63 protein-coding genes (1 of these 63 cut by a window edge) are annotated in these 53,411 nt (G+C 57.0%); 34 read left to right on the forward strand and 29 right to left on the reverse strand.

Features of this window, described 5'->3' with window-relative positions:
- Nucleotides 1–44: 44 nt before the first annotated feature.
- Together gor and rpiA are read right to left on the reverse strand one after the other, a co-directional pair.
- Nucleotides 45–1,403, reverse strand: coding sequence for a glutathione-disulfide reductase (gor, locus tag ACR0NN_RS03915; RefSeq protein ID WP_170719872.1), 1,359 nt, complete (start codon nt 1,401–1,403; stop codon nt 45–47).
- A 127-nt stretch (nt 1,404–1,530) separates the two neighbouring features.
- The gene (rpiA, locus tag ACR0NN_RS03920) at nt 1,531–2,316 is read right to left on the reverse strand and encodes a ribose-5-phosphate isomerase RpiA (RefSeq protein ID WP_170683053.1); all 786 of its coding nucleotides are present in this window, start codon (nt 2,314–2,316) and stop codon (nt 1,531–1,533) included.
- Between the two features lie 167 nt (nt 2,317–2,483).
- Here rpiA and ACR0NN_RS03925 point away from each other — a divergent pair, with 167 nt between their 5' ends.
- Genes ACR0NN_RS03925 through ACR0NN_RS03940 form a run of 4 tightly spaced genes read left to right on the forward strand, consistent with a single transcriptional unit; the run spans nt 2,484 to nt 5,963 of the window.
- Nucleotides 2,484–3,185 carry a glutathione S-transferase family protein gene (locus ACR0NN_RS03925; protein ID WP_170719873.1) on the forward strand — a complete coding sequence of 234 codons (702 nt, stop codon included), beginning with the start codon at nt 2,484–2,486 and terminating at the stop codon, nt 3,183–3,185.
- Between the two features lies 1 nt (nt 3,186).
- Entirely contained in the window at nt 3,187–4,560 is a 1,374-nt protein-coding gene (locus ACR0NN_RS03930) for an L-serine ammonia-lyase (RefSeq protein ID WP_170719875.1), read from the forward strand.
- Nucleotides 4,561–4,586: 26 nt separating this feature from the next.
- A complete protein-coding gene (locus ACR0NN_RS03935; protein ID WP_170719879.1) occupies nt 4,587–5,003 on the forward strand; it encodes a GFA family protein in 417 nt (138 codons plus the stop codon).
- A gap of 45 nt (nt 5,004–5,048) precedes the next feature.
- Nucleotides 5,049–5,963, forward strand: coding sequence for a DMT family transporter (locus ACR0NN_RS03940; protein ID WP_170719881.1), 915 nt, complete (start codon nt 5,049–5,051; stop codon nt 5,961–5,963).
- On the opposite strand, the gene ACR0NN_RS03945 is transcribed toward ACR0NN_RS03940, so the two are convergent.
- Nucleotides 5,908–6,615: a thiamine diphosphokinase gene (locus ACR0NN_RS03945; RefSeq protein ID WP_170719883.1), complete on the reverse strand. Its 708-nt coding sequence runs from the start codon at nt 6,613–6,615 to the stop codon at nt 5,908–5,910. The two genes, ACR0NN_RS03940 and ACR0NN_RS03945, sit on opposite strands and share 56 nt — an antisense overlap.
- A 111-nt stretch (nt 6,616–6,726) precedes the next feature.
- Here ACR0NN_RS03945 and ACR0NN_RS03950 point away from each other — a divergent pair, with 111 nt between their 5' ends.
- Nucleotides 6,727–8,466, forward strand: coding sequence for a hypothetical protein (locus ACR0NN_RS03950; protein ID WP_480683924.1), 1,740 nt, complete (start codon nt 6,727–6,729; stop codon nt 8,464–8,466).
- Between the two features lie 81 nt (nt 8,467–8,547).
- On the opposite strand, the gene ACR0NN_RS03955 is transcribed toward ACR0NN_RS03950, so the two are convergent.
- The 6 genes from ACR0NN_RS03955 to nthA all read right to left on the reverse strand — a co-directional run bounded on the left by ACR0NN_RS03955 (nt 8,548) and on the right by nthA (nt 12,704).
- On the reverse strand, nt 8,548–9,255 hold the full coding sequence (locus ACR0NN_RS03955) for a porin family protein (protein ID WP_170719885.1): 708 nt from the start codon (nt 9,253–9,255) through the stop codon (nt 8,548–8,550).
- 79 nt (nt 9,256–9,334) lie between these two features.
- The gene (locus tag ACR0NN_RS03960; RefSeq protein ID WP_170719888.1) at nt 9,335–9,577 is read right to left on the reverse strand and encodes a DUF2842 domain-containing protein; all 243 of its coding nucleotides are present in this window, start codon (nt 9,575–9,577) and stop codon (nt 9,335–9,337) included.
- Complete coding sequence (locus ACR0NN_RS03965; RefSeq protein ID WP_170719892.1) at nt 9,577–10,872, reverse strand: adenylosuccinate synthase; 1,296 nt, start codon at nt 10,870–10,872, stop codon at nt 9,577–9,579. Before ACR0NN_RS03965 ends, ACR0NN_RS03960 begins: the two co-directional genes overlap by 1 nt.
- Nucleotides 10,873–11,083: 211 nt before the next feature.
- On the reverse strand, nt 11,084–11,419 hold the full coding sequence (locus ACR0NN_RS03970) for a nitrile hydratase accessory protein (RefSeq protein WP_170683062.1): 336 nt from the start codon (nt 11,417–11,419) through the stop codon (nt 11,084–11,086).
- Complete coding sequence (nthB, locus tag ACR0NN_RS03975; RefSeq protein ID WP_480683927.1) at nt 11,416–12,093, reverse strand: nitrile hydratase subunit beta; 678 nt, start codon at nt 12,091–12,093, stop codon at nt 11,416–11,418. Before nthB ends, ACR0NN_RS03970 begins: the two co-directional genes overlap by 4 nt.
- A complete protein-coding gene (gene nthA / locus ACR0NN_RS03980; protein WP_170683064.1) occupies nt 12,090–12,704 on the reverse strand; it encodes a nitrile hydratase subunit alpha in 615 nt (204 codons plus the stop codon). The genes nthB and nthA overlap by 4 nt, the downstream gene beginning before the upstream one ends.
- 151 nt (nt 12,705–12,855) lie before the next feature.
- Between nthA and secG the strand changes: the two genes are divergently transcribed.
- The 6 genes from secG to ACR0NN_RS04010 all read left to right on the forward strand — a co-directional run bounded on the left by secG (nt 12,856) and on the right by ACR0NN_RS04010 (nt 17,280).
- Complete coding sequence (gene secG / locus ACR0NN_RS03985) at nt 12,856–13,224, forward strand: preprotein translocase subunit SecG (RefSeq protein ID WP_170683483.1); 369 nt, start codon at nt 12,856–12,858, stop codon at nt 13,222–13,224.
- 160 nt (nt 13,225–13,384) lie between these two features.
- Entirely contained in the window at nt 13,385–15,028 is a 1,644-nt protein-coding gene (locus ACR0NN_RS03990) for a CTP synthase (RefSeq protein ID WP_170719896.1), read from the forward strand.
- Between the two features lie 102 nt (nt 15,029–15,130).
- Complete coding sequence (locus tag ACR0NN_RS03995; RefSeq protein ID WP_170719898.1) at nt 15,131–15,907, forward strand: isocitrate lyase/PEP mutase family protein; 777 nt, start codon at nt 15,131–15,133, stop codon at nt 15,905–15,907.
- A gap of 71 nt (nt 15,908–15,978) precedes the next feature.
- Nucleotides 15,979–16,272: a DUF1330 domain-containing protein gene (locus ACR0NN_RS04000; protein ID WP_170683067.1), complete on the forward strand. Its 294-nt coding sequence runs from the start codon at nt 15,979–15,981 to the stop codon at nt 16,270–16,272.
- 41 nt (nt 16,273–16,313) lie between these two features.
- Nucleotides 16,314–16,763, forward strand: coding sequence for a tellurite resistance TerB family protein (locus ACR0NN_RS04005; RefSeq protein WP_170683068.1), 450 nt, complete (start codon nt 16,314–16,316; stop codon nt 16,761–16,763).
- A gap of 79 nt (nt 16,764–16,842) precedes the next feature.
- Nucleotides 16,843–17,280: a tellurite resistance TerB family protein gene (locus ACR0NN_RS04010; protein ID WP_170683069.1), complete on the forward strand. Its 438-nt coding sequence runs from the start codon at nt 16,843–16,845 to the stop codon at nt 17,278–17,280.
- 31 nt (nt 17,281–17,311) lie between these two features.
- Here ACR0NN_RS04010 and ACR0NN_RS04015 read toward each other — a convergent pair whose 3' ends face one another.
- Nucleotides 17,312–17,890, reverse strand: coding sequence for a disulfide bond formation protein B (locus ACR0NN_RS04015; RefSeq protein WP_170719902.1), 579 nt, complete (start codon nt 17,888–17,890; stop codon nt 17,312–17,314).
- A gap of 9 nt (nt 17,891–17,899) precedes the next feature.
- The gene (locus ACR0NN_RS04020; RefSeq protein WP_170746957.1) at nt 17,900–18,055 is read right to left on the reverse strand and encodes a DUF5993 family protein; all 156 of its coding nucleotides are present in this window, start codon (nt 18,053–18,055) and stop codon (nt 17,900–17,902) included.
- Nucleotides 18,056–18,421: 366 nt separating this feature from the next.
- Here ACR0NN_RS04020 and ACR0NN_RS04025 point away from each other — a divergent pair, with 366 nt between their 5' ends.
- The 4 genes from ACR0NN_RS04025 to ACR0NN_RS04040 all read left to right on the forward strand — a co-directional run bounded on the left by ACR0NN_RS04025 (nt 18,422) and on the right by ACR0NN_RS04040 (nt 21,753).
- Nucleotides 18,422–19,198, forward strand: coding sequence for an ATP-binding cassette domain-containing protein (locus ACR0NN_RS04025; RefSeq protein ID WP_170719904.1), 777 nt, complete (start codon nt 18,422–18,424; stop codon nt 19,196–19,198).
- 33 nt (nt 19,199–19,231) lie between these two features.
- On the forward strand, nt 19,232–19,981 hold the full coding sequence (locus ACR0NN_RS04030; RefSeq protein ID WP_170683072.1) for a transporter substrate-binding domain-containing protein: 750 nt from the start codon (nt 19,232–19,234) through the stop codon (nt 19,979–19,981).
- An 81-nt stretch (nt 19,982–20,062) separates the two neighbouring features.
- Nucleotides 20,063–20,950, forward strand: a complete 888-nt coding sequence (locus ACR0NN_RS04035) for an ABC transporter permease subunit (protein WP_170719909.1) — start codon at nt 20,063–20,065, stop codon at nt 20,948–20,950.
- Nucleotides 20,947–21,753: an ABC transporter permease subunit gene (locus ACR0NN_RS04040; RefSeq protein ID WP_170683074.1), complete on the forward strand. Its 807-nt coding sequence runs from the start codon at nt 20,947–20,949 to the stop codon at nt 21,751–21,753. The genes ACR0NN_RS04035 and ACR0NN_RS04040 overlap by 4 nt, the downstream gene beginning before the upstream one ends.
- On the opposite strand, the gene ACR0NN_RS04045 is transcribed toward ACR0NN_RS04040, so the two are convergent.
- Nucleotides 21,750–22,559 carry a M90 family metallopeptidase gene (locus ACR0NN_RS04045; protein WP_170719911.1) on the reverse strand — a complete coding sequence of 270 codons (810 nt, stop codon included), beginning with the start codon at nt 22,557–22,559 and terminating at the stop codon, nt 21,750–21,752. The two genes, ACR0NN_RS04040 and ACR0NN_RS04045, sit on opposite strands and share 4 nt — an antisense overlap.
- Nucleotides 22,560–22,769: 210 nt before the next feature.
- Here ACR0NN_RS04045 and ACR0NN_RS04050 point away from each other — a divergent pair, with 210 nt between their 5' ends.
- The 5 genes from ACR0NN_RS04050 (at nt 22,770) to ACR0NN_RS04070 (ending at nt 28,815) form a co-directional block, all read left to right on the forward strand.
- Nucleotides 22,770–24,089: a glutamine synthetase family protein gene (locus ACR0NN_RS04050; protein WP_480683932.1), complete on the forward strand. Its 1,320-nt coding sequence runs from the start codon at nt 22,770–22,772 to the stop codon at nt 24,087–24,089.
- A 58-nt stretch (nt 24,090–24,147) separates the two neighbouring features.
- Complete coding sequence (locus ACR0NN_RS04055; protein ID WP_170757910.1) at nt 24,148–24,828, forward strand: type 1 glutamine amidotransferase; 681 nt, start codon at nt 24,148–24,150, stop codon at nt 24,826–24,828.
- The gene (locus ACR0NN_RS04060) at nt 24,828–26,186 is read left to right on the forward strand and encodes a glutamine synthetase family protein (RefSeq protein WP_170719914.1); all 1,359 of its coding nucleotides are present in this window, start codon (nt 24,828–24,830) and stop codon (nt 26,184–26,186) included. The genes ACR0NN_RS04055 and ACR0NN_RS04060 overlap by 1 nt, the downstream gene beginning before the upstream one ends.
- A gap of 12 nt (nt 26,187–26,198) precedes the next feature.
- The gene (locus ACR0NN_RS04065) at nt 26,199–27,503 is read left to right on the forward strand and encodes an NAD(P)/FAD-dependent oxidoreductase (RefSeq protein ID WP_170719916.1); all 1,305 of its coding nucleotides are present in this window, start codon (nt 26,199–26,201) and stop codon (nt 27,501–27,503) included.
- Nucleotides 27,504–27,615: 112 nt separating this feature from the next.
- A complete protein-coding gene (locus ACR0NN_RS04070; protein ID WP_170719918.1) occupies nt 27,616–28,815 on the forward strand; it encodes an aminotransferase class I/II-fold pyridoxal phosphate-dependent enzyme in 1,200 nt (399 codons plus the stop codon).
- Here ACR0NN_RS04070 and ACR0NN_RS04075 read toward each other — a convergent pair.
- From ACR0NN_RS04075 to ACR0NN_RS04090, 4 genes are all read right to left on the reverse strand, one after another.
- Nucleotides 28,803–29,579 (reverse strand): trypsin-like serine protease, encoded by a 777-nt coding sequence (locus tag ACR0NN_RS04075; protein ID WP_170719920.1) that lies wholly within the window; start codon nt 29,577–29,579, stop codon nt 28,803–28,805. The two genes, ACR0NN_RS04070 and ACR0NN_RS04075, sit on opposite strands and share 13 nt — an antisense overlap.
- 8 nt (nt 29,580–29,587) lie before the next feature.
- Nucleotides 29,588–30,142: a polyhydroxyalkanoate synthesis repressor PhaR gene (phaR, locus tag ACR0NN_RS04080; protein WP_170719922.1), complete on the reverse strand. Its 555-nt coding sequence runs from the start codon at nt 30,140–30,142 to the stop codon at nt 29,588–29,590.
- Between the two features lie 136 nt (nt 30,143–30,278).
- The gene (locus ACR0NN_RS04085; protein WP_170719924.1) at nt 30,279–30,725 is read right to left on the reverse strand and encodes a phasin family protein; all 447 of its coding nucleotides are present in this window, start codon (nt 30,723–30,725) and stop codon (nt 30,279–30,281) included.
- 132 nt (nt 30,726–30,857) lie between these two features.
- Nucleotides 30,858–32,660, reverse strand: a complete 1,803-nt coding sequence (locus tag ACR0NN_RS04090) for a class I poly(R)-hydroxyalkanoic acid synthase (RefSeq protein WP_170719926.1) — start codon at nt 32,658–32,660, stop codon at nt 30,858–30,860.
- Nucleotides 32,661–32,771: 111 nt separating this feature from the next.
- On the opposite strand from ACR0NN_RS04090, the gene phaZ reads away from it, so the two are divergent.
- Together phaZ and ACR0NN_RS04100 are read left to right on the forward strand one after the other, a co-directional pair.
- The gene (gene phaZ, locus ACR0NN_RS04095; RefSeq protein ID WP_170683084.1) at nt 32,772–34,043 is read left to right on the forward strand and encodes a polyhydroxyalkanoate depolymerase; all 1,272 of its coding nucleotides are present in this window, start codon (nt 32,772–32,774) and stop codon (nt 34,041–34,043) included.
- Entirely contained in the window at nt 34,040–34,624 is a 585-nt protein-coding gene (locus tag ACR0NN_RS04100) for a DUF6151 family protein (protein WP_170719928.1), read from the forward strand. Before phaZ ends, ACR0NN_RS04100 begins: the two co-directional genes overlap by 4 nt.
- Here the strand turns inward: ACR0NN_RS04100 and ACR0NN_RS04105 are convergent.
- The 4 genes from ACR0NN_RS04105 to ACR0NN_RS04120 form a co-directional block, all read right to left on the reverse strand.
- Entirely contained in the window at nt 34,621–35,319 is a 699-nt protein-coding gene (locus ACR0NN_RS04105) for an alpha/beta fold hydrolase (protein WP_480683937.1), read from the reverse strand. The two genes, ACR0NN_RS04100 and ACR0NN_RS04105, sit on opposite strands and share 4 nt — an antisense overlap.
- Nucleotides 35,320–35,404: 85 nt before the next feature.
- On the reverse strand, nt 35,405–36,019 hold the full coding sequence (locus ACR0NN_RS04110) for a hypothetical protein (protein WP_170720205.1): 615 nt from the start codon (nt 36,017–36,019) through the stop codon (nt 35,405–35,407).
- A 20-nt stretch (nt 36,020–36,039) separates the two neighbouring features.
- A complete protein-coding gene (locus tag ACR0NN_RS04115; protein ID WP_170720207.1) occupies nt 36,040–37,047 on the reverse strand; it encodes an alpha/beta fold hydrolase in 1,008 nt (335 codons plus the stop codon).
- Nucleotides 37,047–37,796 (reverse strand): alpha/beta hydrolase, encoded by a 750-nt coding sequence (locus ACR0NN_RS04120; protein ID WP_170719933.1) that lies wholly within the window; start codon nt 37,794–37,796, stop codon nt 37,047–37,049. The genes ACR0NN_RS04115 and ACR0NN_RS04120 overlap by 1 nt, the downstream gene beginning before the upstream one ends.
- Nucleotides 37,797–38,047: 251 nt before the next feature.
- Between ACR0NN_RS04120 and thrS the strand changes: the two genes are divergently transcribed.
- The 5 genes from thrS (at nt 38,048) to ACR0NN_RS04145 (ending at nt 42,738) form a co-directional block, all read left to right on the forward strand.
- Complete coding sequence (gene thrS, locus ACR0NN_RS04125) at nt 38,048–40,006, forward strand: threonine--tRNA ligase (RefSeq protein WP_170719934.1); 1,959 nt, start codon at nt 38,048–38,050, stop codon at nt 40,004–40,006.
- A gap of 221 nt (nt 40,007–40,227) precedes the next feature.
- On the forward strand, nt 40,228–40,530 hold the full coding sequence (locus tag ACR0NN_RS04130; protein WP_170683089.1) for a BufA1 family periplasmic bufferin-type metallophore: 303 nt from the start codon (nt 40,228–40,230) through the stop codon (nt 40,528–40,530).
- Between the two features lie 71 nt (nt 40,531–40,601).
- A complete protein-coding gene (bufB, locus tag ACR0NN_RS04135) occupies nt 40,602–41,459 on the forward strand; it encodes an MNIO family bufferin maturase (protein WP_170719936.1) in 858 nt (285 codons plus the stop codon).
- Nucleotides 41,456–42,223 carry an HvfC/BufC family peptide modification chaperone gene (locus ACR0NN_RS04140; RefSeq protein WP_480683940.1) on the forward strand — a complete coding sequence of 256 codons (768 nt, stop codon included), beginning with the start codon at nt 41,456–41,458 and terminating at the stop codon, nt 42,221–42,223. The genes bufB and ACR0NN_RS04140 overlap by 4 nt, the downstream gene beginning before the upstream one ends.
- Nucleotides 42,220–42,738 (forward strand): DoxX family membrane protein, encoded by a 519-nt coding sequence (locus tag ACR0NN_RS04145; RefSeq protein ID WP_170719941.1) that lies wholly within the window; start codon nt 42,220–42,222, stop codon nt 42,736–42,738. The genes ACR0NN_RS04140 and ACR0NN_RS04145 overlap by 4 nt, the downstream gene beginning before the upstream one ends.
- A gap of 1 nt (nt 42,739) precedes the next feature.
- On the opposite strand, the gene ACR0NN_RS04150 is transcribed toward ACR0NN_RS04145, so the two are convergent.
- A complete protein-coding gene (locus ACR0NN_RS04150) occupies nt 42,740–43,108 on the reverse strand; it encodes a hypothetical protein (protein ID WP_170719943.1) in 369 nt (122 codons plus the stop codon).
- A gap of 42 nt (nt 43,109–43,150) precedes the next feature.
- On the reverse strand, nt 43,151–43,468 hold the full coding sequence (locus ACR0NN_RS04155; protein ID WP_170719945.1) for an ArsC/Spx/MgsR family protein: 318 nt from the start codon (nt 43,466–43,468) through the stop codon (nt 43,151–43,153).
- Nucleotides 43,469–43,681: 213 nt separating this feature from the next.
- On the opposite strand from ACR0NN_RS04155, the gene ACR0NN_RS04160 reads away from it, so the two are divergent.
- A complete protein-coding gene (locus ACR0NN_RS04160) occupies nt 43,682–43,888 on the forward strand; it encodes a cold-shock protein (protein WP_008758035.1) in 207 nt (68 codons plus the stop codon).
- A gap of 113 nt (nt 43,889–44,001) precedes the next feature.
- Here the strand turns inward: ACR0NN_RS04160 and thyX are convergent, their stop codons facing one another.
- Nucleotides 44,002–44,913: an FAD-dependent thymidylate synthase gene (gene thyX / locus ACR0NN_RS04165; RefSeq protein ID WP_170719947.1), complete on the reverse strand. Its 912-nt coding sequence runs from the start codon at nt 44,911–44,913 to the stop codon at nt 44,002–44,004.
- Nucleotides 44,914–45,090: 177 nt separating this feature from the next.
- Between thyX and ACR0NN_RS04170 the strand changes: the two genes are divergently transcribed.
- Genes ACR0NN_RS04170 through ACR0NN_RS04180 form a run of 3 tightly spaced genes read left to right on the forward strand, consistent with a single transcriptional unit; the run spans nt 45,091 to nt 46,987 of the window.
- Nucleotides 45,091–45,519 (forward strand): VOC family protein, encoded by a 429-nt coding sequence (locus ACR0NN_RS04170; RefSeq protein WP_170683486.1) that lies wholly within the window; start codon nt 45,091–45,093, stop codon nt 45,517–45,519.
- Nucleotides 45,516–46,220 (forward strand): DUF1194 domain-containing protein, encoded by a 705-nt coding sequence (locus tag ACR0NN_RS04175; protein ID WP_170719950.1) that lies wholly within the window; start codon nt 45,516–45,518, stop codon nt 46,218–46,220. The genes ACR0NN_RS04170 and ACR0NN_RS04175 overlap by 4 nt, the downstream gene beginning before the upstream one ends.
- Nucleotides 46,217–46,987, forward strand: coding sequence for a DUF1194 domain-containing protein (locus ACR0NN_RS04180; protein WP_480683943.1), 771 nt, complete (start codon nt 46,217–46,219; stop codon nt 46,985–46,987). The genes ACR0NN_RS04175 and ACR0NN_RS04180 overlap by 4 nt, the downstream gene beginning before the upstream one ends.
- Here the strand turns inward: ACR0NN_RS04180 and ACR0NN_RS04185 are convergent.
- From ACR0NN_RS04185 to ACR0NN_RS04195, 3 genes are all read right to left on the reverse strand, one after another.
- On the reverse strand, nt 46,934–47,431 hold the full coding sequence (locus ACR0NN_RS04185; RefSeq protein ID WP_170683098.1) for a winged helix DNA-binding protein: 498 nt from the start codon (nt 47,429–47,431) through the stop codon (nt 46,934–46,936). The two genes, ACR0NN_RS04180 and ACR0NN_RS04185, sit on opposite strands and share 54 nt — an antisense overlap.
- 77 nt (nt 47,432–47,508) lie before the next feature.
- Nucleotides 47,509–47,766, reverse strand: coding sequence for a succinate dehydrogenase assembly factor 2 (locus tag ACR0NN_RS04190; protein WP_170719954.1), 258 nt, complete (start codon nt 47,764–47,766; stop codon nt 47,509–47,511).
- Entirely contained in the window at nt 47,763–48,155 is a 393-nt protein-coding gene (locus tag ACR0NN_RS04195; RefSeq protein WP_170719955.1) for a helix-turn-helix domain-containing protein, read from the reverse strand. The genes ACR0NN_RS04190 and ACR0NN_RS04195 overlap by 4 nt, the downstream gene beginning before the upstream one ends.
- 91 nt (nt 48,156–48,246) lie before the next feature.
- Here ACR0NN_RS04195 and ACR0NN_RS04200 point away from each other — a divergent pair, with 91 nt between their 5' ends.
- Together ACR0NN_RS04200 and ACR0NN_RS04205 are read left to right on the forward strand one after the other, a co-directional pair.
- Nucleotides 48,247–49,449, forward strand: a complete 1,203-nt coding sequence (locus tag ACR0NN_RS04200; RefSeq protein WP_170719957.1) for a pyridoxal phosphate-dependent aminotransferase — start codon at nt 48,247–48,249, stop codon at nt 49,447–49,449.
- A 7-nt stretch (nt 49,450–49,456) separates the two neighbouring features.
- A complete protein-coding gene (locus ACR0NN_RS04205) occupies nt 49,457–49,858 on the forward strand; it encodes a hypothetical protein (protein ID WP_170683101.1) in 402 nt (133 codons plus the stop codon).
- Nucleotides 49,859–49,862: 4 nt separating this feature from the next.
- Here the strand turns inward: ACR0NN_RS04205 and ACR0NN_RS04210 are convergent, their stop codons facing one another.
- From ACR0NN_RS04210 to ACR0NN_RS04220, 3 genes are all read right to left on the reverse strand, one after another.
- Nucleotides 49,863–51,227 (reverse strand): MATE family efflux transporter, encoded by a 1,365-nt coding sequence (locus ACR0NN_RS04210; protein WP_170719960.1) that lies wholly within the window; start codon nt 51,225–51,227, stop codon nt 49,863–49,865.
- Nucleotides 51,228–51,347: 120 nt separating this feature from the next.
- Nucleotides 51,348–52,277, reverse strand: coding sequence for a polyphosphate kinase 2 (gene ppk2 / locus ACR0NN_RS04215; RefSeq protein WP_170719962.1), 930 nt, complete (start codon nt 52,275–52,277; stop codon nt 51,348–51,350).
- Nucleotides 52,278–52,467: 190 nt separating this feature from the next.
- Nucleotides 52,468–53,076, reverse strand: coding sequence for a peroxidase-related enzyme (locus tag ACR0NN_RS04220; RefSeq protein ID WP_170719964.1), 609 nt, complete (start codon nt 53,074–53,076; stop codon nt 52,468–52,470).
- Between the two features lie 141 nt (nt 53,077–53,217).
- Here ACR0NN_RS04220 and ACR0NN_RS04225 point away from each other — a divergent pair, with 141 nt between their 5' ends.
- Nucleotides 53,218–53,411, forward strand: partial view of a YHYH protein gene (locus tag ACR0NN_RS04225; RefSeq protein WP_170719967.1) — the 5' portion only. It continues 751 nt past the right edge of the window; 194 of the gene's 945 nt are visible here — the first part of the coding sequence; its start codon is at nt 53,218–53,220; the stop codon falls past the right edge of the window.

Raw genomic sequence — 53,411 nt, forward strand, 5'->3', positions numbered from 1 at the left:
GTGATCACGGGTTCCCTTGTAACTTGTGTGCGCGCAGTTGCAAATCAAGCCGTGCGCACGGGTTGCCGCATTGTCACCAATTCCTCGGCCATGACCGGGTGAACGGCGACCGTGCGATCGAAATCTTCCTTGGTTGCACCCATCTTGACCGCAATCCCAGCCAGCTGAATCATCTCACCCGCGCCAGGCGCGACGATGTGACAGCCCAGCACCTTCCGCGTGGCCTGCGAGACGATGAGCTTCATCAGAACCCGCTGCGTACCGCCAGCAAAGGCCTTCTGCATCGGCTTGAACGAGGTCGCATAGACCTCGATCGGTTCCTGTGCAGCGGCGTCTTCCTCGCTCAGGCCAATGGTTCCGAATTCCGGCTGCGTGAAGATCGCGGTGGGGATCAGCTCGTGATCCACCGGTGTCGGGTTGCCCTTGAAGACCGTCTCGACAAAGGCCATGCCCTCGCGGATCGCAACAGGCGTCAGGTTCACCCGGTCGGTCACATCCCCGATGGCGTAGATCGAGGGCACGCCGGTCTGGCTGTACTCATCCACGATGATCTCACCCTTGCGACCGCGTTCAACGCCAAGCGCCTCAAGCCCCAGATCATCCGCATTTGGAGCACGCCCCGTGGCGTACATGACAACATCGAACAGCTGCTCAGACCCGTTCGTGGCCTTCACCCAGATCTTGTCGCCCTGCTGTTTCATCTCCAGCACATTGGTGCCCAGATGTAGATCGATCCCGTTCTGGCACATCTCATCGCTGATCAGGCCTCGCGCCTCTTCGTCAAAACCACGCAGAATCTGCGCGCCGCGATAGAACTGAGTCGTCTTGACCCCCATCCCGTTCATGATCCCGGCAAATTCACTTGCGATATAGCCGCCGCCAACGATCAGGATACTTTCCGGCAGCTTCTCCAGATGGAAAATCTCGTTCGACGTGATTGCCAGGTCCGAGCCCGGGAACTCGGGCACAACCGGGCGACCACCGGTGGCGATCAGAATGTGCTTGGCCGTCTTGCGGGTGCCATCGGCCAGCTCAACGGTGTGCGGATCAACAACGCGGGCGCGCTGATCAAAGCTTTCGACGCCATTGTTCTTCAGGATATTTCGATAAATGCCTTCCAGCCGGTCCAATTCCGCAACCAGTTTGCCGTGGAACGTATCCCAATTGAGCGCACCGGGCTGAATGTCCCAGCCATATTCTTGCGCATCGCCGACCATGTCCGAGAACTCGCTGGCAAAGACCATCAGCTTCTTGGGCACGCAGCCCCGGATCACACAGGTTCCGCCATAGCGATCCTCTTCCGCCAGCGCCACCTTGGCCCCGGTTTCGCCAGCTGCCACACGCGCCGCGCGCACCCCGCCCGAGCCGCCTCCAATGACGAAAAGATCATAGTCAAAGCTCATGTAAGAGTTCCTTTTATTCCGCGAGGCCAAAATTCATTGGATATCTGGGCGCAAATCCCAAACTGCCAACCCCTGATGATTGAATTTTCGCGTTTTTTTGAGGTTATGCGCACCACCTGTTCGGCTGTCAGTCCGCCAGATCGGAAAACAGGTTGTCCCCGCCGTCACCCAGCATATCAGTCAGAACAGTGCCTTCATTGAGATCGCGCAGCTCAACCCGGCCATCGCCATAGCCGACGATAACCTTGTCGCAAATATCGATGAACAGCCCGTTCTCGACCACGCCGGGGATTTGGTTCATGACCAAGGCCAGCTGCCGCGCGTTGCCGATCCGCTTGAGGTGCAGGTCCAGAATGTGATTGCCCTCATCCGTGACCTTGGGCGCCTCGCCATTCATCCGCAACGTTACCGAAGTGCCCAGCACATCCATTGTATCCAGCGCCTCTTCGATCAGAGTGCGGGTGGTCTGCCAGCCAAACGGGATCACCTCCACCGGCAGCGGGAATGCACCCAGCGTTTCCACCTCTTTGCCCGCATCTGCGATCACGACCATCTGGTCGCTGGCGGTGGCCACGATCTTTTCCTGCAGCAGCGCAGCGCCGCCACCCTTGATCAGATTGAACTCACGATCAAACTCATCCGCGCCGTCGATGGTCAGGTCCAGCCACCCGGCCTGATCCAACGAGATCACCTCGATCCCCTCTTCCCGTGCCAGCTGCGCCGTCGCTGTCGAGGTCGGAACGCCTCTGATCCTCAGCCCTTCGTCGCGCACCCGCTCGCCCAGGCGGCGCACCAGCCACGCGGCGGTCGAGCCCGTCCCCAGACCCACACGCATTCCGTCTTGAACAAGATCGGCGGCGCGCCAGGCAGCAACATATTTGGCTTTGTCGATGGGCGACAAATCTTTGATCATGGCAGCATCCCCTCAGAATTCTGACGGACTTATACGGAATGCCCCGCGCAACTGCGAGAGGCAAAACACGCCTTCCTTGTGCTAACATGTCGCTGAAATGCGCGTTTCCGATAGGAAACGTCGCAATCAGCCCCTATTCTGATCGCCAGACACCCTAGATAGACGCCATGGAATCGCCGTACCGCCTGCACTACGCCCCCGACAACGCCTCGTTGGTGATCCGACTGGTGTTGGAAGAGATGGGCCAGCCCTACGTGCCCGCGCTGGTCGATCGCGCCCGCGATGCCCAGAATGGTGCAGCCTATCGGGCGCTGAATCCCAACGGCCTGATCCCGGTGCTGGAAACGCCTCAGGGTCCGATCTTCGAGACCGCCGCGATCCTGCTGTGGCTGGCCGATACGCATGGGCAGTTGGCCCCGGCCGCAGACAACCCGGATCGCGCAGCCTTCCTGAAATGGCTGTTCTTTGCCTCCAATACTCTGCACGCCGATCTTCGCATCCTGTTCTATGCCGAGAAATACATCGCCGTCGATCAGGCCGACACGCTGCGCGCAGGTATCCGCCCCCGGTTGCGTCAGCACCTGACCCTGCTGGATGCTTTGGCAAAGGATGATCCGGAGTGGTTCAGCGCTGATAATCCATCGGTCCTGACGATCTATGTCGCCTGTATGATGCGCTGGATGGCGCTGTATCCTGCGAAAGCCGACCGCAGCTGGTACCAACTGGCCGATACGCCTTATTTGCAGAAGATCCTCATGCAGCTTGAACACCGCGCCTCAACCCGCGCAGCCATCGCCGCTGAGGGGCTGGGGGTTACCCCCTTCACCTCGCCAACTTATGCCACCCCACCAGAAGGCTCAGCTACCTGACATGTTTCTCTCTGTCTTCGATATGTTCAAAGTGGGCATTGGCCCGTCGTCGTCCCACACCATGGGCCCCATGGTGGCCGCTGCGCGGTTTCTTGACATGATGCGCGCCTCACCGTTCGAATTCTCGGGCCTGCGGGGTTCTCTACACGGTTCGTTGGCCTTTACCGGCGTCGGTCACGCCACAGATCGCGCCACGATCCTGGGCCTCGCCGGGTTTGTGCCCGACACCTACGACAACGACAAAGCCGAGGCCGCACTGGCCCAAATCTCCGAAACCCACACGGTCACACCCGAAGACCTGCCGATGCTCAGCTTCGATCCCAAGGCCGATCTGATCTTTGACTATGACAACAACCTGCCAGGCCATGCCAACGGCATGATCCTCATGGCCACCGATGCGCAGGGCGATGTCATCCTGCGGCAGGTCTATTACTCGATCGGTGGAGGCTTCGTCCTGACCGAGGAAGAACTCGCCGAAGGCAAAGCGACCGATGAAGGCGATCCTGTGCCCTTCCCGTTCAAATCCGCCGCCGAGATGCTTGAGATGGCAAAGACCAGCGGCAAGAGCATCGCCCAGATGAAGCGCGAGAATGAAATCTCACGCGGCTGTGCGGATAGCTTTGCCAAAGGCAGCGCGCGTCTGTGGCAGGTGATGAATGACTGTATCGAACGCGGCCTCAAGACCGATGGCATCCTGCCCGGCGGCCTCAGCGTGCGCCGCCGCGCCAAGGGCATCCACGATGCCCTGCTGGCGGAACGCGGCATGAACCTGAACGCGCCCCATACGATTAACGACTGGATGAGCGTTTATGCGATGGCCGTGAACGAAGAAAATGCCGCTGGTGGTCAGGTTGTCACCGCCCCCACCAACGGCGCGGCAGGCGTGCTGCCTTCGGTCCTGCGCTATTACCTCGATCACGTCCCCGGCGCGTCCGAAAGCCATATCGAAGACTTCCTGCTGACCGCCGCCGCCATCGGCGGGCTGGTCAAATTCAACGCCTCGATTTCGGGGGCTGAGGCGGGGTGCCAGGCCGAGGTCGGAAGTGCCTCTGCCATGGCTGCGGCCGGGATGTGCGCCGTGATGGGCGGTACGCCCGAGCAGGTCGAAAACGCAGCCGAAATCGCCCTTGAACATCACCTCGGCATGACTTGCGATCCGGTCGCGGGCCTCGTGCAGGTGCCCTGTATCGAACGCAATGGCCTCGGCGCGATCAAGGCCGTCTCGGCCGCCTCGCTGGCCCTGCGCGGCGATGGCAAACATTTCATGCCGTTGGACGCGGCCATTGAAACCATGCGCCAGACCGGCGAGGATATGCACGAGAAATACAAGGAAACTTCGTTGGGCGGGCTGGCCGTCAACGTGCCGAACTGCTGATCTGACAGCAAGAAAGAGCGGGTGACATGCGCGGACATTGCCTGTGTGGCAAGATCGGATATCAGGTTGATCCTCCGGTTCTGTCCTGTGTCACCTGCCATTGCGACAGCTGCCGCCGCCAATGCGCCGCGCCCATGACCACCTATTTCGGGGTACGTGACGGCAATTGGCGCTGGACCGGAGAGCCCCCGAAAGTTTTCAACTCCTCCCCCGGGGTCGAGCGCAGTTTCTGCCCCGATTGCGGCACTCCGATCTCCTTCCGCTCGACCGTAATGTCGGATGTGATGCACCTTTACGTGGCAACGCTGGAAAACCCCGAGGCGCTGACACCAACCCTGCATGTCGCGCATGAGGAAAAGCTAAGCTGGCTGCAGCTCAACGATGGCCTGCCCACCTGCATCGGCCCAGACTACACCAAGGTCCAACCTCTGCCTGACGCCTGAGATCAGAGCTTTCCCCAGTGCCGCGAAACCGCTAGCGTCGCGCATATGACTCAGGACCGTCCCGTTCTAGGCATCATATTGATGCTCGGCTTTTGCGTGCTCGCACCGCTTGGTGACGGGATGGCCAAGCTGTTGGGTGAAACCATTGCCGTGGGCCTTCTAGTGTTGGTGCGGTTCGGCGTGCAGGCCATGATCCTGATCCCTCTTGTCGCCGTGACCGGCAAGCAATGGCGCATGACGCCGCGCGTTCTGCGCCTGACGCTGATCCGCACGCTGCTGCATATCGTGGGGATCACGGCGATGTTTACCGCGCTTCAATATATGCCGCTGGCCGACACCGTCGCCATCGCCTTTGTGATGCCCTTCATCATGCTGTTGCTTGGCAAATACATCTTGGGCGAACAGGTCGGCCCGCGCCGCCTGATTGCCTGTGTCGTGGGTTTCATCGGCACTTTGCTGGTGATCCAACCCAGCTTTGCGCAAGTTGGTGCTCCCGCCCTGCTGCCTGTGATCGTCGCGGTGGTCTTTGCCTTGTTCATGCTGGTCACACGGCAAATTGCCAAGGAAACCGACCCGATTGCGCTGCAAGCCGTGTCTGGCGCTATGGCGACGGTGCTTCTTCTACCCATCCTGCTGTTGGGAACACAAACCAGCCTGCCAGCGCTGACCCTATCAGTGCCACCAGCCGACGCGCTGTGGCTGCTGCTGGGGATCGGCGTGCTGGGCACAGTGGCACATTTATTCATGACATGGTCGCTGCGCTATGCGCCGTCAGCAACACTTGCCCCGATGCAATATCTGGAGATCCCGGTGGCCACCCTGTTCGGCTGGCTGATCTTCCACGATCTTCCGAATGGGTTGGCCGCGCTAGGCATCGGCATCACCATCGCAGCCGGGCTTTACGTCATCTTGCACGAGCGGGCCAACGCCCGGTCCGGCCCGACTGAAACACCCGCATGATCTGATCCAACGCCGCGCGCGGCAAGATCGTCAGCAGGCCAGGCTCGTCGACCTCAAGCGTGAATGCGCCCAGCGCTCGGTTCGAAGTCCCGACCTGCCCATCCGGCTCCAGCACCAGATTATCGATCGGCCATTCCAGTCCGGTGCTACGCCCTGTCACCCGCCTCAGCGGAAACAATGACACGGTGTCTCCGGGCGTTAGCTCCAAAGCGATACGGGGCGGCGTATGGAAAACGATCTCATGCGCGCCCAGCAAAACGCAGGGCCGGTCCTGCCGCCTTACCAGCGCACTGAACGCCACCAATTGATGGTCTACCCGCGCGCCCAGAAATCCAGCGGCCAGCACCACTGGCGCATCAATATTGCGCAGTGCCTTGTCGAAATCGGTGCTGTTCTGCTCGGAAATCTGGTGCAGCCGACCCTCGGGTATACGGGCGCGATACTCTGCCGTAATCGAGTCGAAATCGCCGATTACCACATCCGGCACCCGCCCCGAATCAATCAGAGCAACTGCCCCACCATCCGCCGCAACAGCGGAATTGACGCGGTTTAGCACCAGATTTACGTCCTCAGGCCCGACTTCTCCGCCGCCAAACAGCCCGATTGGCTCGTTCGAGCGAACAATTGCCCCATTTTCCACAAGATTGACCATATTTTCCAGTTTTGGACATAATGAAACCACAAAATGATAGCTTCATCGCTAGAGTTTCGAGTCGGTTGCCCGTGCTGTGTCTGGTAATCGACCTAGTAGTTTGTAAAGGACATGCGTCTGATGGTACAGAACAACAAGGTACTCACCGTTTCATACGGCACCTTCTCGTGCACCCTCGAAGGCTTTGACGATTCATTTGAAACAATGAAGGCGATCGCCGAGTATTTTCGGGACCTTGCCGCAGATGACCGATACTTTGGTTCGGAACCTCCTCAACCTGACGCCGAGATGCTGACCCGGATCGCGCAGCGTGACGCCGCGCAAAAGGTAGAAGCCAGCCAGAACGAGACCGGCCTGTTACTGCGCGCCACCGAAGCCGCCCCAGCTGCAGCACCGACCCCCGCTGCAATTGCGCCCGCCCCGACGCCAGAACCCGTTCAGCCCGTCACCAATGTTGCTCCCCCCGCTCCATCTGCCCCCCTGGTCGAGGACGGCCCTGCCGCCGACAGTATCGCAGCCAAGCTGCAGCGCATCCGGGCTGTTGTCTCACATTCCGACGCAGCCCCTGCTGCATATGCCGAGGATGAAGACGTCAGCTATCTTCAGCCCGCAAAGCCCAAGGTCGATGCAATCTCTGCCGCCTTCGAGGCCGGTGCGTTGAACCCTGCAGATTTTGAGGACGCGGCCGAAGACGACACTCCAGCTGTTGAAACCGAAACTGAACAAGCAGCTGAACCTGAAATCGAACAAGCAGCTGAACCCGAAATCGAACAGTTTGCAGCGCCCGAGCAGGTCGAAGAGGTCGCCGAGGTTCCGGTTGAAACTAAAGAACCCTTTGCAGAGGCGCTGGTCGCAGAGGCACCTGCCCCTGTCGAAGCTGAGCATTATGAAATTGAAACAACCACGGCAATCACTGCATTAGATGCCGAAGACGAAGACGATGAACAGCCGACCGCTGAGGTCACCGACAAAGATGTGCTGTTCTCGGATCTCGACGATACCTCTGAAGCCGAAGACGAAGGCCCTGCGAATATTATGGGCGAAGACCAGGAAATCGACGCCGAGGATGAACCCGATCTCTCTACCCTCGCCCAGGGCGTCATCTCTGCCGAGGATGAAGCGCTGCTGCTCGACGAAATGGCTCTGGTCGAATCCGAGCTTGAGGCGAACACAACAGCAGAACTGCCCGATATGACAGGTTTGGATCAGGACGTCTCGCGCCTGATGGACGAAGCTGGCGCTCAGTTGGATGACCCTGCAACCAGCGGTCAGCGCGACACCTATTCGCATCTACGTACCGCCGTGGCGGCCACCGAGGCTGAGCGCGAAGAAGGCAAGGGCAATGATGATACTCCCGAAGACCAGTATCGCGGTGATCTGGCGTCGGTCGTGAATCCGCGCCGTCCCGAGGTCGCGGTCACCAGTGCACGCCCTGTTGTCGACGTCGCCGCCCCCCTGAAACTGGTGGCGGAACAACGGATCGACACTGAAACGGCAGACACTGGTCCGGTGACACCGCGCCGCGTGAGCTCGCCCGATGAAGATGAGGCCGCCGAAGAAGGTGGGTTTGCCACCTTTGCCCAGGAACAAGGTGCACAATCGTTGCCTGATCTTCTGGAAGCGGCCGCAGCGTACCTGTCTTTCATCGAAGGTCAGGAACAGTTCTCACGCCCGCAGTTGATGAACAAGGTTCGCTCGCTCAAGCAGGATTCGTTCAACCGCGAAGAAAGCCTGCGCTCGTTCGGCCAGTTGCTGCGTGATGGCAAGATTGAAAAGACCGGAGGTGGCCGTTTTGCCGCTTCCAATCAGATCGGGTTCCGCCCGAATGACGACGAACGCGCTGCGGGCTAATTCCGCGCGCACCCAATTACCCCCCTCAAGACGCAATAGGGCCAGAGGAGACTCTGGCCCTGTTTCTTTCTGTTGAATGGCTCAGAAGTGAAACGCCAGCGCCACGTAAGGGCCCGTCAGGATCAGGTCGATCACATTACGATTGTCTTCAAACTCGACATCCAGATGGCGGTACCCGCCTGCGACACTGATATTCTCGCGCCACTTCCAGCTTGCTTGCACCAACGCTTCCCACTGGAATTCCGAGCCATAGCCGAATCCGCCGATATTGCCCATCGCAGCCAGGCTCCAACGTTCATTCAACACCCGGCTGTACCGCATACCGATTAGCGGATCGGTCCAGTTTTGATCTGTGCTGAATGTGCGCCTCAACACTGTGGTCGACACATCCAGATCCCAGTGGCGCAGCCCCGCTAAAGCCTCAAGCAGTGAATCAGCATCTTCATAAACGGCAAAACTGGCAGCCAATGTGGCCATTGTGCCCTCAAGGTCCCAACTGGCGGCGTTGTCAATCCGCCCGACAGAAACTTCGTCCCCAAGGTTGAGATAGTTGAACTCGCCACCGATCGACCAACGACCATTCCGGGCCTCACCCGCGATCAGGAAAGCGCCATCAAGAATATTGAAGATCGAGGTGTCCCCATCGACCGGCGGGTTTGGCCCCACATCCAATGAGGTCCTGAATTCCGGCCCCCAGAAATAAGGCGCAATCGTATAGTTCCACTCATCAGCCAAAGCGTTGCACGCGACACAAGTTGCCGCTACTGCCGCCAATACCCGGTTCTTCATGTCCTGCCTGCCACTGGTTGCCACAAGTAAAAGTTGCAAGCACCGTGCCACGCGGCGGACATCAAAACAATCGGGGGTCTTAGTTTCGATCCTGATCCGGGTCTTCTTTACCGACTCCGCGGAAGACAAATTTGAAGGGCAACGCCCAGACAATGCCAAGCGCGACATAGACCAGAAGTTCCAGCCAGATCGGTGGACGATCCAGCCAGTTCACGATTGTCACAACCGCAACGATGTAAACGGGCAACCCGATCAGCAGCAGCACCAGCGACCACCGCCGCCGTGCCTTGTAGCTGAGGCCGGGTTTGTCGTTGCTGCTCATCAATCTGCAAACGGGTCGGTCACCAGTATGGTGTCCTCCCGCTCCGGGCTTGTGGACAACAGAGCAACCGGGCATTCGATCAACTCTTCTACACGGCGCACATATTTGATCGCATTCGCGGGCAACTCCGCCCAGCTGCGCGCGCCTTCAGTGGATTCGCTCCACCCCGGCATCTCTTCATAAATCGGCAGGCAGCGCGCCTGCTGGTCGGCAGCGGTTGGCAAATAGTCCAGACGCTCGCCATCCAGCTCATACCCAACGCAGATTTTCAGTGTCTCAAACCCGTCCAGTACATCCAGCTTGGTAAGCGAAATGCCGTTCACACCACTGGTTGCACAGGTTTGGCGCACGAGGCAGGCATCGAACCACCCGCAACGGCGCTTGCGGCCTGTTACAGTTCCGAATTCATGCCCACGTGTGCCAAGCCGCAATCCGTCATCATCATCCAACTCGGTCGGAAACGGCCCCTCACCTACGCGCGTGGTATAGGCTTTGACGATTCCAAGAACAAAATCCACCGAACCCGGGCCAATTCCAACGCCCGTCGCAGCCTGGCCCGCAATGACGTTTGAAGAAGTCACAAACGGATATGTCCCGAAATCAATGTCCAGCAAAGCACCCTGCGCCCCTTCGAACAGGATACGCTTACCCGCTTTGCGATTCTCATTCAGAACCTTCCAGACCGGCGCCGCAAAGGGCAGAATCTGGGCCGCAATCTCCTTCAACTGCACCACCAAGGCATCGCGATCCACTGGTTCGATGCCCAACCCTTTGCGCAGCGGATCATGATGCTGCAATGCGCGATCCACACGTGCCTCCAGCGTGGCTTCGTCCGCCAGATCGGCAACCCTGACCGAACGCCGCCCAACCTTGTCCTCGTAGGCTGGGCCAATCCCCCGACCGGTTGTTCCGATCTTGGTGCCTTTGCTGGCCGCTTCCTCGCGTGCGCGATCCAGCTCTCCGTGAATGGGCAGGATCAGCGGCGTGTTCTCAGCAATCATCAGCGTGTCTGGCGAGATTTCAACGCCCTGAGCTCGAATCGACTCGATTTCCTTCACCAGATGCCATGGATCAAGAACAACGCCATTGCCGATCACGCTCAGCTTGCCGCCGCGGACCACACCCGAAGGCAGGGCGTTCAGCTTGTAGACCTCTCCATCAATGACCAGAGTGTGCCCGGCATTATGCCCGCCCTGAAAACGCGCGATCACATCTGCCCGCTCGCTGAGCCAGTCGACGATCTTGCCTTTTCCTTCGTCGCCCCACTGGGCGCCGACAACAACCACATTGGCCATATCCGGTCCTTTTGCGCTGAATATTCAAACCCGGCTCATATAGCGGGGCACAGACGGCAGGGAAACCGATATTTCGCCGCAGTAGCAAATCGCGCTGCGCGCGATGCCTCCGGCGGGGATACTTTTAGCCAGATGAAGGGCGGATCCCTGCTTCATCTGGCTATAAATATCCCGGGGGAGTCGCCCGCACGGGCGGCGGGGGCAGCGCCCCCTATCGTTGCCCCAGGTGCACGGGCTGTCCATGCGGCGTTGTCAGATAAGCCTCTTCCCAGGCAGCGCTGAGGCTTCGGACGTCAACAACGGATGCCTCCCCCTGCTCTGCCAGCAGCGCCTCCAATGTCTCCAACCAAGCGCGGAAATAATCGTCGCCGCCATCCAGCTCTTTTTTGAGCCCGTGGAGCTGTAATGTCTTCGCAAACCGTTCCGCCCAGTCAGTCCAATCAAACCGACCCGCCTCGTTTAGCGCGACAGTGACCGCAAAGACCTGCGCATGCCAAGGTTCGGCAAAAACCGGCTCGGGGGCTGAATGGGTGATGCACTCGTTCATGCGGGCTCCAGATAAGATTGCCACAAATCCAATACGACCTCATCCGCAGGGTGCTCAGGATTTGCCCAAAGCTCCGAGGCGGGAAACGCGACCGCGTACAAAGGTTCAGGTGCCTCGCCCAATCCATGGGCGTTGGAATCGGGCAGCACGTGGGTGCCATGCAGCCTCAGGATGCGCCCTGTCGCGCCAGCCGCGTAGGCCGGCAATCGGGTGTGGCCACCATTGACCAAACGATTGGCGCTCTGAGCCGAAGTTCGGACGGCTTGCCCAGCTTGAAACCGAACCGCAACGTTTGAAGGGCGATCTGCAGGCCCGCCCTTGGCCAACGCAGCCTCGACCGCCTCCGCCTTTAGCGTTCGTTCGGCCAGCGGGTGTGCTGCTTCCTGATCGACCCCGCGAAGGTCGTCCAGTGTCAGAACACCGTTTTCAACCAGAAGATCGGCCAAACCGGATATCCATTTCTCATAGTATGAAAAGCGCGCGTAGTCCTTGGGCGACAGCCTTTCCCGAGCATGGCGTGAGACATCGATGTTCCACTGCCCCAGAAACCCCGCGGCTAGAGTGACAGCAAGCGCCCGCGCGTGCCAATCTTCGGCAAATACCGGCGCATCTTCGGCCTCTGGGGTTACCAGACCATCGCCAAAGCGCCCGCCCATATCATGGACCCGCGTCATGAGGGCACCTTGGGCAACCCGGTGCCGATCATGCTGTCGCGCGTGACCAGCGTGGTCAGTTCATCCTCGCCCAACCCCTCGCTGCCCTCAGGGCGCATCGGAAGGACAAGATAGCGGATCTCGGCAGTCGAATCCCAGACGCGCACGGATGTGTCTTCCGGCAGGGTCACTCCGAATTCGGCCAGAACCTTGCGCGGTTCGCGCACGGCGCGGGCACGGTAAGCATCGGATTTGTACCAGCCGGGTGGGATGCCCAGCAGCGGCCACGGATAGCAGCTGCACAAAGTGCATACGACCATGTTGTGCTGCCCGGGCGTGTTTTCCACCACAACCATGTGCTCACCCTGCCGCCCGTAATATCCCAGATCGGCCACGACCGAAGTGGCGTCTTCCAGCAGCGCCGCCTTGAAAGCAGGATCGCTCCAGGCTTTGGCAACAACACGCGCGCCGTTCTGCGGACCGATCTTGTTTTGATAGGTATCAATGATTTCATCCAAAGCGGCCGGATCGATCAGCCCCTTGCGGGTTAGAATCGTTTCAAGCGCCTTTACGCGAAGCGCGGGTTCAGGGGGCAACAGGGCGTGCGGGTGGTCGTGATCATCATGTGGCATGGGGCGCAGCCTGCGCGACAGAACGGCGCTCTGTCCAGTCTCTTTGGTGTGATATGAAACATCACCGCACGTGATGCCAACTCGTGACTTGCCCCCAGCATCAAACTTGCATAAGTACCACGCGATACACGCCACGCTGTACAGGACCACCATGGAAAACGTCGTTCTCATCATCCACCTTCTTCTGGCTTTGGGCCTGATTGTCGTTGTGCTGATGCAACGTTCCGAAGGCGGCGGCCTTGGCATGGGTGGCGGTGGCGGCGGGGCCATGACGGGCCGCGCGGCAGCAACGGCGTTGGGCAAGCTGACATGGATTCTGGCTGCGTGTTTCATCGTGACCTCGATCACGCTGACGATTCTAGCCGCTCAGAAATCTTCTGGCAGCTCGGTGATTGACCGCCTCGGCGTCCCTGCCCCGGCCTCGACCGAGGAAAGCACGCCAGCGGTTCCATCTGCGGATGATCTGCTGCCCCCGGCGCAGGGTGATAACGCTCCGTTGATCCCGCAGGCTGCCGACTAAGCCACAAAACCTAGAAATCCATAAGGGAACTGCAACAGCATCTTGCGGTTCTCTTGCGCTGTGCGCGCGAATCCTTTATATGTGAAGTCCCGTGATGCAGCGGTTTTTTTGAACCGCCGGGCAGCTGATTTTGACGTCTCACGGGAGCAAGCCGAACAACATGGCGCGATTTATTTTCATCACTGGTGGTGTGGTTTCGTCCTTGGGCAAAGGACTGGCATCGGCGGCTCTGGGCGCTTTGCTGCAGGCACGGGGATATTCGGTACGGCTGCGCAAGCTTGACCCCTATCTGAACGTCGACCCCGGCACCATGTCACCGTTCGAGCATGGCGAGGTTTTCGTCACCGATGACGGGGCCGAAACCGATCTGGACCTTGGCCACTACGAACGCTTCACAGGTGTAGCCGCGCGCAAGACCGACTCGGTCAGCTCGGGCCGGATCTATTCCAATGTGTTGGAAAAGGAACGCCGCGGAGACTACCTCGGAAAAACCATTCAGGTGATCCCCCACGTCACCAACGAGATCAAGGATTTCATCGCCATTGGCGAGGATGAGGTTGATTTCATGCTCTGCGAAATCGGCGGCACCGTGGGCGACATCGAGGGCCTGCCGTTTTTCGAAGCCATCCGTCAGTTCAGTCAGGACAAGCCGCGCGGTCAGTGTATCTTTATGCATCTGACGCTGCTGCCCTACATCAAAGCCTCAGGCGAGTTGAAAACCAAGCCGACCCAGCACTCGGTTAAAGAGCTGCGCTCGATCGGTCTGGCTCCCGACATTCTGGTTTGCCGCTCTGAGGGCCCGATTCCGACCAAAGAACGCGAAAAGCTGGCCCTGTTCTGTAACGTCCGCCCCGACAGCGTGATCGCGGCGCAGGACCTCAGCACCATCTACGACGCCCCGCTGGCCTATCACCGCGAAGGTTTGGATCAGGCGGTTCTGGATGCGTTCCAGATCAGCCCTGCCCCCAAGCCCGATCTGGCCAAATGGGAAGACGTCAGCGACCGCATCCACAACGCCGAAGGCGAAGTGAAAGTCGCCATCGTGGGCAAATACACTCAGTTGGAAGACGCCTATAAATCTATTGCCGAGGCCCTGACCCATGGCGGCATGGCCAATCGCGTCAAGGTCAAGGTTGAATGGGTCGATGCCGAGGTGTTCGACACCGAAGACGCCGCCCCGCATCTCGAAGGTTTCCACGCCATCCTTGTCCCCGGCGGCTTTGGCGAGCGTGGGACAGAAGGCAAGATCAAGGCCGCGCAATATGCGCGTGAACACAAAGTGCCCTATCTGGGCATCTGTCTGGGTATGCAGATGGCCGTGATCGAAGCCGCACGCAACGCGGCGGGAATCACCGAAGCCGGGTCTGAGGAATTCGACCATGAGGCTGGCAAAAAGCGTTTTGAACCCGTTGTTTACCACCTCAAAGAGTGGGTGCAGGGCAATCACAAGGTCGAACGCAAGGTGGGCGACGACAAGGGCGGCACCATGCGTCTGGGCGCCTATAACGCTGTGCTGGCCGAGGGCTCGAAGGTCGCAGATGTCTACGGCGGCACCCAGATCGAGGAACGCCACCGCCACCGCTATGAGGTTGATATCAAATACCGTGACAAGCTGGAAAAGGCGGGCCTGAACTTCTCGGGCATGTCGCCCGATGGCCGCCTGCCTGAGATTGTCGAATGGTCGGATCACCCTTGGTTCATCGGCGTTCAGTACCACCCGGAACTGAAATCCAAACCTTTCGATCCGCACCCTCTGTTCCGCGAGTTTGTGCGCGCCGCGAAAGACACTTCGCGTCTGGTCTGATCACGGGCTAAAAACTGATTTGTACCAGTCGGCGCGAAATATCTTTACGTGCCGACGGTTTACACGGTTAACTGCCGCCATAGCAGCGACAGGAGACCGGACATGACCGATCAGATTACCCAAGCGGAACAGTTTGCAGCCCTGCATAAAAAGGGCGATCCGGTCATCCTTTATAACATCTGGGACCCAGGCAGCGCCGCCGCCGTGCGCGATGCGGGGGCCAAGGCGCTTGCCACGGGCAGCGCTCCGGTAGCGATGGCGCAGGGCTTTTCCGATGGCGAAAAGATCCCCTTCGACATGGCTCTGGACAATGCAAGTCGCATTGTCGAGGCCGTTGATATCCCGGTCACCATGGACCTCGAAGGCGCTTATGCCGAGGATGCGTTCGGCATCTCGACCAATGTCACACGCGCGCTTGAAACCGGGGTGGTGGGCTTTAACTTCGAAGACCAGATCGTTGGAACCAAAGACCTTTATGACATTGAAACCCAATGCGCCCGCGTCGCCGGCATGCGTGAATCCTGCGATGTCGCAGGCGTACCAGCGTTCATCAACGCCCGCACCGATATTTTCCTCAAGGCCGCCCCAGACACACATGATCAGGCAATGCTGGACGATGCCATGGCCCGCGCAGCAGCCTATGCCGATGCCGGGGCCAGCGGATTCTTTGCGCCGGGCCTGAAGGACGAAGCCATGATCGGCCAACTTTGCGCGGCCACCGACCTGCCCGTCAACATCATCGCTCTGCCCGGCACGCCCGACACGCCCACGTTGGCGAAACTTGGAGTGGCGCGGATCAGCTATGGCCCCGTGCCCTATCGGCAAATGATCGCTTGGCTGCAGGAGTCGGCCCGCGCGGCGCTTCAATCCAGCGGCTGATCCACTTTTAGGGGATTGCAATTCTACCCATTCCTCCGCACCTTGCATGCAAAAGCAGCGGAGGACGCCTCGTGGCCAAAGGATACTGGGTAGCCCATGTCGATGTAGACGACTTTGAAACCTACAAATCGTATATCGCGGCTAACGCGACCCCTTTCGCCGAATACGAAGGAAAATTCCTTGTCCGCGGGGGTGAGAGGACCGAACCCGAAGGCAAGGCCCGCGCCCGTACTGTCGTCATCGAATTTCCTAGCTATGAGCAGGCGCTTGCCTGCTATGAAAGCGATGCCTATCAGGCTGCAAAAGCCCTGCGCGATCCGGTTTCGACCGGCGATCTCGTGATTATTCAGGGCTACGATGGCTAGCAGCGCTTGGCGCGCCTCGAATTACGGAATATCCTGACCCTATGCTGAAAAAGTTCTTTCAGGCCTTCCGGCCGCCGCAACATGACAAACTGCCCGATCCCGATGCGGAATTGGCGCTGGGAGCGTTACTGGTGCGCGTGGCGCAGGCCGACCGCGACTATAAGCTGGAAGAGATCAGCCTGATCGACCGCATCCTCGCCCGCCTCTATCAGCACAACGCGATCGAGGCAGCCAAGGTCCGCGCCACCTGCGAAAAACTCCACGCAGCGGCCCCCGATACCGATACTTTCGGCAAACTGATCCGTGAAACCACCGATCTCAAGGAACGTCTGGCCGCGCTGGATGCCCTGTGGGAGGTGGTGCTGGCCGATGGAGACTCGGATGAGGGCGAGGTCAAGATCGTCGAAGAAGCCCGCATTGCTATGGGCCTCAGCTTCAACGACAGCAAGGCCGCGCGCGAACGGATACAAAGCCGCTTGGAAGCGACCTAAGCAACTTCTCTTGATCTGGCGCGCGAATTGGCCCGAAAACCGGTTCCCACTTTTCTGATCGCGCTCTATATATTTGACCATGTTCAGTGATTTCCTGTCCCGGCTCACGCAGCCGCAGCCCGACCCGCTTGTCGAAGATGACGCCCGTCTGGCTCTCACCGCGCTGTTGGTGCGCATCGCCCGGTCCGACAATGACTATGCCGATACCGAGATGGCCCGGATCGACCGCATCTCAGCCGAACGCTACGGCTTGTCGCCATTTGAGGCCGCAGCCCTGCGCGCCCGCGCCGAAGACCTTGAGGCAGAGGCCCCCGACACCGTCCGCTTTACCCGCGCCATCAAAGAAGCTATCGCCTATGACGACCGCCTCGCCGTCGTGCAGGCCATGTGGTCGGTCGCACTGGCGGATGGACACCGCAGCGGTGAAGAGGATTCGTTGCTGCGCCTCGTCGTCAGCCTGCTCGGCGTAAGCGATGTGGATTCGGCGCTTGCAAGACAAAAGGCGGCGAAGGCCTGATCAACCGGCAAGCCTGCGGGCTTTGATTGCGCTATGAATCACTGCCTTCAAGCTCGTTCAGAAACTTGTAATCCGTCGGCGGGTCGTCGCAGATACCCGGTCCGCATTCCAGAAGCGCAGAACCTGCGTTTGCAACGGCCAAAGCCAAGATCAGGAAAAACGCCGTTTTGGCCAACGCACTTCCACCAAACCGTTCGGTTGCCCGAACATCCGATGCAAGATCATACTGCTTCTCAAAAACCAGCATGATTGCGGTGCCAAGGATGATCAGGCCAAAGGCAATTCCCGCCCATGTGTAGAAGTGAAGGCCTAAAACCGGCGAGCCGTAATGCCCTGTTCCGGGCACAATATGCAGCAGAATCTGGCGGATCGAAACGCTGATCCCAAAGATCGCCGCCACAAGTACGATGCCATAATTTCTGGCGCGCGTGCCCCACAACAGGTTTAGGGCCAACCCAAACCCAACGGCCACGAATCCCACGCGTTGGAGCAGACATAGCGGACAGGGCAGTTCATAGAGGACAAGCTGAAAGTAGAAGGCAAGCACCAGGACAAGGCAAACCGCCAATGCCCCAATTGCATTCATGTTACGAGCAAATTCAGGTGACATAGGACGACCTCACAGTTGAATCGTTAGGGGGGTCGTGGCGTGAAACTTCAGCCAATAGGCACTCGCCAAAAGCGTCAGCACGAACACTGCGTATGAAATTCTGACCAGCTTAAAGTAGGCCAGCACCATCGTGCCGGCGAATAATGCAAATAAAAGCGCAATCACAAGAAGCCTCTTACGTTTATTGAATTCGTATATCTCAATCTTTAACCCAAAACGAATTATTCCCAAATTCAAACAGTTTTGGCGATTGGATCAAGCCAGTTCAATAAATTCGATTAAGTTAAGGATCACCCTGGTTGATCCAAAATCCTGTGACCTGAATCCCAGGGCCACAATCAAGAGATTGATCTGGCTGACCCGTCGATAGTTATGCAACGAGTCACATACTGCGCCCAACAAACTGACAGTTTAGACAGCACGACCGCCCAATTTGGCCATTTCGCCACGTGAACTTGTCATTTGCGCATTGCATTGGCCCGATTTTTAAGCCCTATTACCGCACCAACACCAACCATATCTGGACTGCCCGTGACAGACACCGCTCCCGTCATTGAGATCAAGAACCTCCACAAAAGCTTTGGCAATCTCGAGGTTCTCAAAGGTGTCGACATCACAGCCCATCGCGGCGACGTCGTTTCGCTGATTGGCTCGTCCGGATCTGGAAAATCCACCCTTCTGCGCTGCTGCAACCTGTTGGAAGACAGCCAAGAGGGTGAGATCCTGTTCAAGGGCGAACCCGTGCAGTGGTCCGGCAGCCAGCATCATCGCCGCCCCGCTGATCCCAAACAGGTGCTGCGAATCCGCACCAACCTGTCGATGGTGTTCCAGCAGTTCAACCTTTGGGCCCATATGACCATCCTCCAAAACGTGATGGAGGCTCCGGTAACCGTTTTGGGCCGCGACAAGGCCGAGGTTGAGGATAGCGCGCGCAAATATCTGGAAAAGGTCGGCATCGGCGACAAATGTGACGTCTATCCGGCACAACTTTCGGGTGGTCAGCAACAGCGCGCCGCAATCGCGCGCGGGCTGTGTATGGAACCGCAGGCACTGCTGTTTGACGAACCGACCTCGGCGCTTGACCCTGAGCTGGAACAGGAAGTGATTAAGGTGATCAAGGACCTGGCCGCTGAAGGGCGCACCATGATCATCGTAACCCACGATATGAAAATGGCCGCCGATATCTCCAGCCACGTCGTGTTCCTGCATCAAGGTCTGATCGAAGAAGAAGGCACACCCGAAGACATTTTCACCGCCCCTGAATCCGAAAGACTCCGGGGCTTTCTCTCCGCCACACAGGCGGCTTAACCAACGGACAGAACCAATAAGGGGAGTTACAAAATGAAAAACCTGATTCTGACCACTGCAGCACTGGCGCTGACCGCCGGTATCGCCATGGCCGACACCGTTCGCATGGGCACCGAGGGCGCCTACCCTCCGTATAACTTCATCAATGACGCGGGTGAAATCGACGGTTTCGAACGTGAAGTTGGCGATGAGCTGTGCAAGCGCGCCGGCCTGGAATGCGAATGGGTCAAGAACGACTGGGATTCGATTATTCCGAACCTGGTCTCGGGCAACTACGACACCATCATCGCGGGCATGTCGATCACTGCTGAGCGTGACGAAGTGATTGATTTCACTCAGAACTACTATCCGCCGACCGCTTCGGCCTATGTCGGCGCGGCCGAAGGTGTTGACGTCTCAAGCGCCATCATCGCTGCACAAACCGCGACCATTCAGGCCGGTCACGTTGCTGAATCCGGCGCGACTCTGGTCGAGTTTGCGACACCCGAAGAAACCATCGCAGCCGTGCGCAACGGCGAAGCGGATGCGGTATTTGCCGACAAAGACTACCTGGTTCCGATCGTCGAAGAATCGGGCGGTGAACTGGTCTTCGTCGGTGACCCGGTTCCGCTGGGCGGCGGCATCGGCCTGGGTCTGCGCGAAAGCGATGCGGAACTGCGCGGCAAGTTTGATGAGGCGATCACCTCGATGAAAGCTGACGGCTCGCTGAACGAGATGCTGGTCAAGTGGTTTGGCGAAGGCATCGCCACCTACAACACCGACGGCTCGGTCGCGACCAACTAAGCCCTCTGTCCAATCGTCCGGCGCGTCATCGCGCCGGGCACGCTCGGTCACATAGCCGGGCTAGACGTTCGAAAGACGCCGATGTTCTCCTACTGCGCTGATCCTGACACGCTGGGCACGTTCCGCTGGTTCTCGTGCTATCTGACCAATGGCGTCCACTGGTCGTTTTACCTGTCTTTTTTGAAGGTGCTGGGCCTGCTGGCCGTCACCGCACCCGTCGCGCTAGGCTTCGGTTTTGCTGGTGCCATGGCCGCCCGGTCGCATTTCCCGCCACTCAGCTGGCTGGGCAAAGCCTATATCGCCATCGTGCGCGGCGTGCCTGACATTGCCTTCTTCCTGTTCTTTGTCATTGCTCTGGATCAGGGGTTCGAATGGCTGCGCCACAAGGTTCTCTGCCCCGATTGGACCGACCCTGTAAGGCAGGGCAATGATTTCATCGTCTGCCAAGCCGCCAAATTGCCATTGGGCACTGCGCCCGAATGGGTGCATGAAACCTATGGCTTTGCGCTGGCCGTGATTACCTTTTCCATCGTTTTTGGTGCCTTCGCCGCCAATGTCCTGTTCGGAGGCATGCGTGCCGTGCCCCACGCCCAGTTGGAAACAGCGGCTGCTTATGGCATGACCCGCCGCCAAACGTTCTGGCGCATCCTCGTGCCGCAAATGTGGGTCTACGCCCTGCCCGGCCTGTCGAACCTGTGGATGGTGCTGATCAAGGCCACGCCCCTGCTGTTCCTGCTGGGCATCGAAGACATCGTCTATTGGGCGCGCGAGTTGGGCGGCACTAAGACATCACGTTTCACCGACTACCCCCATGGCGACTGGCGCATGTGGTACTTCCTCGCCCTGCTGATCTTTTACCTCGGCATGACCCGCGTATCCGAGATCGGGCTTGAGAAACTGATGCGCCGCCTGTCCCACGGTCAGGCCACATCGGGCGGAGAGCTTCTGCGCAAGGAGACCACCGCATGAGCTGCCTCCAGACCATTCAGGACTATGGCCTCCGTTCGCTGGGCTTCGGGGAACGCCTGCTACCCAAAACCGATTTCACCCTGTGCGAGCACTTCACGCTGATCGGCTCGGGCATGATCTGGAATATCTATTTCGGGATCATGGCCATGGTCACGGGGTTCTTCCTCGCAACCGCGTTGGCCGTCGGCAAAGCCTCGTCGAACAAATGGCTGCGCAAACCGTCCGAGTGGTTCATCTTTTTGTTCCGCGGCTCGCCGCTGTTCATCCAGTTCTTCTTTGCCTATTTCTTCTTCCTTTCGCTGAAGAAGCCCTATCCGATGTTCGACGCCTTCACCTCGGCCTGGCTGGGGGCGCTGATCGTGCTGTTCCTGAACACCTCCGCCTATTCGGGTGAGATTTTCTATGGCGCGCTGCGTTCGATCCCCAAAGGCGATATTGAGGCGGCGGATGCCTATGGCATGTCGGGCTGGTCCCGCTTCCGTCGGATCATCTGGCCCACCATGCTGCGGCTGGCGTGGCCCGCCTATACGAACGAAGCGATCTTTGTTTTCCAGTCCACCACACTGGTCTTTTTCTCGGCCTTCCCGGCATGGCAACAACGGGGTGATGCGCTCTATTACGCCAGCTATTTCGCGGACAAAACGTTCAACCCGTTCATCCCCTACCCGATTCTGGCGTTCTATTTCATCCTGCTGACGCTGGTCATCGTTTGGGTTTTCGGAAGGGTCAACAAACGCCTGAACCGCCACCTGCCTGCCGAGCGGAAAGCCAAGATGCGTTTCCGACTAAATCTGGCGCGCTAAGCCCACTCCACCGGGTTCAGCCGGAACAGTTTCGAAAGCTGCTCATAGACCTCAGGCACCTCGTGCTTCAGCGCTTTCGGGCGCTCAAAGAACACTTCAACCGAAACGGCAAAGAACTCTTCATGCCCGGTCGCGCCATACGGATCGATGACTGTCCGCCGCCCGCTTTCAACCGCATGGACATGTGCGTCATAGGCGGTCAGGAACACCTTTTCCCATTCCGCGAATGTCTGCCCTTCACTCAGGATCGGTACGCCATTTGTACCCCCCGACAGATCATCGATCTGGTGCGCAAATTCATGCAGTACCACATTCTGCCCGTCTCGATCATCCAACGCCCCCTGCCGGCTGTGCGCCCAAGATAAAATGACCGGCCCGCGATCCCAGCTTTCCCCGGTCCGCACGATCTCTTTCTCTGACACAACATAGCCCGAGCGTCGCTGCTGCTTTGACTTGAACGCATTTGGATAGATCAGAATGGTCGTCAGGTTGTCATACCAAATGTCACTGTTGATCACGAGCAAACAGGCCTGCGCCGCGATTGACAGTTCCATCTCTTCGGTCACATCCAGCCCATCGCAGCCGTAGAAATCCACCTGATCCAGAAACAGGTTCACCTTGCCATCCAAGTGGCTGCGCAACCCGCTAGGCAGTCGCCGGATGATGGGAACTTGCTGATCAATGATGTCCCGCTGATCCGACGTCAGAGGGGTCGCCAACAGCGCAGCGCGGGCCTGCTTCTTGGACCAGACGTAATAGCCGACCCCGCCTGCGATCAGTAACACGATGGTAAGAAAGATGAACATGCAGGTGACTATAGGCATCCCCGCGACAGGCACAATCTACTGACTGAGAGTTGTACAACTCGGAAGAAAACAGGTTTGGACCCTGTACAAGTCAGATGATTTCCAGCTCAAGTCACTGTCCAAATTGCAGTGTGTGAAAATTTGATCAAATTTAGTGACAATGCCCAAAACCTGTTCTACACCTCTCGTGACAAGACCACGGAGCCCCAAATGGACCTGAGCGCCCTGCACACATTTCGCGTCGCCGCCTGTGACCTGAACGGCCAAATGCGCGGCAAGCGCGTGCCGCCATCCTATGCCACGAAGCTGGATAAAGGGGCGGTGCGAATGCCGTTCTCGGCGCTGAATGTCGATCTGTGGGGGGCAGATATCGATGGCAGTCCACTGGTTTTTGAAAGCGGTGATGCCGATGGTGTCTTGCGCCCGACAGGGCGCGGACCCGTCCTGATGCCCTGGCTTGAAACGGCGACCGCATTGGTGCCCATGAGCCTCTTTCACGAGGATGGAATACCCTTTGCAGGTGATCCCCGCCACGCGCTGTCGGCGATTTTGGACCGCTATACCCAGAGAGGTTGGTCCGTCATCGCTGCCACCGAGCTAGAGTTCACTCTGCTCGACGCCTCAGGCGATCAACCGAAGCCTCCGATCAACCCCGTCACCGGTCGCAGGCTTCAGGACGAGGCCGTCTTGTCGATGGCTGAAATGGATGCGTTTGATGCGTTCTTTAGCGATCTCTATGATGGTTGTGCTGCGATGGGTATTCCCGCCCAAACCGCCATATCAGAAAGTGGTATCGGTCAGTTCGAGATCAATCTGAACCATCAGGACGCTTTGCGATGCGCCGATGATACGTGGCTTTTCAAAGGCTTGACGCGTGGCCTTGCCCGCAAACACGGGTTCACAGCAACCTTCATGGCCAAGCCTTACGCCGAGGATGCGGGCAATGGGATGCATGTGCATTTTTCAGTCGTCGATACAGAGGGTCAAAATGTCTTCGACAACGGCGGGCATGATGGCACCGAGATACTGCGCTCGGCCGTTGCAGGATGCCTGGCCGCAATGCCCGGATCGACCCTGATATTCGCACCACACGGCAATTCTTACACGCGGCTCGTCCCCGGTGCGCATGCCCCAACCGGAGCCAGTTGGGCCTATGAAAACCGCACCGCCGCCTTGCGCATTCCGGGCGGAGCCCCTGCCGCCCGGCGGATCGAGCATCGCGTCGCCGGGGGTGATATCAACCCCTATCTGATGCTGGCCGCAGTCCTGGGTGCAGCCCTGATCGGGATCGAAGACGACATGCAGCCCCCCGCCCCGATATCGGGGAATGCCTATGAAGTCGCAGACCTTCCGCAACTCGCCCCTGACTGGCCCTCGGCCATATCCGCGTTTGAGACAGACCCACTGGTCGCGCGCATCTTTCCCTCCGATCTGATCCGCAACATGGCTATGACAAAGCGGCAGGAAATCGCGCGCTTCTCTGACCGGCCACCTGAAGACCACTGGCTCAGTTATCTCGAAAGCGTGTGAGCCCCTTGCCCGCCTCGCTCAGCCCCGCTAGAGTGAATTTGATCAAATTTGGTGAATCATGAAAATCGGCATCCTAGTAACCGGCCACCCACCCGATGAATTGCATGATCAATTTGGGGAATATGATGGCATGTTTCGCGCATTACTTGGCGGAAACGGCTTTGAATTTCAGACGTATAACGTGGTCGATGGCGAATTCCCTCAAGACGCGCATCAAGCAGACGGGTGGGTCATCACGGGTTCACGTCATGGCGCTTATGAGGATCATCCTTGGATACCGCCGCTTGAACAGTTGATCCGGGATATTCAAAGAACTGGAAATCCGTTGATCGGGGTGTGCTTTGGCCATCAGATCATCGCGCAAGCCCTTGGTGGGAAAGTAGAAAAATTTGGTGGCGGCTGGGCCGTTGGACGTACGGATTACCGCTTTGGCGATCAGACCGTTACGCTGAACGCATGGCATCAGGATCAAGTGACCAAGCTGCCCGAAGGCGCTGAGGTCACCGGTTCGAATGACTTTTGCCAAAACGCCATGGTTAGTTATGGCGATACGATCTGGACCGTGCAGGCCCATCCCGAATATGGAAATGACTTCATTCAGGGCTTGATGGAGACCCGAGGCAAAGGCGTTGTACCCGATGCCCTGATGCAGGCCGCTGCGAACCGGCAGAATGCCCCGGATGACAATGCCAAGATCGGTTGCTACATGGCTGATTTTCTCAAGAAAGCGAGGGCCTGATGGCCGACTGGACAGATCAACTGCCACAGGCAGCACGCAGCTATTTCGACGGCAAGCGACTGGATGAGGTTGAATGCATCATCTCGGACCTGCCCGGCATCGCCCGTGGCAAGGCGGTTCCTGCGTCGAAGTTTGCCAAACAATCCTATTTTCACCTGCCCGATAGCATTTTCTACCAGACCATCACCGGAGACTGGGGAGAGGCTGCTGGCGAGGACGGCTTCATCGAACGCGATATGATCCTGAAGCCGGATTTTTCGACCGCATCCGCCGCCCCTTGGACGGGCGACTGGACGCTGCAGGTCATCCACGATGCGTTTGACCGGGACGGAGAGCCGATCCCATTCAGCCCGCGCAATGTGCTGAAGCGCGTTGTGAAGATGTACCATGACAAAGGCTGGAAACCGGTTGTCGCACCCGAGATGGAATTTTTTCTGGTCGCCCCCAATGTGGATCCAGCGCAAGGAATCAAACCCATGATGGGCCGTTCGGGCCGCCCAGCAGCGGCACGGCAGGCCTATTCCATGACTGCGGTTGACGAATTTGGTCCGGTGATCGACGACATCTACGACTTTGCCGAACACCAGGGCTTCGAGATCGACGGGATCACCCAGGAAGGCGGTGCCGGGCAACTGGAAATCAACCTGCGCCATGGCGATCCGGTAAAGCTGGCGGATGAAGTGTTCTATTTTAAACGCTTGATCCGCGAAGCGGCCCTGCGACACAACTGTTTCGCTACTTTCATGGCCAAACCGATTGAGGATGAGCCTGGCTCGGCCATGCATATTCATCACTCGATCATCGAAATGGAGACGGGCCACAACATATTCTCGGGGCCACAAGGCGGGGAAACGGATGCGTTTTATCACTTCATCGCCGGGCTGCAGAACCATCTGCCCGCCGGGCTAGCGGTGATGGCGCCCTATGTGAACTCGTATCGCCGCTATGTGAAAGATCACGCCGCACCGATCAATCTGGAATGGGCGCGGGACAATCGCACGACAGGCATCCGAGTGCCTTTGTCTGGCCCCGAAGCGCGCAGGGTTGAAAACCGCATCGCGGGGATGGACTGCAACCCGTATCTGGGCATCGCGCTATCGCTGGCCTGCGGCTATCTGGGCCTGATCGAACAAGAACGACCACGTCGGCAGTTCTATGGCGATGCCTACGAAGGCGAAGGGGACATCCCGCAAGTCATGGGCAACGCACTGGATTTGTTCGACGAAGCCACTGCGCTGCACAAGGTGCTGGGCCCGGAATTCGCCCGTGTCTTTAGCATCGTCAAGCGCGCAGAATACGAAGAATTTCTGCAGGTTATTTCTCCGTGGGAGCGTGAGCATCTGCTGATGAATGTCTAAGGCGTCGACGCAATGAACCTGCTGTATTCCAATGACCGCAAGGCGGAGTTCCCGCCCAGCTGGTACGCCGCAACGGCACATCCGTTCGATCGCTTTCCCGCGCTTGAAGGCGAGCAAACGGCAGACGTCTGTATCGTCGGAGGCGGCTACACAGGGCTTTCGGCTGCTTTACATTTGGCTGAGGCCGGCTTCGATGTTGTTCTGCTCGAAGCTCATCGTGTGGGCTTTGGCGCATCCGGGCGCAATGGCGGGCAGTTGGGCAGCGCGCAACGTATGGATCAGGAAGATCTTGAGCGGCTTGTGGGTGACGCGGATGCGTCCAAGCTGTGGGATCTGGCCGAGGATGCCAAGGATTTGGTCAAATCGCTGATCACAAAGCACCAGATCGACTGTGATCTCAAACCCGGTATTGCGGTTCTGGGGTTCAATGATTCCGAGCGGGCTGAGTTGCACGATCACGCTGAGCATCTGTCGGGCAGATATAACTACGATCAAATCGAACCTCTGGGTGCCGAAGCCGCGCGCGAACTTTGCCCTTCACCCGCTTATGCGGGAGGATATTTAGATCATGGAGCGGCGCATCTGCATCCGCTGAACTACGCGCTAGGACTTGCGCGCGCCGCTGTCAAGGCTGGGCTGAGGCTGTTTGAAGGCACCGAAGTTCTCGGTATTGATCAGGGTTCTCGCGTCACAGTACGCACGGACAAAGGCAATGTGACTGCAGATCACGTCATGCTGGCCTGCAATGGCTATCTGGGTGATCTGAACCGACAGGTTGCATCGCGCGTGATGCCCATCAACAACTTCATCGCGGCGACAGAACCTTTGGGCGAGGAGACTCAGAAGGTCTTGGCCAAGGACATTGCCGTTGCAGATACGAAGTTCGTGGTGAACTATTTCCGGCTCAGCGCGGATGGCAGGCTGCTGTTTGGTGGCGGCGAGAGCTATGGCTATCGCTTCCCCCAAGACATTGCCGCGAAAGTCCGCAAGCCAATGACCGAGATTTTCCCGCATTTGCGCGATGTGAAAATCGACTATGCGTGGGGTGGTACGCTGGGTATTACCATGCGGCGCATGCCGTATTTGGCCCGGCTGGCTCCGAACATTCTGTCCGCCTCGGGCTATTCCGGACACGGCGTCGGCACCGCGACCCATGCCGGACAGCTAATGGCGCTTGCAATTCAGGGCCAGTCCGAGGGGTTTGATACCATGGCCCGCGTGCCTGCCCTGCCTTTTCCGGGCGGTCCTGCGTTACGGTCACCGCTGTTGGTGCTGGCCATGACCTGGTACGCGATGCGCGACCGGCTTGGCATCTGAGCACGTCCTTTACGACATTTTGGTGAAATCTCGCCGACTTAGCGAAATGGGACTTGGCTTGCCAGCGCTTTGAATTTATATTTCCCAAAGATAAAATTCGGGAAATCCAAATATGACGCTTGTACCCAACGTTCATGAAGCCGAACCCATCCCCGCAGCAGCAAGAGACGCCATTGATGCACTGATGCAATCAGGCGATCTGTTTCGCTATACCGCGCCGCAGGATGCGCCTGTCGCCCTGCTGGAATCCGAGTTCGCCGAATTGCTTGGCACGAAATACGCGTTGGCGGTTTCGTCCTGTTCTGCCGCCCTGTTTCTGTCGCTCAAAGCGCTGGGTTTACCCCGCGATGCGCGGGTTCTGATTCCCGGATTTACCTTTGCAGCCGTCCCCTCATCCATTGTGCACGCAGATTGCATCCCTGTTCTGTGTGAAGTTGGCGAAAACTATCGTGTCGACATGGCCGATTTCGCTGCCAAGCTGGATAGCGTTCAGGCTGTGATCATCAGCCATATGCGCGGCCACACCTCGGATATGGACGCGATCATGGAGCTGTGTGACGCGCGTGACATTCCGGTGATCGAGGACGCCGCACACTCGCTAGGCACAACCTGGCATGGTCGCAATATTGGCACCATCGGCAAAGTGGGCTGCTTTTCGTTCCAGTCCTACAAGATGATCAATGCTGGCGAAGGCGGCATTCTGGTCAGCGACGACGCTGATCTTGTCGCGCGCGCGGTGATCATGTCGGGCGCTTACGAGCATAACTGGAAAAAGCACACAGGCTCGCCCGAGCTTGAGCGGGCGTTTGCCAAATGGCAAAACCAATTGCCTTTGTATAACCTGCGGATGAGCAATCTGAGCGCGGCCGTTATCCGCCCGCAGATACCCGAACTTGCGCGCCGTGTGCGTGACGGGTTGGCAAACCATGACTACGTGGCGGATCGCCTGAACACATCACCCTATATCGACGTCCCTGCCCCTCTGGCACCTGAACAGCGGGCACCGGATTCAATTCAGTTCAATCTGGTGGACCTCAGCGACGATGAAATCCGCGCCTTTGCTGAGGCTTCTGAGGCGCGCGGCGTCAAGGTTCAGGTCTTTGGCTTAAGTCAGGATAATGCAAGGGCCTTCTGGAACTGGCAGTTCCTGCCCGAGAAATTCGAGTTGCCTCAAACACGCGCGATGCTGATGAAAGCCTGCGATGTACGTCTACCCGTTCGCCTGACGCGCGAAGAGCTGGACGTGATCGCCGACATAGTGCTGGCATCTGTTGGCGAGGTTGTCGGGCCAATGCCGGTTTATGGGACCTGACGAAGCAAGACATCCGCATCAAACTGCTGGGTAGATAAAAACAGCGCATCAATGCCTTCGGGGGTTGGTGCGATGCGCGACAATATTCCGGCGACAGCGGGTCCGGCTTCGGTCTGCACCAGAAACGGAGCACCGGAATCTCCCATCATGACCGGGCAAATGGTGTGCATTAAGCCTTGCCCTGTTGGTTCGGATGCGCATGTATCAGTTCGGCTCAGCACATGTGGTCGAAGACCTGCATAGCCCGCGAACCAACCAATCTGCGGAACCGCCTTGTAAATATCCAGATAACCAACCTGTTCACCAATTGGGTCAGCCAGTTCCAAAACGGCCCAATCAAGATCGGCGCGGTTGTTGAACGTGCCTTCGGCCCGTTGTTCTGGATCCAAATAGTAGGCGGCAACCGGTGACACAGCAGAGGCTTCACCGCGCTGATAACCCGCTACAAAACGGATACTTGACGGCGGAATCCAGATGTTGCGGGCAGAGTTGTAAAGACAATGCGCAGCGGTCAGAACCAGACGTTCCGATACCAGCACGCCAGTGCAGTGCGAGCGCTGGCTACGGCTGGCAAAGTTAACGCGCCCGATGGCGCGCCATGGCTCTGCGGACGCATCCAGAATTTCGCGGGTGCGAATATCCCCACAGCCTTCGGCGGTATCCTGACCCATGGTACAAATCGGCTCCCACACCGATTTGAACTGGCCCTGAGCGAGCGTTGTTTGGGCCCAGATCATCGCGCATAGCACAGCCAGCCAGCGCATGGCTCGGGTTAGCTCAGCTTCGAAAGCTTTTGCTGCAGCTCGGCGAGTTGCTTCTTTATGTCATCCAGATCCTCTTTGGGTTCTGATGTCGCTTGAACCTCTTCGTCGCCACCGGACCAATTTCCGGCCAATCCCCCGGTCATGGCTTTGAGGAACGCTTTTTGCTGCGCTTGCATCGCCTCGAAGCCCGGCATCTGCGACATCGGGTTCATAGCGTTCATGTTCTCCATCATCTTGGTTTGGCTTTCGCGCAGCATTTCGAATGAGCTTTGCAGGAATTGCGGCATCATGCCTCCGCCCGGCACCATGTAGCTGCGCACCAGATCGTTCAGCACGTTGATGGGCAGCACGTTTTCGCCGCGACTTTCATGTTCGGCTATGATTTGAAGCAGATATTGACGGGTCAGGTCATCACCGGTTTTCAGATCAATGATCTGAACTTCGCGCCCTTCGCGGATAAACCCGGCGATATCTTCAAGCGTCACGTAATCGCTGGTCTCGGTGTTATACAGCCGACGGCTGGCATAGCGCTTGATCAGCAGAGGTTTATCTTGTTCTGGCACCCTGTACCCTCCCCAAGGATGATGCATTGCAGCAGAGGTTATGCGACTGCAGAACAAAAAGAAAGGGCAGGTCAATCGACCCGCCCTCTTGCGATTGCACCATTTGGGAGGAATGGGTGCTATGTCGCAGCAGTGCTTACTTTGCAGTTGCTGCTTTCTTTGCTGCAGCAGTCACCTCGTTGGTGGCTTTTTTGACAGCTGCGGTTGCATCTTCTGCAGCGTCTTTGCCAGCCGCCATCAGCAGCTCAACGGTTTCGGTCTGAACTTTTTTCGCGATCTCAGCGAAAGCAGCCAGGTTTTCAGCAGCAACTTCAGCCGACGCGCTTGCGAAGTCGGTTGCGGCTTTTGCGTAATCCGCAGGCTCGGTTTTTGCTTTCGACACCTCGGTCAGCTTGGCCAGAGTTTCTTTGGTCCATTTGTTCGAGATTTCAGCCGATTTCTCAGCTGCGTCCAGAGCAACACCCGACAGCTTTTCGTTCAGCGAAGCGGTCGATTTGAATGCATCTTCCAGAGCGGTTGTGTCAACCGGGAACGCGCCCATCATGTCTTTCAGGGTTGCGGTAAAGTCTTGGGTCTTTGCCATTGTCCTAAATCCTTCTAGCCGTTCCGGGCCCACCCCGGTTCTAATCAGCTTGAAGGCAATATGAATGCTGCATCGCAGCATTGCAAGTTTTTTCTTGCTGCATCGCAGAATAAATTTAGTTTCAAAATGAAATCAGCGGTTTGCCTTGACCAAAACATAGGTACCCGGAGCCGGGCAAAGGCGCGGATGATCCGAATCGCCAGTATCCCGAGCCGGAACCTGCTTGCCCGACCGCTTTTTTAACCATGCCTCCCACATCGGCCACCATGACCCTTCGTGGAAGTCGGCCTCGTTCAGCCATGTATCGGCATCAGACTTGAGATCAGGATTGGTGTAATGGCCATATTTCTTCTTGCTGGGTGGATTCACGATGCCCGCGATATGGCCGGATTCTGAGACCACGAAGGTCTTTGACTTGGATCCCATCTGCTGCACACCGCGATAGCAATCCTTCCAGGCGGCGATATGGTCCGTCTCACAGGTGATGGCCATCAGCGGCACGTCCACATCCTTGATATGGAGCTTATGCCCCATCAATTCGAACCCGTCGGCGACAAAATCGTTGCTCTGGCAGAGACCGCGCAGATATTGAATTGCCATCCTGCCGGGCAGGTTGGCCCCGTCTCCATTCCAGAACAGCAGATCGAAGGCTGGCGGTGTTTCACCCATCATGTAGCTACGGATCGCAGGCGTATAAATCAGATCCCTTGAACGCAGGAAGGACATCGTGCGCCCGATGATCCACGCCTTTAGAATGCCGTCTTTCGAGACCTGCTCTTCAATCCCGTCAACAAAATCATTCTGCAGGAAGGGCGTAAACTCGCCCTGCTCTCCAAAGTCTGTCAGGGTCGTAAAGAAGGTAGCTGATTTGACAGACTTGTCGCCACGTTGCTTCAACAGTGATAGCGTAAGACTAAGCGTCGTACCCGCAATACAATAGCCAACCGCATTGACCTGTTTGACCTTGCAGATATTCTTGGCCTCTTCGATGGCGGTCAGGAACCCTTCCTGAATGTAATCCTCCATCCCGATATCGGCATGCGAGCTATCTGCATTCACCCAACTGACTACAAACAAGGTGTAACCCTGCTCGGTGACCCATTTGATCAGGCTGTTCTGGGCCTTCAGGTCCAATATGTAGAACTTGTTGATCCAGGGCGGGAACAGAACGATCGGTGTTTCGTGCACCGTTTCAGTCACCGGCTTGTATTGGATCAACTCCATCATCCGGTTGCGATAAACAACGTCACCGGGTGTTGTCGCGATATTCCCGCCGATCTCAAAGGCGCTTTCGTCGGCCAGCCGAACAACCATTTCGCCGTCATTGGCCTCAAGGTCTGCCACCAGGTTCTCAAGCCCCTTGATCAGTGACTGACCCTCGGTCTCGATTGCCTTTTCCAGTGCATCCGGGTTAGTCGCCAGGAAGTTGGTGGGCGCCATCATGTCAATGATCTGCTGCGAGAAGTACTGAAGGCGCTGCTTGTCCTTGGCATCTATGTCATCAACCGATGCGACAGCTTGCGAGATTGCTTCTGCGTTGGTCTGGTATTGCTGACGGATAAGGCGAAAATAAGGGTTGGAGTCCCACATCGGATTGGAAAATCGTTTATCCTTGATCGTGGATTCAGGCTGCTCGTCCCCACCAGATGTCAGCGCCTTCTGCGCTTCGGCAAAGTTGAGAACCGACTTCCCCCAGTATTCAATTTGCTGCTCTAACAGCTTTGTCGGGTTTTGCCAGGCCTCTGCCCAGTAAGCAGTTGCTGCTTTTGCGAAAAGATCTTGATTCGGACCGTCCAAAGCGGGGGTATGCGGGGTTTTGCTGGCCATGATTTCGACAAGCCGTTTGGACAGGTCTTCGACCCTGCCCATATTTTCTTTAATTTTTTCAATATTTTCTTCAGTCAATTTAGGTGCTTGGCCGTCGGTAGTTGTCATTTTAACAATATCCCCGTAGTCTCGCTGCTATGCAGAATAACGTCGTGGGCGTCGGGGGGCAAAGCGGCGAATGGTCCAGACTCTCAAGCCGATACCGAGGAGACACATTCGATGCGCTACATGCTGACCTACGACTTGATGGAGACTATGCGTAACACCAACCAGTGGCTTGGTGCAACTGCAAGCGCAATGGCGTCTTACCCCATTTTTTCGATGACACCGAACCCGGCGTTCAACTGGATGTCTGCTTGGGGCGAAGTGACCGAGCGTACATTTCAGCGTATGATCGTCAAGCCTGATTGGGGCATTCACACCTTCACCTGTGAAGATGGCAAGGACCATCTTGTCGACATTACACCTGTGATGGAGCGCCCCTTCGGCGACCTTATCCATTTCCGTGTGAATGGCCGTGAAGAACAGCCTCGCAAGGTTTTGCTGGTGGCGCCGATGTCCGGCCACTACTCCACGCTGCTTCGTTCGACTGTCAAAAGCCTGCTGGTCAATTGTGAAGTCTACATCACTGATTGGCATAACGCGCGCGATATCCCCGTTTCCGAAGGTAAATTCGATGTCGAGGATTACACGCTCTACCTTGTCGATTTTATGAAAGAGTTGGGGCCGGACACTCATGTTGTGGCCGTCTGTCAGCCCGCACCTCTGACGCTTGCTGCGACCGCTTATCTAGCCGAAGTCGAGCCCAAGGCGCAGCCAAGTACGCTGACGCTGATCGGCGGCCCGGTCGACCCCGACGCAACACCAACCGAAGTCACTGATTTCGGGCGTCGTGTGACCATGGGCCAATTGGAAGAAACCATGATCCAGCGGGTTGGTTTCAAATACAAAGGCGTTGGCCGGATGGTTTATCCGGGGCTTTTACAGCTTGCCTCGTTCATGTCGATGAACGCGGAACGTCACTCCAAAGCATTCACCGATCAGATCCTTCGTGTCGTTCGCGATGAAGCCTCAGAGCATGATGCCCATAACCGGTTCTACGATGAATACCTTGCCGTGATGGATATGACGGCCGAGTTCTATCTGTCGACAGTCGAGCGGATTTTCAAAAACCGAGAGATTGCCAGGAACGAGTTTGTGGTTGCTGGCCACAAGGTCGATATCGGCAAGATCACGGACGTTGCCGTCAAGTCGGTCGAAGGCGCGAATGACGATATCTCGGCCCCCGGACAGTGCATAGCCGCACTTGATCTTTGCACCGGTCTGCCGGACAGCAAGAAAGCCAGCCATGTGGAGCCCGGAGCAGGCCACTATGGTATCTTTGCAGGCCGCAGCTGGCGCGACAACATTCGCCCGCTTGTGATTGATTTCATGAATGAAAATAGCCGCAAGCCACGACGTCGCGCCGCCAATAGCAACAAAGTGGCATGACGGGAACCGCGGCAAAGGATCTCTCCTTTAGCTGCGATTGCGGTGCGCTCACCGGGCACATCACGCAACAGGGCGTGAAATCCGGTACGCATGTTGTGTGTTTCTGCCACGATTGCCGCGCTGCTCAGTTGTACTTCAATCAGCCAGACCCAGCACCCGGACCGATCGAGATTCTCCAGATGGCACCGGAAGAGATCGTGATCGACACCGGCGCAGAACATCTTGCCGCGATGCAGCTAAGCCCAAAAGGCATGCTGCGATGGTATGCCAAATGCTGCAACGCTCCGCTGGCAACGACACCGTTGACCCCCAAGTTTCCGTTTGCCGGTTTCATCGTTAAACGCATCCCTGACGCCAGCAGTCTGGGCCCCATTACCACACGTGGATTCGTGCCCGGATCTAATGGCAAGCAATCTCATGAAAAAGTTCGCTATGCCGCCTTTGGCTTGCTGAAACGCGTTCTGAAATCACGCCTGTCCGGAAGCTGGAAACTAACCCTTTTCTTCAAGTCCGAGACGGGTGCACCGGTCGCGCAGCCAACCATTTTGACCAAAGAAGAACGCGCGGCTTTCTACGACTAGGTCAGCCGCAAGGGCGTCTTCAACCAATCCTGCAACATTGCATTTACGCGTTCGGGCGTTTCCAGCGTTGGAAAATGCCCTGCTTCGTCAACCACTTGTAGCCTTGCATCCGGGATAAGGTCGGCTAGAAAGGATTGCTTCCGAACAGTATTTTCCGCGTCATGGGTACCGCAAATGATCAAGGTCGGCGCTTGAACGCGGCGCAACGCGCCCTGCTGATCGGGACGACGCTGCAAAGTGCGCATCTGGCGCACGAACACATCCGGACCCAAATCCTCGGCCATTTGCAGAGCATCGTTCAGGATCGGAATGCGTTGTGCCCCGGGGGCCAATATATCGGAACCGATTACCTTGCGCATCACATCGCTTAGTCGACCAGACTGCGCCGCAACAATCAGATCTTCGCGGCTTGCTGCGATCTGAGGCGTGTCGGCCTGCGCATCTGTTGCGATCAGACAAAGCCGAGACACCCTTTCTGGCGCACGCCGCACAATTTCAAGCGCGACGCTACCGCCGAGATCAAACCCACACAGCGCAAACCGATGCGGCAATTGATCCAGCAGAACCGAGGCGATCTCTTCAAGCCGCTCGCCGCCAGTGATTGGCGCGATCATGACCGCTCTTTCTTGCGACAAAGCGGTGATCTGCGCACGAAATAGCCTAGCGTTACACATCAGTCCGGGCAGCAAAACCATTGGCTCAATCACCTCGGCGCCCTCCGCTCGTTTCTATTGTTTTGTTCCAGAATGAGAGCTTTGCCAACGTCTGGCAAGCCGAACTTCAGGGATATTTAATAGCACGGAATGGCGGGAAATCAGCGTACCGAGCCTGCCTTTGGGCTAGTGGTTCGTTGGGTTCAGCCCCGGGCCGCAACAAGCAGCCGCGCGGCGCGATATAACTGTCGATGCGCCTAGCAGGTTTAGGCCGCCACACCAGATTGAACGCGCAGAGTTTCGGAAAAAACCAAATCTCTGAGTAGTCCAGATGGTCATGCATCCACCAGGCAAGATCCCGCCAATCTCGCCCCTTTGCGTAGCGGTCGGCAAACCACGGGATCACCACCGAAGCTCCGGCCACGCGCGCATCGCCGTCATCCCAATCCCAGATGTGGCACTCCAACGGGTTGTCGTTGCGGGCGCAATTCAGCTTGTTCTCATTTCCGTACTGATTCAGAGATCGTGAGCGATAGCCCGAGCGCACGGCGACACGGCCAAAAGTCTCCTCCAGCGGATCCATCAGCGTTTCGCAAAAGGCACGTCCAGTTTCGATCGCAAGATCAGGATCGTCCGGGATGTTCTGGCGCGCGTGAAAGTTTCCGATCTCGGAATACAGGAAATCCCGCATAAAGAAATGCCGGGATAAGCGCACCCGACCCAACGTTTCAAGGCTCCACATACTGCCCGGTCTGCGCATGATCAGCCCCCGCTTTGTCCTTGAATTCCCTGCTCGGACAGCCAGTCCAATATACCCGCGACTGCAGCGTCGGTCTGACCCGGCGACATCAAACGCCCCGCGATAACATGCGAGGCCGGATCGTCCCCCGGCCCCATTGTCACAAGCTTTACCGCCGCAGGGCCACTCCAGGCCTCGGCCACCTGATGAGTCCGGTCCGGCCTTACCACCTGATCGTCATCCGAGAACCAAAACAGCGCCGGGATCTGGGCAGTCGAGAAATCCAGCGCGTAGACCGTATCCACAAGGGCAGACATCGGTACGACTGCTTCCCACGGGTAAATGACCGTCCAGTATTTGTTTTTCTCTGGGTCAGCGCTGGATACATCCCGCGCATCCCCCATCAGCAAAGGCAACCATTCTCGTGCCCACGGCATAGACGGCACCCAAGCCGCAAATGTGTTTACGCCGAAATTCGGCGACACGAACACTAACGCGGCCACGTCTTCGCTCAGCTCAGAATCCAGCGCGGCCGCCGCTGCCAACGTGCCGCCCGTGGACGTCGAAATCACAACGACCCGCTCACCGACCGCACGTGCGGCGGCTAACGCTTCGGCCGTATCCAGCATCCATCCTGACGCCGTGGCTTCCGCCATCGCATCGCTATCTCGCCCATGCCCTTGAAGCCGGGTGTAAACAAGGTTCGCACCTAATGCATTCGCCACTTGGTCTGGCACTGGTCTGATCTCTTCGGATGAGGCTGAAAACCCATGGAGGTAGAGCACCGAATAAGTTGTGCGTCGCTCATAATACCCATCCTGCCAGACCACGCGCTTCTCAACACCCGGCACAATGTCGTCAAAGGTGGATTCGATGCTTTCAAAATAGACCTGCACGCCTTCGCCAAACTTGCGCGGATCGAAACGCGGATGCAGGTCCACTGGTTCGCGCGGGCCGAAGAAGTACAGCGCCCCCCCCACCAGCAACAATCCCAGAAGAAGTCGCCCCAAAATCCAGCCAAAGCGCTGCATCAGATGGCCCCCATCACGTCCTGAAGAGCTTCCTCGATCAATCTCAGACACGGACCATCCGAGAACCTATGATCGGCGTCTTTGACCAGCAACAACTGCATATCCGGGCCGGTCGCATGATCCAACAGGCGCACCGCAGTCTGGGTTGAGACTGCAGTATCAGCCGTGCCTTGCAAGAAACGTACCGGGAAAGGCAGATCAAGGGGTGAGCGCAGAACCAACCGCTTGCGCCCATCCTCAATCATCCGCTTGGTGATGACATAGGGCTCCATATAATCCGACGGCAGTTCCACATGTCCAATGGCCTCAAGATCCGACTTCTGCTGATCCGAAAACGAGGCCCAATACCCGTCCTCGGTGAAATCCGGCGCTGCTGCGATTGTCACCAAACCCGCAATCCGATCGGGCATCGCGCGCGCCAGCAACAATGCCTGCCATCCACCCATGGATGATCCGACAACCACCAAGGGTCCATCGGTTAGCTCAGACAACGCCGCAAGCGTATCCTCATGCCAGTCCCCGATACAGCCATCTGTAAACGCGCCCGAGCTTTCACCATGCCCCGAATAGTCAAAGCGCAAAAACCCCTGCCCGCGCGCCTGCGTCCAAGCCTCAAGATGCACCGCCTTGGTGCCTTCCATATCCGATTTGAGCCCACCCAGAAAAACAATGGTCGGCCCCGCCCCTTCACTCTTGTGATAGGCCAACCTTCGCCCTTGCGCTGTCTCCAGAAAATCCGTCGCTGCCATGAAAACCTCATCTATGTTTCCCGCATCATGCACGCCCCACCCGCAAGCGCAATTCCCCGATCCCCCTTCATCTGGCCACAAATATCCCGGGGAGCCGCCATTGGCGCGCCATTGGTTCGTGCGCCAATCGCGGCGGGGCTGGCCCCTCGCTCCCACCCTTGACACCTGTGTCCCCACCTGCGACATGAGCCGAACACACATAACCCGCAACCGGGCGTTCAGTGGGCGCCAAACCGACGAGGAGAGCCGATATGGCCCTGGACTCACAGTCAGTCTCCCTTACTTTTCCCGATGGCAATTCCCGAACCTACGATGCAGGCGTGACGCCCGCGCAGGTTGCTGCCGATATTTCGACCTCGCTGGCCAAAAAGGCCATCTCGGCCACGGTGAATGGCCAGCACTGGGACCTGCAATGGCCCATCGAGGCTGATGCGCAGATCGCCATCCACACGATGAAGGACGAGGCGCAAGCCAATGAGCTGATCCGTCACGATCTGGCTCATATCATGGCCCGTGCCGTGCAGGAGATCTGGCCTGACACCAAAGTCACCATCGGCCCCGTGATCGACAACGGCTGGTATTACGACTTCGACCGGGTCGAACCGTTCACCCCTGAAGACCTCGGGAAGATCGAGAAAAAGATGAAAGAAATCATCAACAAACGCGACGCCGTGACCACCGAGGTCTGGGATCGTCAGCGCGCGATCGATTTCTACACGCAGAACAATGAGCCTTATAAGGTCGAACTCATCGACGCCATTCCGGGCGACGAACCCCTGCGCATGTATTGGCACGGCGACTGGCAAGACCTGTGCCGTGGCCCGCATTTGCAGCATACCGGTCAGGTTCCGGGCGATGCGTTTAAGCTGATGAGCATCGCGGGCGCCTATTGGCGTGGCGATAGCTCGCGCCAGATGCTGCAGCGCATCTATGGCGTGGCGTTCACCGGCAAGGAAAAGCTCAAGGCGCATCTGCACATGCTGGAAGAGGCCGCCAAACGCGACCACCGCAAGCTGGGCCGCGAGATGGACCTGTTCCACATGCAGGAAGAGGCTCCGGGTCAGATATTCTGGCACCCCAACGGCTGGACCATTTATACCCAGCTGCAGGACTACATGCGTCGCGCACAGCATCGCGGCGGTTATGTCGAGGTGAACACACCACAGGTTGTTGACCGCAAGCTATGGGAACGCTCAGGCCACTGGGATAAATATCAGGAAAATATGTTCATCGTCGAAGTTGATGAAGAACATGCCCGCGAAAAGGCGATTAACGCGCTCAAGCCGATGAACTGCCCCTGCCATGTTGAGATTTTTAAACAGGGCCTGAAATCCTATCGCGACCTGCCACTGCGCATGGCCGAGTTCGGCTCGTGTGCGCGGTATGAACCGTCGGGCGCGCTGCATGGGATCATGCGGGTGCGTGGCTTTGCGCAGGACGATGCGCATATCTTCTCGACCGAAGATCAGATCGGCGATGAATGCGCGCGCTTCATCGGGTTCCTGACGGACGTCTATAAAGATCTCGGGTTTGACAGCTTTAAGGTCAAATTCTCGGACCGCCCGGAACAGCGCTCGGGATCAGATGAAGTTTGGGACCGCGCTGAAGAAGCTCTGCTGACAGCGACTCGGGCGGCAGGTGTTGAACCGGAACTGAACCCGGGCGAAGGTGCATTCTATGGGCCAAAACTGGAATTCGTTCTGACCGACGCGATTGGCCGTGACTGGCAATGTGGCACGTTCCAGGTGGATTTCGTTCTGCCCGAACGGCTGGACGCCACCTATATCGGTGCAGATGGTGCAAAACATCGCCCTGTCATGCTGCACCGCGCTTGCCTTGGCTCGTTCGAGCGTTTTATCGGCATCCTGATCGAAGAGCACGCAGGCAAACTGCCCTTCTGGCTGGCCCCGCGTCAGGTCGTGGTCGCCTCGATCACGTCCGAGGCGGATGAGTACGTTCTGGAAGTGGTTGAGACGCTCAAAACTGCAGGCATCCGCGCCGAGGCGGATATCCGCAATGAAAAGATCAACTACAAGGTCCGCGAACATTCGGTCGGCAAAGTGCCTGTCATTCTGGCGGTTGGCCATCGCGAAGTCGAAGAGCGGACTGTGACCGTCCGGCGTCTGGGTGAAAAACAAACTCAGGTTCAATCGCTTGAGACTGTAACAAATGAGCTGAGCCAGGCGGCAACCCCGCCCGATTTGCTGTAACAATCGGCAAACAAGCGCTAACAATTCGGCCCTCAGATCGGGGCCGAATTGAAACATTTTCCATTTTTCAATTCAAAAACAATTTGTTAACCTGCAAGAGTGCATGACGATCTTTGACGGGGTTGTGAGACACGGGCTCGTGAATTCAACTCTCGCCTCCGAGCTACTACCTTTGTCATTGTCACAAGCAGACATACGCAGTCATTAAAAGGATTACCGAGATGTCGAACACTGCAAAAACCCTGGTTATCGCAAGCGCCGTTGCCGCTGCTGTTTCAGGTGCCGCCACAACCGCAACTGCTCAAGCAAAAGAGAAATGCTATGGCGTTTCGCTGGCCGGTCAGAACGATTGTGCAGCCGGCCCCGGTACCACATGCGCAGGCACCTCGACCGTTGACTATCAGGGCAACGCATGGACCCTGGTTGACGCCGGTACTTGCGCCGACATCGAGCTGCCAAAAACAGCAGATGGTTCGGATCGCAAAGGCTCGCTCGAGCCGCTGGATCGCGACCTGCCCGCATAAGGCTTTTCCGAATGAACCGGAAAGGGCGGGCAAGATCGCCCGCCCTTTCCACGTGATCAGGGGATTTGCACATGTTGGACAACGCGCTCAGATCGAACCGGCTGCCTGCGGCACCGGGCGTGGGCTATAAGCCGCAGCATTTCTCGCAGATTCTAGAACAGGCCAAGCCTGTGGCGTGGCTGGAAATCCATGCTGAGAACTACATGGGCGATGGCGGTAGACCGCTGGCCCAGCTACGCCACTTATCCGAACAGTTTCCCATTTCCGTTCACGGCGTCGGCCTTTCCATCGGAGGTGAAACCCCGCTGGACCCCGATCATCTGGCGCGCCTGAAACATCTGGTTGGCTGGTTGAACCCCGCGAGCTTTTCGGAACATCTGGCGTGGTCCACCCATGATAGCCACTTCCTGAACGACCTGCTGCCCCTGCCCTATACCGACGCCACGCTTGCCCGCGTTTGCGATCACATCGATCAGGTGCAAGATGTTGTCGGGCGGCAAATGCTGTTAGAGAACCCCTCCAGTTATTTGGCGTTCAAAGAAAGCACATGGTCCGAGCCCGATTTCCTGCGCGAAATCACACGGCGCACCGGGTGCGGGCTTTTGCTGGACGTGAACAATGTCTTTGTTTCAGCCACCAACCTGGATTTTTCACCTCAGGGCTATATCGATGCCTACCCACTGGAGCAGGTTGGAGAGATTCATCTGGGCGGTCACGACGAAGACGAAGATGACCACGGGCATCCCTTGCTGATCGACAGCCACGGGCGCGAGGTGGTCGATCCGGTTTGGGCTTTGCTGGACTATGTTCTGGACAAATCCGGCCCCAAACCCCTGCTGATTGAATGGGACACCGATGTGCCGGATTGGCCCGTTCTGCGTGCAGAAGCAGAGCGCGCGCAAAAAGCCCTGGATCGTGTGCCTGCATGAGTGTGTCGCAAGCAACATTCCACGGTGCATTGCTGGACGCCAGTCAGCCGATCCCGGATGGGTTGCTGGATGCCGAGGCGCAACCAGCCGGGCGCCGTTTTAGTGTCTATCGCAACAACGTCGCTGTTTCGCTGACTGAAGCAATGCATCAGGCTTTCCCGGTTATCACAAAACTGCTGGGACCGCAGAACATGGATGGGCTGGCCGGGATATTCTTGCGTCAGCATCCACCGTCCTCACCATTGATGATGTTTTATGGCGAGGAATTCCCTGCGTTCCTGGAAGGCATGGAACAGCTTTCTCATCTTGGGTATTTGCCAGATGTCGCCCGGTTAGAGCTGGCTTTGCGGCGCGCCTACCACGCGGCAGATGGCCAAGCCATTGAGGCCGAAGCGCTTTCGATCCCGCCCGAAGATTTGATGCAAGCCCGGCTAAACTTGGCCCCAGCTTTGCAAGTGCTTCGTTCGGATTGGCCTGTTTATGCGATCTGGCTTTTCAACACTCAGGAAAATGCCCCCAAGCCTGAGGCTGAGGCTCAGGCTCAGGATGCACTGATCACGCGCCCTGAATATGATCCCATGCCTCATCTGCTCCCACCCGGCGGCGCGGACTGGATCGCACGAATTCAGGATGGACAAACCATCGGCGCGGCATTTGAAGCCACCGTGGTCGAGACGCCCGACTTTGACCTTGGAACCACTCTGGCACTGCTTCTGCAGGGCGGTGCAATAACTTCTGTGACTATCGAAAGGCTGGACACATGACTGCCCTCATCTCAACCTACAATAATGCGATGGAAAAAGCGGATCACGCGTCCGGTTGGCTAACACCAACTCTGGCTCGGGTAGTCTTTATCGCCGTTTTGTTTGTTTACTACTGGAATTCGGCGACGCTGAAAATCGACGGCTCGATCTTTACGCCGTCTGCCGGAGCTTTCGGGCAAATCTTTCCCAAAGCTGCCGAAGCCGTGCTGTATGACGTCACCCAGATGACCTTTTTCCAGCGAATAGTCATCTTCTTTGGCACAGTCGCTGAATTTGTCCTGCCCGTACTGTTGCTGGTGGGCCTGCTGACGCGCATCGCCGCGCTTGGCATGATCGGCTTTGTATGGGTCCAAACGCTGACCGATGTCACAGGCCATGGTGTTAAACTGGGTGGTTTGTTCGACAATGCCATCACGCTGATGGATCAGCGCGTGATGTGGACCTTCCTGTTGCTGGTCATCGTGATCAACGGCGCAGGCCCGCTATCGCTGGATCGGCTGCTGCGCCTTAAGTGATCTAGAAATGCGCCTTGGGCTCGTCCGGTTTTCCTGCGGCGAGCCCAAGCAATCCTGCCACGCCCGCAAAGGCAATCGGGAACATGGTGAAGACGCCGAAACCAAAGGCGTAATACATCCCTGCCGCAGAAATTAGCAGCAAAACACCAGCGACCAACGCTCGCGAATGGGCCATCGCGCCACCAACAATCGCCAAAAGTGGTGCAACAATCGAAGCGGTCTGGATCAATTCGGGGTTTTGCACCTGCTCTGCGATGCCTTCGATCTCACCAAACCGGTCGATCAATTCTACAAATCCGTAGCCGAAAAATCCGACAATCATTCCGATCAGCCCGGCAATCACGCCCAGTATCATGGCTGCGTTTCGCATTCAAAGGTCTCCGATTGTTGCCTGTGTCACATAGGCAGTCCTTCAGGCAACACCAAGGGCCTGTCGGTTCTCAGCCGTCCAACCCAGATACATCTGACCCTCCGCTTCAATCAAAGGACGCTTCATCAGCGTTGGATGATCAACCAGCAAATCAAGCACCGGCCGATTTCGCGTTACTTCATCCAATCCACGCCAAGTTGTTGACCGCGTATTGAGCAAGGCTTTGCCGAATGTCTCATACGCCGCTGACAAGACTGTTTGAGGAACACCTTCGGCGCGGACGTCAATAAAATCGGCACTTGGAAGTGATTTCAATGCCTTACGGCACGTATCGCAATTCTTTAACCCGTAAAGGCGCATATTTGTCTGTCCCTATTACTGCTGCAATTTTGGACAACCCACTTAGGCTGCCCCAGTTATTCTTGATTTTTTACTTCACCGTGCAATGTTGAAAAAGACGAAACACGCAACGCGGGCTGTATCGTGTGGGCGAACAGTGATGCGTTGCGGTCTTGTCAGGCACTGCCCCCACCAATTTGTGGGACAACGTGAAAGTAGAAGGAGACACGGGAAATGCCAACCGGCACCGTGAAATGGTTTAATACAACCAAAGGCTATGGTTTTATTGCGCCCGATGAGGGTGGCAAAGATGTGTTTGTTCATATCTCGGCCGTAGAACGATCCGGTCTGACCGGACTCGCTGACAATCAGAAAGTCTCGTACGAGTTGCAGGACGGACGTGACGGCCGCCAGATGGCTGCTGATTTGAAGCCGCTGTAAGGCAAGGCCCGCCCAGGCGGGAAATTAGATAAGGTTGACGGCCAATTTCCGGCCGTTAACCGTTACCAACCATGGAACGCGCCCATTTCGGGACGCGCTCATTTTTCTTTTGATCAACCTTCGCGTATGACCGTCTCAAACTCGCGCCATTCCCGCGCAGTCATGCCCGAGTTTTCCTGGGTCACATTCTCACCGCTCAGCATGCGGCGCAGGCAAGTTACCATCTGCGCTGAAAGGTTGACCGCGCCCAGGCGATAATCCTCAAACGCGCGATACGCAAACGGCACCCAGTCGGCGACGATCTTGCACATGGTTTCGGCGTAGACCCGGATCTCGTATTGGGCGTGTGGATCTGCGCGCAGACGGAGGAAGTGGAACAGGTTGTGCAAATCAACCTTCCAGTACCATTGCGTGTAAATATTCGCAGGCAGATTCATGCGCGCCAACTCTCGCGCCAGCCCTTGCTGGCCGTCCTGACCAATCATCGCCTCGTAATTGTCATAGCAGCGGGCACTGTCGGCCTTGAGGATTTCCAGAACACGCGCGGCCTCTTCACCTTGCAACGCGTCACCGCGGCCCTGATTGTTGACTTCGGATTGGGCTGCCACATGCTCGGGTGCCGGGATGTAAAATTCGCGGTCGAGAATTGAATAGCGCGCCGAATATTCATTTACATTTGCTGTCCGGTGACGAATCCACTGGCGCGCCACAAAGACCGGCAGTTTGACGTGCAATTTAATTTCGCACATCTCAAACGGGGTCGAATGCCAGTGACGCATCAGATAGCGGATCAACCCTTCGTCATTTTGAACCGATTTAGTACCTTTTCCATATGATACACGCGCAGCCTGACAAATCGCTGCATCGTCACCCATGTAGTCGATAACGCGAACAAATCCGTGATCCAGCACCTGATGCGCCGTGTACAGATGATCTTCCATCCCTTCGGCAACGACGCGGCGGGTCGGGCTCGACTGTGCGCGCTGAGCTTCGATCTCGGCCAATTGGTCGGAAGACAGAGGCATGAAATTATCCTTTCCAGCAATGAGTCGCCCACCACTATATATCGACAAACCCGCCATCGGAACCGCGATATGTGCGGCGCATTGCGCGAATTCAGAATTGTGTCTCGCCCGCCCCTCGACATCAGATGACGGCGCGCTAAGGTGCTGCGCATCACAATTAATGTAAGGAATGTCGCGATGGGGCTGAAATACCTCCACACCATGCTTCGCGTAAAGGATCTTGAGAAATCTATAGCGTTTTATGAACTTCTAGGTCTGAAAGAAACCCGCCGCTATGAAAGCGAAGCGGGCCGGTTTTCACTCATCTTTCTTGCCCCACCGGGACAAGAAGATGCGCCGATTGAATTGACCCATAACTGGGATGGCGATGACGCATTGCCCAGCGATAGCCGCCATTTTGGCCACCTCGCCTATGGCGTCGACAACATCTACGAAGTTTGCCAGCACCTTCAGGATAATGGCGTTGTGATCAACCGACCACCGCGTGACGGGCGCATGGCTTTTGTGCGTTCGCCCGACAATGTCTCAGTCGAATTGCTTCAGAACGGCGAGGCGCTGGAACCGGCCGAACCCTGGGCCAGCATGGAAAGCACCGGCCACTGGTGATCCGCTGGTTGCCATCTCTGGGGCTGTCTATTTCAGGCAGCCCTATTTGGGCCGAGCAATGCAGGCTCGCGCTGGCCCTCGCGATGGATATTTCAACCTCGGTTGATGCTGCTGAGGATGCGTTGCAGCGAAAAGGGTTGGCCGCTGCTTTGATAGCGCCCGAGGTGCAAGAGGCATTCTTTGTTTCTCCACAACCTGTCGCATTGGCGGTTTACGAATGGTCCGGCAGTTTCAACCAGAAATTATTACTGGATTGGCAACTGATTGAGACCGCCGCCGATCTGGTGACCGCCGCACACCGCATAGGACTATCCGAGCGATCCGCCAATGATTCACCTACCGCCATGGGTCACGCTCTGGCCTATGGTGCCAGGCTGATGCAACGTGCACCGCGCTGCCTGTTTCAAACCATCGATATCTCGGGCGATGGCAAAAACAACGATGGCTACGGGCCGCAGATTGCGTACAAGCATTTTCCGTTCAACAATACGACTGTGAATGGACTTGTGATCAACGCCGCGGATTTCGAAGGCGAAATCGACCTGATCCAGTTCTTTCAGGATACTGTTCTATACGGCCCAGGTGCTTTCTTGGAAATCGCTGCGGGATTTGACGATTTTGAACGCGCGATGCGCCGCAAGCTTGAACGGGAATTGAAAGGCCTTGAACTCAGTGCAATTCATCCGGATGCGGTAGAATGATCCGCCTGTGGGCAATGCTACTTTGTCTGGTGGCAGGCCCATTGGCTGCACAATGCCGACAAGCTCTGGCACTTGGTCTGGATGTGTCGGGCTCGGTCGACAGTCAGGAATACCGGCTGCAACTCAATGGTCTTGCCGCTGCTATTAACGATTCTGATGTCGTTGGCCTGATCCTGTCTAACCCCTCCGCCCCTGTCAGAATTGCGATCTTTGAGTGGAGCGAACCGGGCCATCAGCGGCTTTTGTTGGACTGGACCGAGATCAAAACTCCCGCAGATCTGCAACGCATCAGTCAGCTTCTTGAAACGACGGGGCGCTCTTCGGCGCCTCAGGGAACTGCGGTCGGGTCGGCAATGTCTTACGGTGCAGAACTCCTGATGGCGCAGACCCAGTGTTGGAGACGAACCCTGGACTTGTCAGGTGATGGCAAACACAATCTCGGCCCCCATCCGCGCGCTATCAAAGAGGCCCTGCAGGCCAACGGACTTACAATCAACGGTCTTGTTATAGGTGCCGACGATCCAGTTCATGGCGACAAGCGCTATGTTCAGATTGGGGAGCTATCGGCCTACTTCAATACCTGGGTCATCATGGGGCCCAACGCTTTTGTCGAAGTTGCGCTGGGTTTCGAAGCTTACCAAGAGGCGATGACCCGCAAATTGATCCGCGAACTGGACGGTTTGAGCTTGTCCGGGGTCAAGCCACCCCAACGTTCAGTAAATATAGCGGATCTGGTCAGTCCAATAGCGCTCGACCCGCCGCAGTGAGTTCGTGATCTCTTCGATCCCATCCGTCGCGATCACGTCTCGGTTTTGCAAGCCTTCCGCGTGGCGGGCAAACAGGTCGGATACGATGTCGCGAATCTCGCGCCCGCGAGGCGTTAGCCGAACCCTGACCGAGCGGCGATCAATCTCGCATCTCTGATGATGCATATAGCCCATCTCGACCAGTTTCTTGAGATTGTAGCTGACATTGCTGCCTTGATAGTATCCCCGGCTTTTCAACTCTCCAGCGGTGACTTCGTGATCGCCGATGTTGAACAGCAGCAGCGCTTGAACGGCGTTGATTTCCAAAACGCCAACGCGTTCAAATTCATCTTTGATGACATCCAGAAGCAAGCGGTGCAGGCGTTCAACCAGCGCCAACGCCTCAAGATAGCTGGTCATGAACCCTTTGGTCCCGGGCGCGGCGACCTGTAACTCTATACTCATCCGATCCTCCGATTCATCGCGCTGTTTCTGAAAACATGACGCGAATTTCCGAAAAATCGGTTAAGCCAGATTATTGCTTATTTCTGAAAGGTTTGCGCGATGTCCGCTATCAGGTCAGCTAACGGTGCTGGCGGGGCGGCTTGACCAGTGACCCATTGGTACAGATCCTGATCGTTCTCATGCAGCAAGGCATCGTAGGTGTTCAGCTCTTCTTCATCCATCAAAGGCAGATTGCGATCAGCATAGGCACTCAGGATCAAATCCATCTCTTTGATCCCACGCCGCATCGAGCGCATTTTCATCCGCTTGATCCGTGTTTCACGGGGTTCTGTCATTGATTGCGTTCCAGTTTAAGGCGCAGCGATTTTTCGACTCTGGCCAAGCGCTCAGAACTCGCACGCATCTCACCCCGGATCGTGCGCAATTCTGCCACCAGATCACGCATTTCCGAATCCACGTCCCCGTTCAGGCTGGTCTCGTCCATACCGTCGCCTTCTCCGGTCAGGAGCCACATGATCGAGACATTCAGCAACCCGGCCATCATCGACAGTTTATTGGCCCGAGGTTCCGACAGGTCATCTTCCCATGAGATGATCGTAGCCTTCTTAACCCCAAGTCGACGAGCCAACTGAGTCTGGGTCATCCCTGCAACTTCGCGCGCGCCTGCAACGCGATCTCCGAAGGTTGCTGTGTCCGGTCCGAACCAGTCCGTCTCGTCGTTCATTGAGGTCTCCAACAGGTGGGTGCAATTGGCTTGATCGTTATTTCGGCGCACCCTATGACAGTCAGGCTGAACATACAAACCGAGGCCGATCATGAGTTTCCTGTCTGCGACATTGTCACGCGTAAAACCTTCGCCCACGATCGCGATGACAGCGAAGGCGGCCGAATTGAAAGCCGCAGGGCGCAATGTCATTGGGCTGAGCGCGGGTGAGCCCGACTTTGACACGCCGCAGAACATCAAAGACGCAGCTGTCGCGGCAATTGCAGCAGGCAAGACCAAATACACCGCACCAGATGGTATTCCCGAGTTGAAACAGGCGGTCTGCGCCAAGATGAAGCGCGATCACGGGTTGGACTACACGCCTGCTCAGGTCTCGGTCGGAACCGGAGGCAAGCAGACCCTCTATAACGCGTTGATGGCAACGCTGAATGAGGGAGATGAGGTTGTCATCCCGGCGCCCTATTGGGTCAGTTACCCGGACATGGTGCTGTTGGCCGGTGGTACACCGGTGATCGCCGAAACCTCGCTGCAGACTAATTTCAAACTGACAGCGGATCAGTTAGAAGCGGCAATTACGCCCAAAACGAAATGGTTCATCTTCAACTCTCCGTCCAATCCGACTGGTGCGGGCTATAGCCGAGCGGAGTTGAAAGAGCTAACTGACGTGCTGATGCGGCACCCCCATGTCTGGGTGATGACCGACGATATGTACGAACATCTGGCCTATGACGGGTTCGAATTCTGCACCCCAGCGCAGGTCGAGCCTGGGCTTTATGACCGGACGCTCACATGCAACGGTGTCTCAAAAGCCTATGCCATGACGGGTTGGCGCATCGGTTATGCTGCAGGTCCTGTTGAATTGATCGCAGCGATGCGCAAGGTGCAGTCACAATCCACCTCGAACCCCTGTTCGGTCAGCCAATGGGCTGCGCTTGAAGCCCTGAATGGGACGCAAGATTTTCTTGCACCAAACAATGAGATCTTCAAACGCCGCCGCAATCTTGTCGTCGAGATGCTGAACCAGATCGACGGGATTTCCTGCCCGACACCTGAAGGCGCATTCTATGTCTACCCATCGATCGCTGGCCTAATCGGAAAAACCACTCCAACTGGCACCGTGATCGACTCGGACGAGGCGTTTGCAATCGCTCTTCTTGAAGAGGCCGACGTCGCCGTGGTGTTTGGCGCTGCCTTCGGCCTTTCGCCCAATTTCCGCGTCAGCTATGCAACCTCGGATGAAGCCTTGACCGAAGCCTGTACGCGCATCCAGAAGTTCTGCGCGGCCTTGAGCTGAGGTTCCCATGTCGACAGCCCTGCCCGAATACTATTTCCGCGTACGTGAAAATGGCGCGGCGGTGTTCAAGATCGACACAGAAAACCGCCAGCGTCGAATTGAGATGGACCAGATCGCGGTGATCAACATCCGCAATGGCGAGGTCAAGCCGCAGGGCCAGCGTGTTCTGAGCGATGCCGACAAAGCCGAAATCGCACGTTGGATGGAAGACCGAGCCGCCCTGCTGGCCCGCCGCGACATGGATGACATTCACCGCGCGGTCGATCACCTGAATCTGACGACACAGTGGGCGCAGTCCAAAGCCACGGACGAGCAACTGGAGGAGATCACGGACAGGCTGTTGATGGCTATGCACGATCTGCGGTCGGTTCTGGTTCGCAAGAAATCAGACAGGATCAGCAAGGGATAGCCCCTTAGGCGGGGACTTCTCCAACATAACGCACAGATCGCAACCAAAAGCGGGCCATCAGAAGAACCGCGGCGCAGGCAAGGCCCAGAACAAGGCCAAGCCAGACACCGATCCCCTCCATCCCCTGTACGAATCCAAAGAAATACGAAGACGGGATGCCAATCACCCAATAGCTAAGCGCGGCCATCACCATCGGCATTTTGGCATCCTGCAAACCACGCAGCAGGCCCAGCGCGATCACCTGTGCGCCATCCACAAGCTGGAACAATGCCGCCATGGCCAGCAGTCCGGTGCCGATCATCAAGATCTGAGGCCGCTGTGGATCATTGGCCTCCATGAACAGCGAAATCAAAGGCTCAGCACAAGTCAGGAACAGGATGACCGTCAGGACCGACATGATCAGAGACATCCCCGTTACCGTAATCGCGCCCTTTTCTAGATGAGCACGATCGCGACGGCCCAGCGCATTGCCCGCTCGGATGGTCGCGACATTCGACAGCCCCAGGTGCACCATGAACGTAGCAGATGCGAGGTTCAGCGCGATGCCATGCGCTGCCAGCGGCACCGGACCCAGCCAGCCCATCATGACGGCCGAGATCGCGAACAGCGACACCTCGGCCAGCGTTGTTAGGCCAATAGGCACACCCAAACGCAGGACGTTCATGAACATCTCCCAATCCGGGCGCCAAAAGCGTTGGAACAGGCTGTGTTCTGGCAGCGCACGCACCGCATAGATCACGACCGCAACAAGCGACACGATCTGTGTGACCACCGAGGCGATCGCCGCACCAGTAACTCCCAACTCGGGTGCACCCCAATTACCGAAGATCAGGGCATAGTTCGTCACGCCATTAACCACGGCAGCCACAACTGTAATCCACAGCACTATCTGCGTGCGTTCAAGCGCGGCCAGATAGGACTTCAAAACCATCACCAGCAACGCCGGGAACAAACCCCACCCTGCCACGCGTAGGTATTGTGATGCAGTTTCAGCGACTTGCGGCTCTTGCTTCAAGGCAATAAGCACCGGATAGGACCACCACATCAACGGCACAGTCACCGTTGCGTAAATCAGCGAAAGCCATAGCCCCATGCGCGTCGAACGACGAATGCTGGTTTCATTTTCTTCTGCAGCTGCGGTCGCCACCATCGGCATCACTGCCCAGCCAAACCCGGCACCAAACAAGAACAGTACAAAGTAGTAGCTATTGGCCAGCGTGACTGCAGCCAGCGCCTCGACCCCGTACCAGCCCAGCATGACTGTATCGGTTAAACCAATCGCATACTGTGCCAGATGCCCGCCGATTAACGGCAAGCCCAGCACCGTAATCGCGCGTAAATGGCCGGGATATGTCATCACCTTGTTCATTCCGCCAGCCTTAGGCTTGACCAAAGCGCAAGACAAGAGCGGAACAGATTTATTTCAAAATGAGACTTATATGCGAAGCATCAATAGGGCCATTACCCTTTCAGGGAAAGGCCCCATTCGCTAGCCAATCTTGGCATCAGGATGCAGCGCCGTTCCCAAAATATGGTCCGAGCGGTGAATTACGTGATGGGCCTGCCCAACGATCAACGGATCGGGATCACCCACAATTCTTTGATCTTTGTCCGGGTAATCCAGCGTCGATAGAAAGTGGCGCATGCAATTCAGACGCGCGCGTTTCTTGTCATTGGATTTGACGATGGTCCAAGGCGCATCGGCAGTGTCAGTGTAAAAGAACATTGCCTCTTTCGCCTCGGTATAATCATCCCATTTGCTGAGGCTGGCCTTATCTATCGGTGACAGCTTCCATTGCTTCAGTGGGTCCGTCTCACGGCTACGAAAGCGCCGTTGTTGCTCTGGCTGCGTAACCGAGAACCAGTATTTGTAGAGCTGAATGCCTGAGCGCACCAGCATCCGCTCTAATTCAGGCGTCTGCCGCATGAATTCCAAATACTCGTTGGGCGAGCAAAACCCCATCACCCGTTCCACGCCCGCGCGGTTATACCAAGACCGGTCGTAGAACACCATTTCTCCTACAGTGGGCAGTTGTTGCACATAGCGTTGGTAATACCACTGCCCCTTTTCCTCATCCGTCGGCTTGTTCAGCGCCACCACACGTGCCTGACGCGGGTTCAGATGCTCCATGAACCTTTTGATGGTTCCACCCTTCCCGGCGGCGTCGCGACCTTCGAACAATAGTACAAATCGCTGTCCGGTTTCCTGCGCCCACAATTGAACTTTGAGCAATTCAGCCTGCAACTCGGCCTTTTGTGCTTCGTAATCTTTGCGTGCCATCTTTTGGCTGTAAGGATAATTCCCGCTTTCAAAGGCTTGCCGGATTTTCTCGGGGCTTGGCGCGGAAACTTCCGCCTTTGAGGTAATCACGGCATTGATCTGTGGTGATTTCTGATCGGTCTGGGGCGTTGCATCCATGCATGTTCTCCTCGGTTTCACTGTCCGAAAGAGGGCTAGCAAATCTCCACCAATCCCGCTTTGATTGGTGTCAAATAGACTTAGGTTTTATCGAGGCGTGAAAGCTTGTGACCCGATCCTCTCTTGATCGGGCCCGGCTTTGATGGATGCGCTATTTGTTCGGCCACTAAGGTCGGCAGGGTTGCCACCTTTACCGATGCCCCCAGTCATCTGGGTTGTCAGAATTATTCGGCGACAGGCCCAGAACGTCCCCTTCCGTTGAACATCCAAGGCCCAATACGGTTCGATTGGCATAGGAAAAATACGAACACACTTGGTTGATCTCCAGGATTTCACCATCGTCCCACCCTGCATCTCGCAGGGCAATGACATCGGCTTCAGTCAATTCGCCCGGTGCCTCAGTCAGTTTACGCGCATAATCCATCGCAACGACCTGCGCCTTATCCAGCGGTGCCGACGCCGGATCACGCGCCTCAATCGCCACCCGGATCGCATCGCCGCGCGCTTGGTCCCGCAACAATCGCTGCAACCCGTTGAAGTGATGCTCAACGCAATACCCGCAGCGGTTCAGTGAACTCACCCATAAGCCCAGCGTTTCAAGAAACCACTTCGGAATCGTATTGGCCGAATGATGCAGTACATTCTTATAGAGCGCCATATGACCCTCCATCGAATGTGGCCGCAGAGAATGCGCCATCATGATGTTGTCGACGTTGTTGTCGGGTCCGGTTACCCGGTCATAGAGTTTGCGCAGCTTTCCTGTGGCCGCTTCGAACGGAATAGTTCTGATCCAACTCATGCATTGATATCCTTCTGGGTTTACCACTTTGAGTGTATTCGATTGGTAGTGAAGCGCAGTTACCATTCACATGCCCAACCACTTGATACCTGATGTAAGTTGTTTAACCATTCCCGTGTAACCGCAAGAAGGGAATGCCCCATGACGACGGCCATGAGACTTGCACCAGTATTATTAGCGGTAGTGTATTTTTCCGTTCCGACCAACGCGCAAGAGACCAAAGCTACAGATATCCGCAACGTTATCCTGACCAACCGCTCCGGCGATTGTGCCGATTATATTGGCGATTTCTCAGCGATAGTCGAAGATATCCAAAAAGCAACTTCGTATCAGTC

This window comes from Ruegeria sp. BA2, from assembly GCF_056539605.1.

What these genes read in the sequence shown, in the direction of transcription:
- gor (WP_170719872.1), bottom strand. Translation starts at nt 1,403, where the DNA reads ATGAGCTTTGACTATGATCTTTTCGTCATTGGAGGCGGCTCGGGCGGG.
- rpiA (WP_170683053.1), bottom strand. Translation starts at nt 2,316, where the DNA reads ATGATCAAAGATTTGTCGCCCATCGACAAAGCCAAATATGTTGCTGCC.
- ACR0NN_RS03925 (WP_170719873.1), top strand. Translation starts at nt 2,484, where the DNA reads ATGGAATCGCCGTACCGCCTGCACTACGCCCCCGACAACGCCTCGTTG.
- ACR0NN_RS03930 (WP_170719875.1), top strand. Translation starts at nt 3,187, where the DNA reads ATGTTTCTCTCTGTCTTCGATATGTTCAAAGTGGGCATTGGCCCGTCG.
- ACR0NN_RS03935 (WP_170719879.1), top strand. Translation starts at nt 4,587, where the DNA reads ATGCGCGGACATTGCCTGTGTGGCAAGATCGGATATCAGGTTGATCCT.
- ACR0NN_RS03940 (WP_170719881.1), top strand. Translation starts at nt 5,049, where the DNA reads ATGACTCAGGACCGTCCCGTTCTAGGCATCATATTGATGCTCGGCTTT.
- ACR0NN_RS03945 (WP_170719883.1), bottom strand. Translation starts at nt 6,615, where the DNA reads ATGGTCAATCTTGTGGAAAATGGGGCAATTGTTCGCTCGAACGAGCCA.
- ACR0NN_RS03950 (WP_480683924.1), top strand. Translation starts at nt 6,727, where the DNA reads ATGCGTCTGATGGTACAGAACAACAAGGTACTCACCGTTTCATACGGC.
- ACR0NN_RS03955 (WP_170719885.1), bottom strand. Translation starts at nt 9,255, where the DNA reads ATGAAGAACCGGGTATTGGCGGCAGTAGCGGCAACTTGTGTCGCGTGC.
- ACR0NN_RS03960 (WP_170719888.1), bottom strand. Translation starts at nt 9,577, where the DNA reads ATGAGCAGCAACGACAAACCCGGCCTCAGCTACAAGGCACGGCGGCGG.
- ACR0NN_RS03965 (WP_170719892.1), bottom strand. Translation starts at nt 10,872, where the DNA reads ATGGCCAATGTGGTTGTTGTCGGCGCCCAGTGGGGCGACGAAGGAAAA.
- ACR0NN_RS03970 (WP_170683062.1), bottom strand. Translation starts at nt 11,419, where the DNA reads ATGAACGAGTGCATCACCCATTCAGCCCCCGAGCCGGTTTTTGCCGAA.
- nthB (WP_480683927.1), bottom strand. Translation starts at nt 12,093, where the DNA reads ATGACGCGGGTCCATGATATGGGCGGGCGCTTTGGCGATGGTCTGGTA.
- nthA (WP_170683064.1), bottom strand. Translation starts at nt 12,704, where the DNA reads ATGCCACATGATGATCACGACCACCCGCACGCCCTGTTGCCCCCTGAA.
- secG (WP_170683483.1), top strand. Translation starts at nt 12,856, where the DNA reads ATGGAAAACGTCGTTCTCATCATCCACCTTCTTCTGGCTTTGGGCCTG.
- ACR0NN_RS03990 (WP_170719896.1), top strand. Translation starts at nt 13,385, where the DNA reads ATGGCGCGATTTATTTTCATCACTGGTGGTGTGGTTTCGTCCTTGGGC.
- ACR0NN_RS03995 (WP_170719898.1), top strand. Translation starts at nt 15,131, where the DNA reads ATGACCGATCAGATTACCCAAGCGGAACAGTTTGCAGCCCTGCATAAA.
- ACR0NN_RS04005 (WP_170683068.1), top strand. Translation starts at nt 16,314, where the DNA reads ATGCTGAAAAAGTTCTTTCAGGCCTTCCGGCCGCCGCAACATGACAAA.
- ACR0NN_RS04010 (WP_170683069.1), top strand. Translation starts at nt 16,843, where the DNA reads ATGTTCAGTGATTTCCTGTCCCGGCTCACGCAGCCGCAGCCCGACCCG.
- ACR0NN_RS04015 (WP_170719902.1), bottom strand. Translation starts at nt 17,890, where the DNA reads ATGTCACCTGAATTTGCTCGTAACATGAATGCAATTGGGGCATTGGCG.
- ACR0NN_RS04030 (WP_170683072.1), top strand. Translation starts at nt 19,232, where the DNA reads ATGAAAAACCTGATTCTGACCACTGCAGCACTGGCGCTGACCGCCGGT.
- ACR0NN_RS04035 (WP_170719909.1), top strand. Translation starts at nt 20,063, where the DNA reads ATGTTCTCCTACTGCGCTGATCCTGACACGCTGGGCACGTTCCGCTGG.
- ACR0NN_RS04040 (WP_170683074.1), top strand. Translation starts at nt 20,947, where the DNA reads ATGAGCTGCCTCCAGACCATTCAGGACTATGGCCTCCGTTCGCTGGGC.
- ACR0NN_RS04045 (WP_170719911.1), bottom strand. Translation starts at nt 22,559, where the DNA reads ATGTTCATCTTTCTTACCATCGTGTTACTGATCGCAGGCGGGGTCGGC.
- ACR0NN_RS04050 (WP_480683932.1), top strand. Translation starts at nt 22,770, where the DNA reads ATGGACCTGAGCGCCCTGCACACATTTCGCGTCGCCGCCTGTGACCTG.
- ACR0NN_RS04055 (WP_170757910.1), top strand. Translation starts at nt 24,148, where the DNA reads ATGAAAATCGGCATCCTAGTAACCGGCCACCCACCCGATGAATTGCAT.
- ACR0NN_RS04060 (WP_170719914.1), top strand. Translation starts at nt 24,828, where the DNA reads ATGGCCGACTGGACAGATCAACTGCCACAGGCAGCACGCAGCTATTTC.
- ACR0NN_RS04065 (WP_170719916.1), top strand. Translation starts at nt 26,199, where the DNA reads ATGAACCTGCTGTATTCCAATGACCGCAAGGCGGAGTTCCCGCCCAGC.
- ACR0NN_RS04070 (WP_170719918.1), top strand. Translation starts at nt 27,616, where the DNA reads ATGACGCTTGTACCCAACGTTCATGAAGCCGAACCCATCCCCGCAGCA.
- ACR0NN_RS04075 (WP_170719920.1), bottom strand. Translation starts at nt 29,579, where the DNA reads ATGCGCTGGCTGGCTGTGCTATGCGCGATGATCTGGGCCCAAACAACG.
- ACR0NN_RS04085 (WP_170719924.1), bottom strand. Translation starts at nt 30,725, where the DNA reads ATGGCAAAGACCCAAGACTTTACCGCAACCCTGAAAGACATGATGGGC.
- ACR0NN_RS04090 (WP_170719926.1), bottom strand. Translation starts at nt 32,660, where the DNA reads ATGACAACTACCGACGGCCAAGCACCTAAATTGACTGAAGAAAATATT.
- phaZ (WP_170683084.1), top strand. Translation starts at nt 32,772, where the DNA reads ATGCGCTACATGCTGACCTACGACTTGATGGAGACTATGCGTAACACC.
- ACR0NN_RS04100 (WP_170719928.1), top strand. Translation starts at nt 34,040, where the DNA reads ATGACGGGAACCGCGGCAAAGGATCTCTCCTTTAGCTGCGATTGCGGT.
- ACR0NN_RS04105 (WP_480683937.1), bottom strand. Translation starts at nt 35,319, where the DNA reads ATGGTTTTGCTGCCCGGACTGATGTGTAACGCTAGGCTATTTCGTGCG.
- ACR0NN_RS04110 (WP_170720205.1), bottom strand. Translation starts at nt 36,019, where the DNA reads ATGTGGAGCCTTGAAACGTTGGGTCGGGTGCGCTTATCCCGGCATTTC.
- ACR0NN_RS04115 (WP_170720207.1), bottom strand. Translation starts at nt 37,047, where the DNA reads ATGCAGCGCTTTGGCTGGATTTTGGGGCGACTTCTTCTGGGATTGTTG.
- ACR0NN_RS04120 (WP_170719933.1), bottom strand. Translation starts at nt 37,796, where the DNA reads ATGGCAGCGACGGATTTTCTGGAGACAGCGCAAGGGCGAAGGTTGGCC.
- thrS (WP_170719934.1), top strand. Translation starts at nt 38,048, where the DNA reads ATGGCCCTGGACTCACAGTCAGTCTCCCTTACTTTTCCCGATGGCAAT.
- ACR0NN_RS04130 (WP_170683089.1), top strand. Translation starts at nt 40,228, where the DNA reads ATGTCGAACACTGCAAAAACCCTGGTTATCGCAAGCGCCGTTGCCGCT.
- bufB (WP_170719936.1), top strand. Translation starts at nt 40,602, where the DNA reads ATGTTGGACAACGCGCTCAGATCGAACCGGCTGCCTGCGGCACCGGGC.
- ACR0NN_RS04140 (WP_480683940.1), top strand. Translation starts at nt 41,456, where the DNA reads ATGAGTGTGTCGCAAGCAACATTCCACGGTGCATTGCTGGACGCCAGT.
- ACR0NN_RS04145 (WP_170719941.1), top strand. Translation starts at nt 42,220, where the DNA reads ATGACTGCCCTCATCTCAACCTACAATAATGCGATGGAAAAAGCGGAT.
- ACR0NN_RS04150 (WP_170719943.1), bottom strand. Translation starts at nt 43,108, where the DNA reads ATGCGAAACGCAGCCATGATACTGGGCGTGATTGCCGGGCTGATCGGA.
- ACR0NN_RS04155 (WP_170719945.1), bottom strand. Translation starts at nt 43,468, where the DNA reads ATGCGCCTTTACGGGTTAAAGAATTGCGATACGTGCCGTAAGGCATTG.
- ACR0NN_RS04160 (WP_008758035.1), top strand. Translation starts at nt 43,682, where the DNA reads ATGCCAACCGGCACCGTGAAATGGTTTAATACAACCAAAGGCTATGGT.
- thyX (WP_170719947.1), bottom strand. Translation starts at nt 44,913, where the DNA reads ATGCCTCTGTCTTCCGACCAATTGGCCGAGATCGAAGCTCAGCGCGCA.
- ACR0NN_RS04170 (WP_170683486.1), top strand. Translation starts at nt 45,091, where the DNA reads ATGGGGCTGAAATACCTCCACACCATGCTTCGCGTAAAGGATCTTGAG.
- ACR0NN_RS04180 (WP_480683943.1), top strand. Translation starts at nt 46,217, where the DNA reads ATGATCCGCCTGTGGGCAATGCTACTTTGTCTGGTGGCAGGCCCATTG.
- ACR0NN_RS04185 (WP_170683098.1), bottom strand. Translation starts at nt 47,431, where the DNA reads ATGAGTATAGAGTTACAGGTCGCCGCGCCCGGGACCAAAGGGTTCATG.
- ACR0NN_RS04190 (WP_170719954.1), bottom strand. Translation starts at nt 47,766, where the DNA reads ATGACAGAACCCCGTGAAACACGGATCAAGCGGATGAAAATGCGCTCG.
- ACR0NN_RS04195 (WP_170719955.1), bottom strand. Translation starts at nt 48,155, where the DNA reads ATGAACGACGAGACGGACTGGTTCGGACCGGACACAGCAACCTTCGGA.
- ACR0NN_RS04200 (WP_170719957.1), top strand. Translation starts at nt 48,247, where the DNA reads ATGAGTTTCCTGTCTGCGACATTGTCACGCGTAAAACCTTCGCCCACG.
- ACR0NN_RS04205 (WP_170683101.1), top strand. Translation starts at nt 49,457, where the DNA reads ATGTCGACAGCCCTGCCCGAATACTATTTCCGCGTACGTGAAAATGGC.
- ACR0NN_RS04210 (WP_170719960.1), bottom strand. Translation starts at nt 51,227, where the DNA reads ATGAACAAGGTGATGACATATCCCGGCCATTTACGCGCGATTACGGTG.
- ppk2 (WP_170719962.1), bottom strand. Translation starts at nt 52,277, where the DNA reads ATGGATGCAACGCCCCAGACCGATCAGAAATCACCACAGATCAATGCC.
- ACR0NN_RS04220 (WP_170719964.1), bottom strand. Translation starts at nt 53,076, where the DNA reads ATGAGTTGGATCAGAACTATTCCGTTCGAAGCGGCCACAGGAAAGCTG.